Origin of the sequence: Lysinibacillus sp. FSL M8-0337 (assembly GCF_038593855.1) — a bacterium.
In the GTDB taxonomy this organism is placed as follows: domain Bacteria; phylum Bacillota; class Bacilli; order Bacillales_A; family Planococcaceae; genus Lysinibacillus; species Lysinibacillus sphaericus_D.
In genome coordinates, this window is sequence record NZ_CP151996.1 from 2,191,512 (window position 1) to 2,249,182 (window position 57,671).

Below are 57,671 nucleotides of genomic sequence, written 5' to 3' on the forward strand. Positions count from 1 at the left end.
TTTGATATGCGCTTGATAATATATCTTAAATTATCGATGCTCATTCGCCTTTTTGGCCTTCTGTCCGTAATAAACAAACAAGGTTCCTTATCCTCTCGTTCATCTAAATACCTTTTTAACCAAATAGAACAGCGCGTATTAAAGTACACTTCCCTTTCTTTATCACCTTTCACTTGTACAATTACTGAATTCGTTTGAAAATCGATATCTTCTCGATTTAATTTTACAACTTCACCAATACGGCAGCCGGTTGAATACATAAACTCAAATAATGCTTTCTCCATCGTTGTTTGACAAGCTTCCCTTAGATGTTCTATCTCTAATTCTGAGAGAAACTTAGGAATCCTTTTACCTAATTTCGGCTCTTTTAATTTTGCTGCAGGATTTTTTAGAATATAACCTTCTTCATGTGACTATCTAAATAGTGATTTAATAAAACGAACCCTATGTCCTAAACTAGATGGCTTTAAGTGGTCTCCTGATCGTATTAAATATTCTTTTAATCTATCTGTATTAAATTCGTTCATATCAATATCACCAAAAAATCGCAATAATAGATTGTATTGAAAACAATATGTTTTTAATGTAAGTGATGAATATCCCTCGATTTTTTTATCCTGTTGATACTTTCTCCACGCTTCGGATAATAACATGTGTCTTTCACTCTCCCACCTATAAATCTATTAATTCTAAATTCTATTATGTTCAATGAAAGATTTTTTCAGACAAGGATATTCAAAAAACTAAAATTTTTGATAGTTTCGAACTCTAATTTAATCTAAAAGGCACTTTCCCTGTTTCCAGGAAAGCGCCCGATTGTTGAATAACGACATTTTTATTAATAACACGTAAATTCAAAAAGAATTAACAAGTAAAAAAGAAAGTGCTCTATTACTGAAGTATGTTAGAGTCATTTTTTAATATTATTTATCTCAGAAATTCTGTAACAACTATTCGTACAATAACAAAGAACCCAGCAATATTCAGCTAGATTCTTTTAGGTTTATGTGAAATGACCATTCTACCTGTTTTCAACTATTGTCGTAGATCAATCCACCAACGATCTTCTGCATTTAGATCTTCTGTTTTACCAGGGCCATAGCCAGAGAAATGGAAAGCATCTAAGAATATAGAGTCCAGTTTATCTTCATCGACAAAATAACCTAAGCTAATTTTCTTCGTTTCACCCGGTTTCATTGTACCGATATTATAATAAGATTTACCACTTCCATGAGGTTCTAGATAATCAACTTCACCAGACATAATAGTGCCTTCTGAGATTTCAACATTACTATTATAGGTCCATGAATTCCCCTCAGATTTAAGCACTTGTAGTGATGGATGCATGTAAATTTCCTTAGTTTCGTGTTTACCAGTATTTGTTACTGTTGTAGTTAAATAAACAAACTTTACATTCATTGATTGAGAATCTACTAATTCGTCGATAGTCTCTTTCCCGTTACCTAGTTTATATACATTACGTTTATATGGCACAAGGTTGTTTTCTTGATCCATTGCACCATAATGGTTTAGGGAATTTAATCCAGTTTCATTAAAGTTATCCTGATCGAAATCTTTAATCGAATCGTACACTTCAACCTTATCAACCGTATATTCTAAAGAGTCCACTTTATCGGTAGTACCATTACTTCCTTTAACTAATGATTCAATTGTTACTGGTACTATTTCACCTACATTGAATATTCTATCGCTATCTTTATTTAATGGGATTAATTTAGTTTCTTCTGATTGATTATCTTCTTTGTTAATATAAGCAATTGGCGATGCATTTTCCTCAGTTGTCGGTACAAGTGAAATATTTTCCAATACATCCATCATAACATCCTCATCTACATCAGAACCAACATAACAATCTACCATAATTCCCTCATTCTCAAATAAAAGATATACTTCTCTATAAAATACTTTATTTTCATTTCCTGTATCTTTATTAATAATTACTGCTTTCCTACCATTTATCTCTTTTTCTTCGTAATCAGTTGCGTAAAGTGCCTCGAATTCTGAGTCCCTCTCTATTTCCATAAGACTAAATGAAAAGCCACCCTGTGCAAAGTTATCTTTAAATGAAAATTTCAAACCACCTGTATTAGGAATTTCTTCCATATTTATTGGTAGATAATTAACTTGCAACTTATACCATTTATTCTCATTATTTTCACTAGCATATTCATCTTTATTATTTTTCCCTGTATTTGTAACGGAAATATCAACTTCATAATTTTGTTTTTGGACGATCATTTCATAGGCTTTTACTGCACCCAAAGCAGTAGTCGGAATTGCAATTAGTATACTTGCAACTGCAATTAATAGACGACGCTTTTTAGGCTTGTCCTTTGGTTGTTCTGATTTTGTTTTAATTTCCTCCAAAAATAATTTCCTTTTATGTTTATAGGTATCTGAAAATTCATGATGTCCTTCTAATCGTTCAAAATCATCTAAAGCAATTTTTTCAGCTAAATCATACATTGTTTTAGAGTCCTGTGAATTCGTCAATTTTTAGACCTCCTATCATATCATGTACACGCTTCCTAGCGCGTTCAAATTGCTTACGAACATTGGCTTCTTTTATTCCCATTAGCTTGGATATTTCCTTATACGACAGATTATAGAAAACTTTATACTTGAAAACCTGTCTATAAGAGTCACTTAATACAATTAATAACGTATCAATTTGATTTTCTGACATTACCCGCTGTTCCCACACTTCAACATTTTCATCTACAATTTCTAATGATTCTCTTTGATATTCTTCTAAAAGCTCTCCTTGACGCTTATTTTTTCGATAACTATCAATAGATTTGTTTTTTGCAATTCTTAAAATGTAAAGTTTAATCTCCTGAATATCCAAACTATTAAGTTTTTCTAGATTGTTATACAATGTGATAAATGTCTCTTGAACAACATCTTCAGCCTGCTGAACATTATTTAAAATTAAATAAGCAACAGAATAAATTTTTTGTTCATATATCTCGTATAATTCTTCCATTTTTTTATAATCTTGATTAATTTTCATATTATCCTCCTCTCACTTTATATAACGAACAGGTTAAACCAGTTGTGACACTTTAAAAGTTTTTGACTTAAATTTCACAATAATCACTATACAATTAAACAGATAGTTCTACAATTTGGCCTTATAATAGAAAAAGACCCTTTCCTTTATTCAAGGAAAGCGCCCGTTAATGGAATAACTGTAAAGCTTATGAAGCTTTTTTAAAAGCTGAGTTATATAAAGGTGAGATGATGTAATTCTATTACTACAAATCGGAGGATAACATTCCATATACAAAGCTATCAGTCCATTCATTTTTATTCCAATAATTTTGGATGAAATGGGCTTCCTTTCTCATACCTATTCGTTCACACAATTTTTGTGAAGCTGTATTCCGTGCATCAAGATTGGCTTGTATACGATGTACATTAAATTCACTAAATAATTTATTAACCAAACTACTAACTGCTTCTGTTGCCAAACCTTTTCCAGCTACTTCATTAGAAAAACCATAACCAATCTCTACAGTGTCTTTTATATCTGTATACCATACGGATAGATCACCAACTACTTTAGTCTCGTATACAACTGCCAAACTTAACTTTGATTCTTTAGTGAGTGCACTGTTTGCTAGCTTCTTATTAAATCTTTCCCGCATATCTTCTTGAGTCCATTTATTATGTAATAGGAATTTACATGTATCCTCATCATTATAAATAGCAAATACATCCTGTAAATCCGTACTCTTAAAAGGTCTAATTGTTAATCTTTCTGTTGTGAATTCCAAGTCAACTTTCCTCCCTTATATTCATTCTACAAAACATTTTTTCGTTAGTATGTAACCCCTCCTTCTTAGATTTTACTTGGATTACATATCATAGTAAATTAATATCCTTCTTCTTCTAAACTGCGCCGTTAGTTTAAGTACTTTTCTCGACAATCTCCACGTTCAATTAAATGGCCCTTTAATGGAAACGAGCGCTGATTCTTGTTACAGAATCGCGCCCGTTTGTGGAACAAGAAAATATCTTACCTATCTACACAGAAATTTGACCAAAATTTTTCACAAAAGATCAGACTTTATTATAAATCATCAAACTTTATTTCGAAGCCACACTAGAACAATATAGAGCATATTTTCGATTTGTTTTTTCGAAATTTCCGTTAGTATTGAAAATACGGAGAAGCTATTCGTTCTGCGGCAGGGGATTTCTTCAGGTAAAAATATTAAAAATAAATCTGAAAAGATGGCATAACTCACACGCCAACTGTATATAAGGTAGTGTGAAATAAATTTGAAAGGAGGAATAGGAGAATATGAACATTATTATTTCAGTGTTAGCACCAATATTTGTGCTTTTCGGACTTGGATTGTTGATAGTATCAGGCGTAATAGTAAATAGTAAGATTACTAATGCTAATAGACGGCCACAAAATCGTTGGGACTATCATCCATTTACAATGAGGACCGCAGTAGCATTAGTTTTTGCTTGTTCCGGTTTCTATGTTCTAATCATAACAGCGAGTATGGTTTTTAGTATAACGGCATAGAAAACAAAGAGGTCCTTTTTTAAGGGCTTTTTTTGTTGGGCAGGCTTTCAGCTCAACTGATAAGCATATCAACGCTAAAGCGTTGTGTCATTGTCGTTTCTCGCTTCCCTCTAAATCACAAACGAACGACAGACTGTAAGAAAGAGGGCCAGCCCCTTTCATATTCAGCTCGTTCTATTGCGATGGTTAATTCTTTGTAAAACACTGTATAATTTATATAAAAAAGTTTGATTATTTCCTACTGTTGATGTCCAACAATCGCGCCCTTTAATGGAATAACTAAAATATGGGCTTATTCCTAAAATCGCTTATAGCTTGTTGAACTAAATCACTCCGTTAGCCATCCACGTCGGGTAAAATCGACGCTTCATCACAGAAAATGAAAGATTACTCCGTTTTTTTTATGGGAATTGAAGAGCTTAGATTAAACAACTGAACCTCATAGGTCCTGAAAAAATTTCAAATTTGCTAACAGTGGTAAATTAAATAGCCTTTTCCCATAAAATTATTTAATATCGAGAGGCGAAATTACACCATTCCTCTCAATTATTACTATTAATTTTTACTTAGCTGCCATTTCCCTGAAATGGCAGCTAGCATCAACCATGGCTCTATTACCATATTGATTAGAATATGAGCTACAATTGGTGCAAAGGTGCTCCTTCCAGTATAAATATAGAGCATCGCAAGTAGACAACCTAAGATTGTCGTTGAAAGAATTGCTGGAAGCGCAATTTTCATCTCTCCTCGCAATAACACCCATGCGCCATGAGCAATTCCAAACGCAATTCCTGAGATTATTACTTGTGAAAGATTTGAAAATCCAATAGATAATACATACTCCATGAGCAAATGTCTAAATACGACTTCTTCTACTATTCCACTTACAATAGCAGCCCATATACCGATCAATTTTACCCAAGAAAATGTAAACAAATTGCTTTTTACTAAAGGTATTGCAGACATTGTATAGGAAATATACCCGATTACGATGAATGCAGTGAAAAACCACATAGGTAAGTTCAGGTGCAGTTCCAGTGAAGAGCCCAACCCATTCTCAACAAATTTTTTGGGATTAGTTACATACCAGTATATAACACTTAATGAAAGCATACTTGATATGCTTGCTAATATCCATCCTGCCTTTCTTCGCTCTTTTAGCGTTGTGATCTCGTTCATATTAACTGTCCCCTTATATTAAATTTATGTTTCTAAGGCTTAATATAACGACATCAAAGTTTAGCAACAATACGTTACATGTAACATGTCTTTATTGAAAGGTGAAATGCTTTTTATGAATGACAACCTGCATTTTTCAATTTGTAATTTATGGTATATTTTTATAGAGAGGTGATGGATATGAAGATAGACATAAAAATTGATCCACAAATTGATGAACCCTACATAACAATCTGCGTTTCTGAATTAACGCCAACTATACAGGCTGCAATCTCACTCTTACAACAAGAAGAACAACAAATTTTAACAGGGACCGCTAACAATAAAGTACATATTATCGAGCCTAATTCTGTAATAGCTATTAGGACGGAAGGCAAAGATTTAGTACTATATAGCGACGATGGTAATCGTGTACTTATGAATAAACCTTTGTATGAGTTAGAGCAGCAACTAGGAGAAGGATTTATTCGGATTTCTAAATCTGCCATCATTAATCCTAGAAAAATCAGAAATATTGAAGCTTCCTTTAATGGCACAATGGAAATCGAGCTTACTTTAGGAATAAAAGAAGTCATTTCACGCAATTATAAAAAATCATTTAAAGAGCGCTTGGGGGTATAAGTACATGAACTTTTTCAAGAATTTATGGTTCGGAATAAGTATGGGCTGTACAGTTTTTGTTTTTGTAAATCTTATTGGATATTGGTTGAAAGGGGCTTTGTTTTTAGAAGCTGTTATATCTAATTTTCCACAACAAGTTATCGGATCAGTTACTGTTGGCATTGCCTGTATACTACCTTCATACCTCTATAGAACAGAACGTTTAACATTTTTACAACAAAGTGCTTGTCATTTTTTTATCGCTATAGGGACCTTTATAGCTGTCGCCTTTTCTTTAAAATGGCTTCCAACATTTTCGATAAAACTAACGATTCTATTGTTACTATTTAATGTATTAATTTTTGCACTAGTTTGGCTGTTATTTTATTTTTATAGTCAATCGGAAGTAAAAAAAATGAAGCAGAAAATCATTGTTCATACAGACAGTAGTAATAATCAATAGATTTCTTTGATAGAAATTCATTATTTAAAGAGGCTAATCAACATAACAAGCCTCTTTTGTATTCAAGTCTACTTTTCCGTATATTTTCATTCATTTTCAAACGACTTAAATTAAACAGCCTCCATCTTTATCCCCTACTAACTATTCTTCGGCTCATACAGCTATAACTGTATGAACCGAAGATTATTCAACAAACCTGACCCGTTAGTTTAAGTGAGAAACTTCACAATCTCATTCTGAATTTTAACAACAATATCAAATTCCGTTGAAAATGTTCCTCCACAATCTGGCCCGATTGTTGAACATTTGTTAGATAACACTATTCACCTAAACTGCCGTTAGTTGAATAACAGTACTCCAATGAATCCGTTTAAAAAGCATCTGGTAAATGGTGCTCTATATCTTTTCTAAATGCTTCAACTGATGTAATTTACTAATTTTCAAAATAATATTAGAGCTATGAGACGTATCGAGATTCAGAAACGCGTACCGTTGCCCATCTCGATTACTCTCCCAGCGCATAATAAAAGTCTTTATTCTTTGTCAAGATAAGGGTAATTACCTGCCATGCGTAAAGAGCAATACTTTGTTCAATTCGCATTTTACTACCTCAGGATACTGATATACACTCTTATCTGTTAGTACTACTATTTTTTATTACCAAATTAGCCGTTTCACTCGGATGGTTAAGAGGAAAATGATGTCCATATGGAACAAAATCAACCCTACCAAGATGCGAAGGAGCAGAATAGCCTCTGTCATAATCCCCCCAAATAATGTGAAGATTATACTTTGTTACTTCATTGAAATCACCTTGATCGTTTTTCAATAGTAAACTGTTAAGCTGAACCGTAGTATTTAAAATTCTAGGAGAGGTAAAACTGTTACTTATTTTTTCAATATAATGTTCAGGGATGTTCTCCTTACTTTCAAATAAACCATTACTTAATAAATAACGCTCTATCAAATTAGTAGTTGCCAATTTCAATGTCCATTTGTTCATAAATTGAGGAACATTTATCGATTTAGCATTTTTTTTAGCAACAGGTGGCTGAAGTAAAGTAATTGTATACTTCTTATCTATGTACTTTTGTACTAATGCTTCTAAAAGAATATACGCACCAAATGAATGGCCAATTAGATGGGCACCATTAGTAGCTTTCTCCAATAACTGTTTCAATACATTCAAATAGATATTTAAAAGGTTTTTCTCTCGTTTAAAAGGAGAACGTCCCAAACCTGGAAGGTCCATGATCCATACAGGTCGACCTGTTTTTTCATGAAGCTCTTTCCCTAAAGGAAATAAATCCTCTCCATCACTTAATAAACCATGTAATAAAATAAACGGTTTACCCTCTCCTTGTGATTGGTAAATGGTAGTATTATTACATAATGTTCGTTTAAATAAATGACTGTTTTGGCCATTTTGATACATCATGCGATAATCCAGATCAGCTATTACGGCTGGTAAAAATTTCATTACATTTGTTTCCTTAAACCAATCTTCTCCCATCATCTTTTTCGCTGAACCATTTGAAAATGTTCGATTTGTAATAAAGTTTAACCCATCAGCAGGAATTTGGGTTATTTTGCTTACGCCACTATTCATAAGTGCTTTCATAAATGGCAATGGGGCAGAGATTTTAGGTGCAGTCATATTCATACTTTCTGACATAGCATCTAATAATTCTGAAACATTCTGATCATGTTGTTTATCGTCAACAAGTGTATATGTTTGTATAGTTGGTTGCTCCAATTTGAAAACCTGCACAATAAACTTTGCTAGTTCATCGTTTGCAATAAGAGGTAATCTATATTTCTTACCACCAGGAATCACTGGCAGGAGCCCTTTTCGCATACTCATCACAAGCAAGCCTAATCCTTCTGTTTGCTCCGTATTCCCTGTTTTACTACTGCCAACTACAGTTGGTGGATTAATTACTGAAAGCGGATAACCTACTGTTGATGCCTGCTGACGGATATAAAGATCTGCTAAAAACTTTGTTCTCTCATACGGATTTTTTATTTTCAAAAAATTGTTTCCTTCTTTAAACACATCTATCGCAATCTTGCTATTTTTATCATCAAAGGGACTCATATAGCCTACAACATGAATAAATTGTTGCAATCCCTTCGATTGATGAATATTTTTAGCAAATTCACTAATATGTTTGGCACCATTCAAAAATACGGAAGCTGCCTCTTTGCTTGTCGCTTGAATATCCATGGGGCCTCCTGCGTGAATAATCACATCCGTTTTCAATACCCATTCCTTATCTTCAGCACTTAGACCTAAGTCTATTTTCGTCAAATCACCTTCAATAAAGTGCATAACTGCCTCATTTAAGATGCCTCTTTCTTGATAAATACGTGTTGCTTTACTTTTCGATCTCACTAATAGAAGAATTGTTACTTGCTCTTTGGCTAATTCCTTCACTAATTCCTTTCCAATAAAACCTGTTCCGCCAGTTAAAAATACTGTTCTCATATAAATCCTCCTTTTAGTACTATGTAGTACTAATTTGATGTAAAAAAAATGCTTCTTTTATCGAAGCAAGTTAAACAAATGATCTGCTGTTTTCATGATTACAGTTGCATCCTTCAGTGTTTCTGAAATAAATAGCGCTCCTTCAAGATTTGTAATAAAAAGAGATGCAACCTCGTCAATATTAATTGTCTTTTTAAATTCACCGTTCTCTACCCCTTGTTTAAGTAATAGAGAAACTTTCGTTTGTAATCCTACAAAAAAAAGACCTATTTTTTCTTTTACTTTTGAGGCATTTGTAGGGCTTTGAATATAAAGCGTAATAAATGGACAGCCCCCCTTATATTCTCTCGTCTGTACTCCTTGTGATAATTGCTTTAAAAACAGTTGGATACGATCTTCAACTAATAATTGGTTTTGAGATAGTAAGCCATCAATTGCAGATTGATACATTTCAATCCAATAACTGACGACCCCATCCAACAATTCTTCCTTATTAGAAAAGTGATAATACACATTAGACTTTGAAACTTTGCTTACACGAACTAATTCATCCATGCTTGTATAAGCAAACCCTTTTTCTAAAAATAATGTTGCAGCTACTTCAATCACACGTTTTTGATTCATTAATTTTCCTTTTGTCATAATTAGTACTATATAGTACTAGAGTGGATGTTGCAAGTATTTTTGTAAGTTTAATAAAAAATTTGATTAAAAAAGCTATACTTTAATTGATTTTACTGCTAAAAATTAATGTCATTATGAACAAAGTTGAACTGAACCCCAAAACAGTTGCACTAGCACATACAATGTTCTCTTTTGCCCTTTTAAACGGACGATAAATGAAAAAAGACTAGGTTCTCTACAGATTGTAGGTTCTAGTCTTTTTAAACTTCAACTAATATTTCCATCAACTTACACACCCATTATTTGAAGAAGGAATTTTTAATACGCTCTTTGTTTTCTTCACAGGTGGGCTTCTTTTCCATAATACGTATCATTATGCGTTCACTTTAGATTCAACGAACTGATTCAAAAATGACAGGATTTTTTGATATACAGCAATTTCATTTTCTTTTTTAGAGAACCCATGTCCTTCGTCTTCAAGAAGCATATACTCAACCTCGCGCCCTTTATCTTTTAAAGCCTGTACGATTTGATCAGATTCCTCTTTTACAACACGTGGGTCATTGGCTCCTTGGATAACCAGCATTGGTTTCACCATGTTTTCTAGATAAGTAATTGGTGAGTATTCAATGAGTTTTTGCTTGTCTCTTTCAGGGTTTCCTACCCATTGATCCATAATTGGCTTCCAGTCTTCAGGAACTGAGTTGATAAATGAGAACAAATCAGATGGACCAAATATATCCACCACGGCTTTGAAATAATCAGCGTGTCTACCGTGGAGCAATAATGCCATGTATCCTCCATAACTTCCGCCCATCAATAAAATATTGCCTTTTACTGCGTAATCATTTTCAATGAGCCAGTCGAGACCAGCTACATTATCAAGTCTTGGACTGTGTCCCCAATCTCCCTCTACCATTTTTGTAAAAGCCAATCCATAGCCTGTTGACCCACGGAAATTCGGAGCAAAAATGCTATACCCATTATTTAAAAAGAATTGGAAGGAAGCTCTAAAAAATTTGCGCTCTGCAGCTTGCGGACCACCATGCGGCCAAAAAATGATTTCACCATTATCATTTTCCTTTTTAGCTTTGAAAAATAAGGCTTCTATTTCAAGTCCATCAAAGGAAGAATACGTAATCACATCTGGTTCCACTAATTCGCTTTGATCTACACCTGGAACTGTGTATTCGGTTAAAGATGTCCATTCATTTTCCTTCAATTGATAAATATTGTGAGGCTTCGTCGCACTTCTTCCTAATAAATACAACGTACCGGATTTTGTGACGATAAGTTTTTCAATAATACTGCATGGTGAATGTAGTTCTTCCCAATTATTCGATAGCAAATCATGCTTGTACAAATGATCTTCTACACCTTTTTCACTGATGACATACAGACAATGCTTTTCTTTGTTATATTTCAACGTAGTAAAGCTCTCATTCTCTAAATCTTTTAATTTTACAAACTCATTTGTCTCTAAATTATAGGAAGCCAAATACGTAAAATCTGCATTGTAATTTGTTAATAAATAGATGAGTTTATCGGATACAAACACTGCGCCACTGACCGTATGTTGCTGATCTGTTGGCGGTGTTAGGAGAATATGTTCCTCTCCTCGTTTAGCGTATAGTAGTTTATACGTATTAGAAAAATGTTTATAGTAGAGGGCTAACTCTTCATTCGGGCTAAAATCGAGTAAAAAAGTGGGCGCATCTTTTCCCACAAGAACTGTTTTTTTCTCACCTGTCACCAAGTCATAGACATATGAATTTAAATACGTTGGATTTCCTTTCGAAGATGTATAATAAAGCTTGTTGCCATCTTCAGATAAAATGGGCACAGAATTGCGAGTTCCTTCTTCATAAATAATTTTTTTCATTGTTCCACCTTGAAGTGGCATTCCATAAAATTGCGTATTTTCGTTTCCATTCTTGTCAAAACCGGCAATGATGAACCGTCCTTGCTTATCATAGAGAAGACCTTGACAACTTTGGTCAATGAAAGTAAGTTGCGACGGGAACGTATTTGGTAAATTCATCGCCCATAAATTATACTTGCCACTTAAATTTGTACTGAAAACTAGCTGTTTTTCATCTGGACTAACCGCAAAATCACCAATCGAAAATGTACGTAAAAACTGTTCTACATCTGGTTTAGAGAAAGATATCATATTCAACACTCTCCTTACTTAATTTAAATTATGAGAAAAGTCTGTCTTTTTATAAAATATCATGATTACACTTCAATGTATAATATATGATAAGAAAATGTACTATATGCCTGCATCCTTTAAAATTACTATCTTTTCGATGGATTCTATTATATGTACCTCTACTAATTCATACTATAAAGCATATTAAAACAAGAATACTTGATTCTGATCATACATACATTGATGTTAGTTCTTTGAAACAGAATTCTACAATTAGACTAAAGTGGATTTATAAGATATGTTAATATTATCTATAAAGATAGGATGATGACCATTATTGAAAAATCGGTTCTTGCTATGGTTATTTTACGTGTATTGTCTGGAAGTATTGAAGTAAGTGCTGGATTGTTGATGCTAAAGTTGAATAATTTAGAAAAAGCATTCTATATTAATACAATGCTTGCATTGGTTGGTCCAACAGTTTTAATCGTAACGACAGCGATTGCATTATTTGGACTAGCTGATAAAATTCCTGTGGCGAGAATCATTTGCCTATTTACTGGAATTACACTTATCATTGTTAGCTCACATATTAAGTAATAGAGACATTCCATTCTAAATCTTTGTTATTTATTAGCCTTCTTGAACAATATCTATTGAATATTCTTCATAAGAAGAATGGTCAATAGTTTGCTGTAGCGTGTCACACGCTACTTTTTTTATGTAAAAGTCACCTCTACCTTGTCAATTTGAGACTGAGTGTATCGTACGCAATTATTCTGTTGTGAAGTTGGTGCTTATAATCGTCCACAAACTGTTGTAAAAAAGAACACTAATTAAACACCTCCACGTTGATTTGATATGTACAATACCCGTCAGTCAACGCGAAAGGTGTTTTATTTGTTAGGTCAGTTATAGTTCTACAAAAGTTTGTTTAGGAGATATATTCTGCTGCTGTCTTAAGTTAACATGTGACCGCCTTCTACATGAAGAACTGTTCCAGTCACGAAACTATTTTGTAGCAAGTATAGTACGCTTTGTGCAACATCATCAGCTCGCCCTATTCGTTTCACAGGGAGTTTATTTTCAACTGTATTATAGAAGTGCTTACGTGCTTCTTCTGGCATTTTGCTACGGGAAGGTGTATCAATTATACCTGGTGAGACGATATTTACTCGGATAGGAGCAAGTTCTAATGCCAGAGTCTGGCCTAAATTCGATATAGCCGCATTGACTGCGCCTAGTATTGCCGAGCCAACCATAGCCTTGTAGGCTACAACTCCAGAAAATAAAATAATTGAACCGTTTGATGAAATGTTAGAAGCACCGTACTTTGCTGCATAATATTGTCCCCAAAATTTGTTTTCAAACAATTTTTGGGCTTGTGCTGTATCCGTTTGGAGGAATGCCCCGCCCGATGTTTCTGCCGCGCTTACAACTAGATGATCGAACTGGCCAATCTTTTCAAAGAAAGATTGTACTTGCTGTTCTTGCGTTGTATCTAGAATATAAGTTGTTGCCCTAACTCCTAGTTGTTCTTTTGCCTTCTGCAATTTCTCTTCGGAGCGGCTGGCAATGATTACTTCTGCCCCTTGCGCTACTAACTGTTTAGCTGATGCTAAACCAATCCCAGAACTTCCGCCGATAATTACAACTTTTTTATCTTTTAACATGTTTTTCTCCCCTTATTCGTTTACATAAATTTAAAAATTCAATATCTCTTGCAGGTGTAAATCAAGTTCGGATAAAAACTTTTCAATCTTTGGATTTTTGACTACATCATAACAAGAGAAACTCTTTAATGGTTTCATTCCGAGAAATTTCTGTATAAGATGTAAATGCATTATTGCATCTTCTAGGGTATTCCCTTCAAAAAATTCACTTGGATTGTTAAATGCTTTTTCAGGGGCATTCCAGGTAAGCGAAAACATATATTTCTTTTCAGTCAACAATCCACCTTTCCCATACTCATCAGCACCCCTAAAAAATAAACCATAGGCATATACTTCATCCATATACGTCTTCAATAAGCCGGGGACACTGAACCAATAGATAGGTGTTTGATAAATGACAATATCAGCCCATATAAATTTTTGTTGTTCTTCTTCGATTTTATATCCGTTTTGAATAATTGTTGTTTTTACATTGTTCTTTTCTTCTAAAAAACTAACCATTTTGTTCATCAATGTTTGGTTCAAATTCCCCTCAGCTGAACTATATTTCTGATGACCGTTAATAATAAGTATATTTTTCATCTTTATCTGGCTCCTTCAATTCTGTTATCTCTTAAAACAAACCTAGTGTCTTGCCAATGTTCTACTAACCGTTTGCTACAGCGGGAAAAATCCCTTAGTGTTGTACAAATAGTAATAGCAACGGTAGCTTATTTCGTTGATTTCTGACAATAATTTTGAGCACCTCCTCAATTAAGGATGAGATTAACAAATACAATGATATTATAAATATAGTAACTTCCTTTTGGGAAGTAGTGATATTTTATTCATTAAGTTTCTGAAAGTATACTATTGTGCTATGATGAGGTAAATTGCTCAAAAATTTTTAGGGAGGATGTTTTAAATGAGTGTGATTGAGCCAGTAGTGTTGACCAAAGGAGTACCAGGTGAGGCTTGCCCCATTGCGAAAACACTTGATGTAATTGGGACTAAATGGACTTTTTTAATTATTCGCGATTTACTTATAGAAGGAACAATGCGGTTCAGTGACCTATTAAAATCTATGGATGGAATTAGTCCGAAAACACTTTCCCTCCGTCTTAAAACACTAGAAGATCATGGGATTTTGATTAAAAAGGTTTTCCCAGAAGTTCCCCCTCGTGTGGAATATACGTTAACAGACAAAGGAAAACTGTTGGAAGGTGTTTTCATTGAATTAAAGCGATTTGGATTAAATTTATAAATAGTTTAAATAAGTCATGCTTTACATTTTGGTATGTTAATATATTGTAAAAAAAGTCGAACATACAAATTTGTATGTTCGACTTTTTAATGCACTATATGATGCTCCACAATCCGCTTGGACCCATTTCCATACTTTCGATAACTAGAAAGTTGTGACAAAAGTAATTATATTAGGGTAGATTACTACACATTGCTTTTACGGATTTTCCCATAAAAATTACACTGTAAAACGTATCGAGATTCAACCACACATACAGTTGCCCATCTCGATAGCTCTCACAGCGCACAAGCATCGTTTCTGTAAAATTCAGCAAGGATGCTTGCAATGGTTGTTCCGTTATTTGCAAAGCATCCATTTGCTATAGCCAATGCGCAATTATTTTTACGGCTCAAATCCTGCTTGACTTAGATAAACATCACTTTCTGGAAAGGTTTTAATAAATCGATTATAGACATTATTAATTACATGTGATCCGTACCAATCTTTTAAACCAAGTTGGGCATATTTCTCCTCCATGCCAAGTTTTCTTGTGCGATTTCCACCACTGCCATCTCCTAAAAAGTAGTCATCCAAACATATTCGATCGACGAATGGTTTCAATTTCTCTGGAAAATATTCCCCACTTGGTAAAATGGGGGCTATAGCCACTTGGGTCGGGATTCCGTTGGCTGCTAATGTTTCTAATGTCTTAAAACGCGCCTGAATTGGTGGTGCATCTGGCGTAAAATGTTTACGTATTGTTTCGGAATCTGTCTCAATCGTTATACTTACTCGAACTTTCTCTTTAAATTGTTGTAGCAAATCAATATCACGGCTTACAAGTGGGCTTCTAGTCTGTACTAAAAGGAAGTTTGGGGGATCTGCGACCATCACTTCTAGTAAGGACCTTGTCACTTTTTCCTTATGCTCGATTGGTTGATAAGGATCTGTACTTGATGACATAAAAATGGTTACATTTCCTTTAGCTTTGGCGCGCTGAAGCTCCTTTTTTAATAAATTTGCAGCTCCGTTTTTTATATCGACCCAATTGCCCCATTCACCATCTCGAAAAAGTGCAACAGGCAATGCTCGGACATAACAATAGGAGCACCCAAATGAACAGCCAGTATAAGGATTTAGTGAATGCGTATATCCAGCAAGAAAGCCAGTTCCTTTATTCAGAATCGTTTTTGGATTTTTATAGAATAATTCACTTTTCATCCCGGTCCCCTCCATTCATAATCACTCGTAGCTAGTTGAAGTTCGCTTTTCTAAATCTAGGAGCTGTATCTTCATTGCTAATCCTCCCCGATAGCCTGTTAATGAGCCATTCTTGCCAATTACACGATGGCACGGTACAGTAATTAATACTGGATTGGCTCCAATCGCCGTGCCAACTGCACGAACAGCTGCTGGCTTATTAATAGCATTGGCAATTTCGGAATAGGATTTCGTCTGTCCATAAGGAATATCACAAAGTGCATTCCACACTGCTATCTGAAATGGTGTCCCTACATAATCAAATGGCATAGTAAATGTTTTTCGCTTTCCTTCTAGGTATTGAATCAATTCAACAATATAGGGTTCTAGCTTTTTATTATCTTCAATTAGTGGACTTTCTGGAAAGCGCTTCTTAGACCACTCGATTAACTCATCGAATGAGCTGTTCTGTGAACTTACATACACTAACCCTTTTGAAGTGGAAGCAATATAAAAATGCCAATCTTCAAACGTTAGTAAAGACCAATAAAGCGTTGTTTTATTGTTTGTTACCACTATCTTTTCCTCCAGTTATATGCATTTGTCGAAATTGAGAAGGTGTCAATCCTGTTTTCTTTTTAAATAACGTAATAAAATAAGGCGTATTCATCATTCCTACACAAATGGCAATATCTCCAATGGCTTTATTTGTCTGCATTAATAATTGTTTAGCCTCATGTACGCGAACTTGTTGTATATATTCAACAGGTGTTATACCCTTAATTTTTTTAAATGTGCGATGCATATGATAGGGACTCCCATGGCAAATTGTGGCTAACGATTCTAAGGTTAATTTTTCTGTGTAATTTTTATCAATGTAGGCAGTAATTAGCTCAACCCATTCGCTATCAGGCAATTTTTCATTCGTTGGCTTGCAACGTTTACAAGGCCGAAAATTTGCACGTAGAGCTTGTTCTGCGTTTTGAAAAATGCAGACATTTTCTTTTTTCGGGACGCGCGATTTACAAGATGGTTTACAGAATATCCCTGTTGATTTTACAGCATAGAAAAATTGATGATTATACGTTGGATCATTATTAATTATAGCTTGCCACTTTTCATCTGTTATCTGTTCCATATCATTTGAAGTTTTATCATGACACTCGTGATTGAACCTATCTAGCATTACGCTCACCTCTCTTTACACTATACTCCTTAGAAATTCCCAATGTACAATTCTTGAAATAGAATAGCAAGATATTGAAGTAGTTTTTATGTCGCATCATGAAAAATGATTCCAAGACCAAAACGTTCCCCGAAAGTAACCGTACTTACTCCGTGACGCACCTTATTTTTGTAATACCCTTTTTGACCAAGAACAACTCTATAGTTCGTAGGGAAAATAAGCGCACTGCCTTGATCTAAAGTAATAACATGTCCTCTACTTTGAGCACGAGGAATTTGTTCCACTAATAGCGATTCTCCACCGCAAAAATCTTTTTCACGTTGATTTAAGACAAAGACTACTTGAAATGGGAAAAATATATCGCCGTATAAATCTTGATGCAAACAATTAAAGCCCCCTGTTTCATACTTTAATAGTAAAGGTGTTGGTCTTGTTTGCTCATTTTCTTCACAGATGGTCAAAAAATCTTGAAGGTTGTTGGGAAACTGTGCTGTTTTTCGTAAATACCCCAACCAACGATTAGCTGTTTTAGACAATTCTACATAGAAGACCTCTCTTAAACTTTGGACAATAGCAGGTAGTGGATAGGAAAAGTATTTGTATTCCCCATTGCCAAAGCGATAGCGTTGCATATTGATTGTTGTTCTGTACGGCTCCTTCTCAAGATACAACGCTTTTAGAAATTCACATTCCGCCTTTGTTAAAATCACGGGAAGCTTTGCAAACCCTTGTGCATCTAATTCATTTTGAATGGTGTCCCAATCTAAGTTTTCTACTCGTGTTTTTATCTCTTGAACCATTGTTACGCCCTCCTATTCGCATTCTTAATAACTAACACTATAACCGCATCAGCAGGAAAACATAAGGTGTTTAGAATGTAATAGCAAGATAACAAAATTCGTCTCGATTATGATATGGTAAAGTAAATTTTAATCGTATATGTTACCTAATAATCAGTTTATAGAGGAGAATGCAAAAGTGATATGGCATGAAAATAATGATGAGATGGTCATTCCATTACCTAACCATTTCGATATGAATGCAAACCTAAACTATCTATTACGAGAAAAAAATGAATGTATGTATGAGGTTGAGAATGATGTTATTACAAAGGTTATTGCGATAGGAGAAATGCGCTCCTTAGTACAGATTAGCGTAAGCCAACATAACCAAATGATTGTTCAATTCCTAAATGATTCTAGACCGAATGATAAGCGGATACGACAACAAATTGTAAAATATATTTATGAATGGTTTGACCTTGAGAACGATTTAACGCCTTTTTATGATATGGCAACTACAGACCCATTACTTGAAATGCCTGCCCGAAAATTTTATGGATTGCGTGTAGTGGGCATTCCTCATTTATTTGAAGCATTATGCTGGGGCGTTTTAGGGCAACAAATTAATTTAGCGTTTGCCTATTCCTTAAAGAAGCAATTTGTAGAAAGCTTTGGCGATTTTATCGAATGGAAAGGGAAAAAATATTGGGTGTTCCCAACGTACGAACACATTGCACAGTTAACACCATCCGACCTAGCAGATATCAAAATGACGGCAAAAAAAAGTGAATATATCATTGGTATTGCTAAATTAATGGCAAATGGTACTTTATCGAAGGAAAAATTACAAACAATGAACTTTAAAGATGCCGAAAAAAGCTTAATTCAAATACGAGGAATCGGTCCATGGACAGCTAATTACGTACTGATGCGCTGCCTAAGATTCCAAACAGCTTTCCCAATTGATGATGTCGGTCTGATTAATTCGATAAAAGTATTACGTAATATGACGCAAAAGCCTACAAAAGATGAAATTTTAGAACTATCAGCGCCATGGAAAAACTGGGAATCATACGCTACCTTTTATTTATGGCGTGTTTTATACTGATAACGTTCTAATTATAGTTAAATGTCTTTGTCATATGTAAGTAGGAGGCATCGTTGTTATTACTGGTTTCAGACTGAAGTCAAGGTAGATTGTCTTCAATTTTTTTCCGTAATAAATCGCTGGAATCAGTGTGTTCATCCCACTATATTAGACACCTATGTCGCTAGCTCTAGATGTCTAAGGAGGATATGTTCGAAGCTATAGTTTAGTATAATATTATAAAGAACATGTAGTGACAATGCTTGCTTTGTACGGAGTTACCTTCCTTAAGCAATTTTAAATGACTTTCCTTTAATTTTACGGATGAAAGATGGGATGACCGATTGAATAATAAGTGGAATAAGATTATCTACAAAGTGGGCTCTTCTTTCTATGATAGATTTTTTAATACTGGTGTTTTTTTGAAGACGAGAAAAAAGATTTTTCAAGAAGTCCCTTTTCAAAGCAAGCAGAAAATCTTATTTGTTGGGATCGGTACTGGAGCTGATTTAGAATACATTGACTATATGAATTATGATATTACAGCCATTGATTATTCTCCTGATATGTTAGCAATCGCTAAAAGTAAATTCGAGCGCTCTGCTATCCAATTTTTAGAAATGGATGCGCAAAAAATGACTTTTGAAGATGAATCATTCGATTATATTGTGGCGAGTTTAATTCTTTCCGTCGTGCCTGATGAACATAAATGCTTTGAAGAAATGATTCGCGTTTTAAAGCAGGATGGAAAAATACTAATTTTCGATAAATTTGCTGCTAAACATCAACGAATAACGGTAACAAAAAAGCTGTTAAGGCCCATTATAAGCCTATTAGGCACTGATATTGGAAGAAGTTTTGAGGATATGTTTAGCCAACAAAAACAAAGGCTTAAAATTATAAAGGATGACCCAGTTATGTTAAAAGGAATGTATAGATATATTGAAGTCATGAAAGTTAAGTAAAGATGACATAAGAAATTCTCTAATTCCTTTAACTTAACAAGGTCTTTCAATGTGAAATATGAATCTAGTGAAAGCTAATTGCTTCCTTGTTTGTAAGCAAGAAAGGCACCTCCTTTGTAGCGGAAGTGCCTCGTTTAGTTTATAAATTAATTGATAACAAGCTATTATTTCGTAAAGTCAATTACCATACGTCCTGTTATTTTACCTTGTTCCATCTCTTCCATAATCTCGTTAATTTCCTCGATTTTTCGTAATGTTACTTTCGGTACTACCTTACCTTCTGCCGCAAACTGGAATGCTTCTTGTAAGTCTTGGCGTGTACCTACTAATGTACCAATCACTTGGATACCATCCAGTACTAAACGAGGGATATCTAAATCCATTTTATCTACAGGTAAACCAACTGCTACTACACGTGCGCCTGCTTTTACCACATCAATCGCTTGATTGAACGGCGTTTTAGCTACAGCTGTGACCACGGTTGCATCTAAGCCTTTCCCATTTGTCAGTTCTTTTGCTTTCGCAATTGGGTCTTCATTTAATAAATTAACAATAGCGTCTGCCCCTACTTCTTTAGCAAATGCTAGCTTCTCATCATTGATATCGAACGCCACTACGTTTGCACCATAGACATGTTTGGCATATTGCACAGCTAAGTTGCCGAGACCACCAATACCAAATATCCCGATCCATTGTCCTGGACGGATATTTGACACTTTCACCGCCTTGTAAGTTGTCACACCTGCACAAGTGACAGAAGAAGCGGCTGCTGGATCTAAATTAGCTGGAACTTTCACTGCATAATCAGCTGATACAATCACCTGCTCGGCCATAGCACCATCTACTGTATACCCTGCATTTTTAACATCGCGACATAGTGTTTCACGCCCTGTCGTACAATATTCACAATGTCCGCAGCTCTCATACATCCAAGCAATAGATACTCGGTCACCAACTTTTAGAGATGTAACCCCTTCTGCAACTTCTATCACTTTACCAATACCTTCATGACCTAATACAATCCCTGTAACATCACCGAAATCTGCATTTTTGACATGCAGGTCCGTATGACAAACACCACAAAATTCTGTTTGTACTAATGCTTCACCATGTTTCAATGGTCTTAGTTGTTTCTCTTCTACCCTTACTTTTTTGTCTTTCGTTACGACTGCTGCTATCATAATTAATATGCCTCCTTAAATGTAAGAAATCATTTTAATTAACAAGCGTGCATGCACTAAAGTATGAATTCGCTTTCATTTTATAAAGGATTTTAATTGAATTCAATTATTTTTAGGACAATTCATAAAAAATGAGTCTACCCTCATAGAAAAATACTATTATTTTAAATAATTAGAATATTTTTAAAATTTAATAAATCAAAAGCTGTCGGATGATTTAAACAAAAACCTCGCTCAAAATTCTTTTTATAGTAATAAGCCTACAGAAAATAAAAAAAGAGCTGCAATATGCAACTCTTTAATCTTTATCACCCATGCACCAGATACTTAATTAGATTTCTTCATCAGCTGATGGACCATAAAAGCCTGGCACTGCTATATTAAGAAGGCGTAAGTATACGCCCAGTTGTGCACGGTGGTGAACCATATGACTAATACCAAAAGTACGTAACGCAAGTGCTCGCGGCTGTTGGCGTATAATATGATGGCCATGGCGAAGCGTCCATTCATCGCCGAGCGCTTTGTCATCACATTCGATGAGCAGCTTGCTAAGCTTTGTGACGTTTGCGTCAAATTCTTCTAGAATGTCAGATTGTTTTTCTAATGCCTCTCGTCGAAGTGGCACTGTTGAAAGATCCAACTCCGTGCGCTGAATAATCGCGATTTGCCAGTTTAGCAGATTTATTAGATGTGTGGCTAGTCCACCGAGAGTCATGGATTTATCATGTGGTCGCCATGACATATGCTCCTCCGGTAAGCGTTCCAATATGCGACGTGTAGAAGTTAGTTCTTGTGTTACGTCGCCGATGATTAATTGTTTACTCATATCTGTTCCCCTCTCTTTTAGCTATAAAAGAATAATTTCAATAAAAAAAGCGTTAATCCTGCTTTGATTAACGTCTCTGTAAATTTTAATAGATGTTTGGTAAAACAGTTCCCTTTATTTCTTTCTCTCAACTTGATAGATTAGCGATCATGATTTTCATAATAGGCTTCATCTGCATAGTGTTTATCTGTTCCTTTCAGATAGGCTAAAATTAATTTCGGCCGTCTAAGTAACACCCAGTCTCCGTGTTTATCAAACTTTCTGCTGGAGGTAATCATACCATTTTGAATTGTTCCGTATTTTTGTCCTTTCTTTTTTCCCCACACTTTTAAGCGTTTAGCAAAATCAGCATCTTCCGCCATAAGCAACTCTTCATTAAATCCGTTAATGGACTTAAAATCCTCTTTGTAGCACCAAAAAATGCCCACGGATATGGCGCCATATTTAATAAGTAAGGGTCCTATTAATAACATAGTTGAAACGAATATCCCTAAAGACATTCTTTCAAATTTCCCTGTAACTCCTCCGCCAATATACTTTCCCGAGCTCAAGTTTTGTACTACCTTTGTAAGCATATGCTCATTCATCTGTGTATCTGCATCTATTGTTACAATAATTTCGCCCCTAGCTTTTTCAACGCCTGTGTTCCTAATTTTAGAAAGATTTTTATCGTCATTATCTATTGTGATACAGTTATATGATTTCGCAATTTCTTCCGTTCTGTCTGTACAGCGATTTAGCACAACAATGATTTCAACTTCATTTTGGAGTAATTTTGACGCTTTTGAAATAGAGTCTAAGCATTTTCCAATGTACTTTTCTTCATTATGAGCGGGTATAATAATAGAAATGATTACGTCTTGTTGATTCTTATTTGTTAAAGTGTCCATCCAATCTCCCCCACCATTATATTTAATAATAGTAATCTCATTAAAAATATATTCAAATGAAAATGTGAAAATGCCTGCTTGATCTATAGTGCTACAATCAAAATAAAACTAGCCTGCAATCTTACGAGGCTAGTTTTATTTTAATGTATTTTACAAATATATGATATATTTTCTATTTATTGTATTCACTTTTTAAGCTTGATTGGACAAAAATTGACCATATTTCTACGTAGTTTTTTGCCATTTAAAGGTCAGAAGAGCTACTATTAATGCGATGCAAGTCATTGTGCCACCGATAATGGCATTTATTTCAGCACTATATGCATCAATGGTTATGCCCCCTATTGTAGAACCTAATGCCATGCCAATATGAGCACCAGAATTATTTAAACTTTGATGGATATCTGATGTAGTCGATGCAGTAGAAACAATATAGCTTTGAATCGCAGGTTGTAGTGACCAACTTAGTAGACTCCATAATAATATGGCCCCAACGAACAGAACAACGGAAAATTTTAAGAACGGAATTGCAACAATCGTTAATGTAAAGAAGGACAATACGGAAATAATCGTTCGTTTTGCACTAATACGATCAGTAAAATATCCACCTAGTAAACTCCCGCATATGGAGGATATACCGATGATTAAATACATCAGGCTAAGAGACTTCTCTGACAAATGTAGCGTGGACTGAAGAAATGGTGTTAAATATGCATATAAAGTCATATGACCTGTAAAAAACACGATAGAGATTGAATGAATAAGTAAAATCTTTCGCTCCTTTATCGCCTTTACTTGGGCTTTAATAGGCAATTTCTTCTTGGGCTCAATTGTTCCTAATACAAAAAATACTATTAACATCAGCATTAATGTCAAAATAGCAATAAAAAGAAATGGTGCCCGCCAACCTAATTCGCTGCCTAACCATAAACTAAACGGAACACCAAACACGAGGGAAGCACTAACCCCCATTAATACAAGGCCGATTGCTCTTGCTGTATAAGCCTCATCACTTATTTGAGAAGCGATGGTGATACATAACGAAACAAGTAGCGACGCACACATAGCTGATAAAATTCTAGCGCTCATAAGAACAACATACATATCACTCAACACAATCATCATATTAGACACAAAGAAAATAAACAAAACGATGAGAAATAATCTTTTGCGCTCCATCATTGAAGTTAAAGATAATAAAATGGGACCTGATATGGCAAAACTTAATGAAAACATGGAGATTAACATTCCTACTTTGCCATACGAAATATTTAAATCTTCCGCAATCAGTGGAAGCAACCCTCCAATTACTAATTCAACTAGACCAACTATAAAAGCAATCGTCGATAATAGGTAAATTCTTTTATCCATCATTTCACTCCTCTAAAAAAATACAAAAAGCAGCGCCCCCAGTTTAGGAGGCGCTGCATTAAAACATTTTCTTTGTCAATTCGCTAACATGACATCCAAAGTCATGTCGCCTTATTCAATTAAAAATTTCTTAAACAAAAATACCATTTTGCCTTATTGGTTGTCAATTATATTTATGTATTGCTTTCATATCAACATATGGGGTTGACTGTGGCAGTTCAAGCAACATGCGCTCATTCATAAAATTTGATTGTTTGTAAAGCCAAAGAGATATTTTTCGATTATAAAAGTATCTTGGCAAGGCGGTTAATGCCTTCTTCAATTGCGCCTTCATCAACTTTAGCAAATCCCAGTACCCATCCTTTTCGATTCGTTTCTAAACAATACTTACTAAGTGGATAAACGCGAATTCCCTTGTCGAGCGCTAGGTTTGTCATCGCTTCTTCATCAAACGATTCTTCAGCTTCAAGAAGCATATGCAAGCCTGTTTCAATGCCACTTAGTTTAAAACGTTCAGCTAGTCCAGTTGCCATGATGGCCTTGGCCATTGCTTCATGTCTGCGTCGATATACATTTCTTGCTCTCCTCATATGCCGCATAAAATGACCGTGCTCAATAAAATGACTAAGCGTTAGTTGTTCCATTATCGGCAGATGTCGATAGGTTAGGGCTTGTACTTGAGCAAGCTGACGAATGGCATCCTTTGGCCCAATCACTGCCGAAATGCGTATGCCTGGTGCCACCATTTTGGAAAAACTCATCATATACAATGTGTTCTGTGGTTGTTGGCTGAACAAAGTAGGAAGCGGCCCACCACGATACCTAAATTCGCCATCATAATCATCTTCTACAATCCAAAATTGCTCTTGCGCAGACTTTTGAAGCAATTGTTGTCTCCGTGGTTCAGACATAATAACTCCAACTGCACATTGGTGAGAAGGTGTAACAAAAATAAGCTTACTTTGCGGATGAATACGATTTACTTGTATTCCATACTCATCAACAGGTACGGAAACGACATTCATTCGCCGATATTTCATGGTCATCCAGGCAGCAGGGAATCCAGGATCTTCAACAGAAACGGTTTCTCCTTCCGTTAACAGTGCTTGCGCAATTAGATCAATGCTATGCTGTGCACCGGAAGTTAAAATGATTTGGTCAATATCTACATGAACACCTCTTTCAAATGTTAGATAACGTTGAATCTGTTCACGGAGCGGAGTAAAACCATAAGGGTTGCCATAACCCCAAGTGGTCAAATCTGCTTCGGATGAAGCCTGTAAAAAAGATTGTCTCCAATTTTTTTGGAAGTGCTCGTCTAAATAAGGCTCATGAGGACAAAAATCAATTTCTACATTTGGATTTTCTGTGCCTCTAAACCAACTGTTTAATTCATCAACTGCCGTGTTTAATAAAGGTAATGCTGGCGTAGATGGTCCATGAGAGGTAGTTTCTTCTGCCGAATTAGCTTTCAATCCCCATTCACTTACCCTTGTTCCACCACGCCAATTAGTAACGGTATAGCCCCGACTAAATAATTCCTCATAAACAATTTGTATTGTTGAGCGTGAAACGCCGACTAATAAGGCAAGCTCTCGGGATGGAGGAAGTAATTCACCTGGTGGCCATTTTCCAGTTGTTATATGATGGATAGCCTGATCCAGCAACTGTTGCCAAATCGGAATTTTATCTTCTCGGTTTACTTTTAACATTTTCATTCACTTCCAGTTAAATGATGCGAACATTCATACAGTTCATCATGATTATACATGTGATAACGCCCCCATATTCCACTTTCTAAAGAAACGCTGACATTCGTTGGAAAGCTATATCTGCAGCATTAATCGTTTGATCAATATCATGTATGGAATGGGCAGTCGATAAAAAGATGCTTTCATATTGTGAAGGGGGTAAAAGTATCCCTTGTTTCAGCATTTCAACATAGAAATGACGAAACATCTCTGAATCTATTTTGCGCGCATCATCAAAATTTTGTAAAGGTTTATCTGTAAAGGACAAGCCAATCATTGTTCCAGCTTTAGTTGTCATCAGCGATATATTGGATTTACTGGCAACTGTTGATAATCCTTGAATAAGTCGATCTGATAGCTCTTCAATATAGTTGTAACTATCATAGGTTAATTTATTTATTGTAGTATATCCTGCTACCATCGCGATTGGATTACCCGATAAAGTACCAGCTTGATAAATATTGCCTTCCGGTGCAATCAGGTTCATAATTTCTTTTCTGCCGCCATATGCGCCAACGGGCATGCCTCCACCGATTATCTTCCCTAAGCACGTTAAGTCAGGCTGAATGTTATAAAGCCCTTGAGCAGAGTGATAAGCAATGCGAAAACCAGTCATTACCTCATCAAGAATAAATAGCGCTCCATATTTTGAAGTGAACAAACGTATTGTCTGTAGAAATTCGGGGTCAGCAGGTATGCCTGCCATATTACCTGCAAATGGTTCTACTATTACCGCTGCAATTTCTGAACCATATGTATGAAATACACTACTAAGTGCTTCAATATTGTTATACGGAACGGATATCGTGTTTTTTGTAATTTCTAACGGTACACCTGGACAATCAGGAAGACCTAATGTTGCTATTCCTGAACCAGCTTTTACTAATAGATGATCACTGTGTCCATGATAGTTTCCTTCAAATTTAACAATTATATTTTTGCCTGTAAAACCTCTAGCTAGCCGAATAGCACTCATTGTTGCCTCTGTACCAGAGTTAACCATTCTAATCTTCTCTATGGACGGAATTCGAGTAGTGATTAATTGTGCTAGCTTATTTTCTTGCAAAGTGGGCAATCCAAAACTGGTCCCCTTTTTTATTGCTTCCAGTAATGCACTAGCAACATCCTTATCTGCATGTCCATGAATTAATGGGCCCCAGGAAAGGATATAATCTATATACCTATTCCCATCAATATCATATATTTTTGATCCGATTCCATGACTAATAAAAATCGGATCAATACCAACGGATTGAAATGCTCTTACTGGACTGTTTACACCACCAGGCATTAGTTGTTTTGCTATTTCGAAGGCTTCTGTTGATTGCTGTGTATTGATTTTAAAAACCACCTTTCATATTAGAAAACTATTAGCTATATGCTCATCTAGAGGATCAATTGATTCGTTTCTATTTAAACATCTCTGTAACAACTGTCCCCTTTTTTCTACAAACAAGACTCCATTATTTTGCTTTTTAAAACATGTCACGTTACATGTACATAGTTTTCACTTGAAACTATTTTTGTGGTGCCCCATTCATATTTTGTGGTTTTTTAAGAAATTGAACATTAATTAATAAATGTGCTCCTAAACCAGCTACAAGCCCCCAAAATGCCCCTCCTACGCCAAGTAATGTAACATTTGCGGCAGTTGCCAAAAAAGTAATGAGTGCAATTTCGCGTCCGTTCGGATTTGTTAAAGCATTAGCAAGGCTACTACCAATTGTACCGAGCAATGCTAATCCAGCTAATGTGGCAATAAACGTTGCAGGAAGAATTAAAAACAATGCAGCCAACGTTACCCCAAAAATTCCAACAATTATATAAAAAATACCACAGACAATACCTGCAATATAGCGTTTCGTTGAATCCTCATGAGCGTCTTTTCCAGTACAAATTGCGGCTGTAATTGCGGCAATGTTAAACGCATGTGATCCAAATGGTGCTGTTAGGAGCGAACCCAATCCAGTTACAATTAAAATCGGATTCGCACTCGTTTTAAATCCATCATTTCGCAACACTAACATTCCTGGCATATATTGTCCCGTCAAGGTAATAATAAAAAGCGGCAAAGCAACGCCTAATAAGGCATGAAGAGAAAACTCTGGAACAACAAATACTGGAGAAGCAATGACCAATTCGACATTGCTGAAATCTACCTTGCCCATACTTATCAAATAAATCAATCCAATTACTAAGATACCGACAATTGCATAGCGAGATGTAAATCGTCTTAATAGGATATACGCAGTAAATAGGACAATTACAAGTAAAGGATCAACTTTCGCACCACCAAAGGCCGAAATACCAAACTGCAATAAAATACCTGCCAAAAGTCCTGAAGCGATGCCTGGTGGAATAAGCTGGACAAAACGTTCGAACATTCCAGATAATCCTAAAAAAACAAATGCTACAGCAGAAATGATATATGCGCCAATTGCTTCAGGATAAGAAGTGACCGCCAAAGCGGAAACAAGAAATGCCACACCTGGTGTTGACCAAGCTGTAATAATCGGTTCGCGGTATCGATAACTTAACCAAATACCAGTTACTCCCACACCGATGGAAATCGACCATATCCATGAAGCAGTCATTTCAGGACTCAGGCCAGCAACCTTGGCAGCCTGAAACACCAAGATAAAAGTACCTCCATAGTTTACTAACACAGATATAAAAGCAGCTATGGTGGGTGATAGCAAATCACGCAAACGCAGTGAAACGGATGTTGTATTCATACACTTTCCCTACCTTTCATTCCAATAGTGGTCAAACACTTTCTCTCTACTCATAAAAATAGCATTCATTCTTTAAAACCAAATTTGAAAACTCCAGTGATTCTTACCTGTCAGAATGTCCATTCCATACATCGGGGATTTGCTATTATTTGTGTATCAGACTTACCAATGTCATCATTTGACCTTTTATTATGTAATGTTTCAAATAGAGATCATTGTTCAGTTAGATACTGCATTGCTATGCCCCCCTTTTTATTTGTTTTATTAAAATGAATGCTCTTAGCATAACGAATAACGGACTGTAAAAAAACATCCAAAAACACAATTTTCACCAGTCCATAAATGTTGATAATTCACTACCTTGGATTATTAAATTCTATGAATTGCACTACTCGTTTTAGTTAAATCAAAAACACCACTTACCTATGTGATATAGGAAGTGGTGTTTAAATAAATTTACCATAGTGTATGAAACATATTTTTATATTTTAAACATTTGCCCTATTTCAATTGGATTTTCTTTCGCGGTCATTTGTTGTGGATTAATCCGATAAACTTGAACTGGGCCACCGAAAACAGCTGAACGATATTTGTCCACATGTTGCTCGGATAAAGGACGATTATAATAACCAGGCACATATTTATTCAGCATCTCTTGCAACATATGTGTAGCTTCATCCAAATCGTCGATGGGTTGAGCCTTCCCAAAAACGATGACGCTCATATACGCAGTGTCCGTCTTTGCGGGCACTGGATTAGTAATCGTTCCATATTCTTCGCATACTGTAAAGCAGACTTCCTGATTTTCATCCATAACTTGATTGCGTCTTCCGCCAGTAGCTCCGTGGAAATAGAGCATCCCATTTGTCCAAACAAAGTTAAGTGGAACAACATAAGGCAAATGACCGTCAGCCATTCCTAAATACCCAATTCGAGCTTGCTTCAAAAATACATTAATTTTGTTTTGATCTAATACTTCTCTTACTTTGTAACGTACCTCAACCATTGATATCCCTCCTATTTGTAGTATTGTGTAATCTTATCAACGTTTGGATGGAATAAAAACGTCCAAAATTATAGTGATTAAACAATCCAATTTTAAGAATGTAGAAGGTCATTGCAACAACTATCCATTGGATAAGGTAATAAAAAAAGTCAGAAATCAATGGGGATTTCTGACTTTCCATATGTTTTTATAGATTTAGTAAAGAAGACATGCCTCTATCTACATCCTAACAAAAAATGAAATATAAGTCTATTTATTTTAGATAGTGCGTGTGATAATGAGGTTGCGCAAATACTTCATAACGTTGTGATGAATAGAAGGGTAAAATGAAACAGAATATATATGATAACAATACGTTCTTTAGAAAATATCAAGAAATACGAGCACGAGAACATAATTATAATATTTTACTGGAACAACCCAATTTTTTGACATTACTACCGACACTTAAAAATAAAATCGTATTAGATATCGGATGTGGTGTAGGAGATTTTGCCGTTTATTGTCTTGAGCTCGGTGCAAAATACGTTACAGGAATTGATATTTCTTCCAATATGATTGCACATGCAAAAACACATCATGTTTATGACAATCTATTGTTTGAACAGGTTGCATTTGAAGAGATGAAAGTGCCCGAGGGAACCATTGATTTTATAAGTAGTTCTTTAGCTTTTCACTATATTGCAGACTTTCAGTTACTTATAAAGAAAATCAGTACCGCATTATGTGAAGGTGGAATTTTGTTATTTTCAATAGAGCATCCAATTGTAAGTGCTAATATGGGAAAAGACAATTGGATAACCACTGCAGAAGGAAACTTACTATATTTTGCAATAGATAATTATCAGTTGGAAGGCTTACGTACGCAACATTGGTTAGTTGACAATGTTGTGAAGTATCACCGTACACTATCAACTATTATAAATACGCTGATTGAACATGGCTTACAAATCGAAAAAATGGTGGAGCCAATACCAACTAAAGATGCAGTAAGTAATTTACCAAATTTAAACAAAGAATTTCGGCGACCTTCGTTTTTAATTATAAGAGCCAAAAAAATATTGAAGAATAATCACCAAAATGTAAGTATCTAAAAAATAAAGGATAGATTATCACCTTCTGTACAAACTAATGTCAGGAGGTGATTTTTAATGAACAATCAAAATAAAACTGATGTTAATCAAGTAAAACAGCAAATTCAACAAGCAGAAGCGAACAAATTACAAGCTTCTGGTTCAGCGAATGCAATGGATGTAGAATTTGGAAATGAAATGGACATAAATCAAATTAAACAACAAATCCAACAAGCAGAAGCAAACAAAAAATTTGCTTCTGGTCGTTTTGCAAACGAAAACAATTCAAAATAATCATCATCTCTAACCGGCAATCTTTTTTGCCGGTTTTTCTATTCCCGAACTCTTTTTTTGAATGAATAAACGAATTGTTATTACTCGGCTACCACCGCTTCTTGCATTAATTCCAGCAATTTTTTCTACCGAAGTCTATAACGAGTAGAATTATCTGTCTTTCCTACATACCTAAATGAGTCAATTCTTTTAAATGTTCGTGTTTTAGTGCATCACCCAATTGTCCAGTCGCTGAACAAAACGCATTTCTTAGTTTGAAAGACGAACTTTAATGAATGTTTATATAAATATAGTTCGATATTTCTTTTTTTAGAAAGCTCAAAGTTGCTCCTCTGTAAGAAAGACATGCACAATAAAAAGAGAGCTTCTCCTTGGAACAAATGGAGGCATCTCTCTTCATTAGAATTGACCGTTATCAAATACCTTCCATACTTTCTTCCATAGCAATCTCTTCAACAGTTGAGTGCTTTTTCTTTTTCATGCTATTTGCTATTAAAATACAAAGCATGCTTAGTATAAATAAGCCTAAAAATATGAACCACGCCACTTTGTAACTTTGTGTAAGATCATAGATAAGACCAGAAACGATAACACCAAGTGAACTCGTTGCTACGAAGAATATTTGGACAACACCGAAAATAGCTCCAAAATCTTTTTTGCCGAATAAATCATCTGTCATAAATGGAGGGCCGATTGTCGCAATAACAATACTGAAGCCGTAAGCGATAGCAAAGACGAACGCAAAACTCTTAGCGTTAGCCAGCAACAGTGATACCATCGCTATCGTCATACAACTACCTACAAAAAGAATGCCTCCGGTTGTTCTAAACTTATCAAAAATAGCACCAAGAATAAGCTTGCCAACCGTATTGGATAAAGATAAAAGTCCGAAAATTGTACCTGCAAATAGCGCTGGATGACCAATATCCATTAAATATGCGGGGATATGCATTTGTACGCCACCTGCAACAAGTGCAAAGCAGATAACACCGAAAATAAATAACCAAAACATGCCCGATCTCTTTGCCTGTGCTAACGTTACACCGGATTGTTCAGTATTTGCTTGTGTGATTTCTACACGATTGGTCCCAAGCGCAATCGTCCCTTTTTCAGCAGGACTTTTCTTTGTGAAAAATAAGATCAATGGCAGTGAAATCACTATAATTAGCACCCCAGCAATAATATAAGTTGTTCTCCAGCCATAATTTGAAATGAACATGGTTAAAATTGGGCTAAGTGCAGCTGTTCCAATGCCTGAACCTGCAAATGCTAATCCCATAGCTAGCCCTTTTTTCTCATAAAACCAATTCGTTAGCATGATGGAAATAGGAATATTCGAAAATCCAGCAACACATATTCCGATACAAAAGGCAATGACGCCAAAATAGACAGCCGATTGTGCGAGAGAATATAACATAAAGCCGCACCCTGCTAGAATGACACAGACAGACATGATTAACTTCATATTGCCTTTTGCAAGTAGCTTGCCCATAAAGGGAGAAGCGATGGCGACACCTAGACCACCTACTGATAGAACAATTGAAAACGTTGTCCTCGTTAAGCCTAATTCTGTTGTTACCGGTACAAGAAATAAACTGTGTAGAGAATTGACAATCGAAAATGCCGAAAACATAATCAAGAAGCTCGTTAAAACAATATACCAGCCATAAAATAGACCGTTATTCCTTTGTGGCATACTCGTCCCCATTTCCATTTTTCTTGTTCTACGGATTATATTTCCTTACCTATTTTTGGTTTGCCCCATACTAGCCAATTTGGATATAACACGTTTTTTCTCGTGTAAATTCGCGTACAGAGTCTGTCCCAAAACCGCTCGCTTTTTGACCGCCAAATGGTAATTCTGTGCCAACGATTCGGTACGTATTGACCCAAACATTGCCTGATTCGATTGCGCGAATCATGCGATGTGCACGATTTAAATCGGATGTCCAAATACCAGCTCCTAATCCGTATTCTGTATCATTTGCAATCGCCAGTGCTTCTTCTTCCGTATCAAATGGGATTACCACGGCAACGGGTCCGAAAATTTCTTCTTGGCATACATGTAAGTTATTACCCTCTACTTTGATTAAGGTCGGTTCAATCCAATAGCCTTCCGCCAATGTATCTTGACCTGGTAATAAGTTAGCACCTCCGAAGCGTCCACCAATAAGGATTTCTCCGCCTTCTTGTTGCCCAAGCTCAATATACGAACAAACTTTTTTATATTGCATCTCATTGGCAACGGGTCCCATAGGTGTTTGCATGTTTAAGGTATCGCCCAACTGAATATGCGTAGCGATTTCCTCTTTCATCAAAGCAATCATTTGATTTAAAATAGAACGTTGAATTAAAATCCGAGAACCGCCAACGCAAAGTTGCCCTGCATTACCGGTGAAAATCCCATTGACCGTGACACCATTGGCTGCTTTCGCTAAATCTGCATCCTCGAAAACAATATTAGGTGACTTCCCACCTAATTCTAAAACCATCGACTTAGGGTTTTGTGCAGTGGACTGCGCGATTGCCTGCGCCGTTCTTCCCGATCCTGTTAAACTCACTTTGTTCACGTTTGGATGTCGTACAAGCGCATCGCCTACTTCCGCACCTGTACCCGAAATAACATTTAAGACGCCTGGAGGTAAGATACTTTGAAGAATTTCACCGTAGCGAAGCGGGGCTGCTGCTGCCAACTCCGATGGTTTAATAATAACCGTGTTTCCACCTGCAAGGGCAGCCGCGGCTTTCACCGTAAATGTCCATAAAGCTGAATTCCAAGGAATAATGCCGACGACAACGCCAAAAGGTTCCCGTATTGTAAACCCTATTGTATTCGGCCCAAGTTGCACGGTTTCCCCTTTACTCCCTACATGAATAGCAGCAGCGGCCGCATCATACCACATATTTGCGAGTACCGGCATAAGTCCGTACTTCGTTTCTCGTATTACCCAGCCATTATCTTTTGTTTCCAGTTCAGCCAATTCATCTCCATATTGGGCAATGGCATCACCAATACGTCGTAAATAATCGGCTCTTTCACTAGCAGGAAGAGCTGACCAATCTGGCAGGGCTGTTCGAGCGGCATGCACTGTCGCGTCTACATCTTCAACCGTGCTACAAGGAATGGTCGCCCAAACCTTACCTGTTGCTGGATTATAGCTATCCATTTTATTACCTGAAGATGATGGAATGACTTTCCCATTAATGACATTTTGATAGTCTTTCAAAGTATTCATTGTTTTCAATGTTTTTCCCACCCTTTCAAATACAAGATGACTTCCTTTCCATTAGGAAAACGATGCCGTTGCTAACGGTTAAAACGCAAGAAAATCGGTTTGATGCTACCAACCTAATGCCACTGCTGTCTGCTCATAATATTGCTGTGTACTGCCAAGGTAATTTTCATAGAAACGCGCTCTTTTCACATAAAGATGACAATCAATTTCTTCTGTAAAGCCGATGCCACCATGAATTTGAATGCTTTGAGATGCAACTTTTATAAATGCTTCCGTTGCAAATAAGCGCGCACTTGAAACCGCTTCAACTTTATCTTCCGCATTACTTTCTATTGCCCAGTTTGCATAATAAGCTAATGAACGAGCTGTTTCTAAATCCATTTTCATATCGACTAAGCGATGTTTAATCGCTTGAAATCTGCCGATTGGTTGGTTAAACTGCTCCCGAATCGTGGCATATTCAACTGCCGTTTCTACAATTTTTTCTACACTGCCAACAATAGTAGAACAAAGCGCTGCATTAAATGATAATAGACTTTCTTGCAATGCGTCCCATCCTTGATGAACAGTGCCCACAATTTGCTGACTGGATACTTGCACATTATGAAACGTCACTTCTGCAAGCAACCGTGTTTCATCCATATTTTTTTGGCATTGTATTTGCATAGACGCCTCATCACAATCAACGATTACAAGCGATATTCCTTGCTTGTCTTGCCCTTCTGCCGTTCGCACTAGAACAAGCAAGCTATTTGCTAGCTCTGCATCAGGCACTAACGTTTTCTCCCCATTTAACGTAAGAACGTCTCCTTCTAATGAGCCATGTACTTGCACATTAGAAGGCTTGTAGTTACCGCCAGGCTCCAACCATGCCACTGTAAACGTATGGTCGCCACTCGCAATTGCTGATAAGTATTTCGCTTTTTGCTGCGCTGTACCGAATTGCTCCAATAATGGTACAACTAAAGCGTTTGTTTCTAAAAATAACCCTGGTAGCAATGCGCGACCCGTCTCTTCTAGAATAGGCACTAAATCTAACTGACCTAGCCCCATACCGCCATACGCTTCAGACACATTGACACTCGTACAGCCTAGCTCAGCTAAGCCAGCATACAGCTTCTGAAATGAACTAGTGTTGCCTTCGGTAAACTCACGTGCCACTTTTGTTTGACCGACATCATCTAAATATTTGCGTACATAACTTCGAAACATTTCTTGTTCTTGATTTAACGAAAAATCCATATTAGCCACCCCCGCAATATTATCGACCCATATCCTTTGGTAAACCTAGTATTCTTTCAGCAATGGTATTCTTTTGTATTTCACTTGTGCCCCCACCAATCGTCTGACCGAAAGAGTATAAATAATTGTCCTGCCAATAGGAGCGATCAATCAATGCATTTTCTTTCCATAAGATGCCGTGATGACCTTGCATCGAAATGGCTTGAGCAAACAGTTCTTTCGTCAATTCACTTACAAGCAGCTTATCCATCGAGCTTTCTGCACCAGGATGACCATTTTTTAATTGCTTCGTTAAATTACGATAATAATTTAACAGGGAACCACGAGAACGAGTATACAAGTCCACCATTGTTTTTCGAATAAATGGATTTTTGATCAGTGGCTCATCATCATCATTTAAGTCCTTCGCTAATGCCACTAAATCATGAAATTGTTGTTCTAACGTAAATACTTGACCACCAATTCCCGTTCTTTCATGCATCAAGAGTGCAATGATAACGTTCCAGCCTTCATCTACTTGACCGATAATTTCGGCATCGTAAGCGACTGCATCATTTAAATACACTTCATTAAAATCTTTTTGACCATCCATTGAAACAATTGGTCGCGTTTCTACCCCTGGTTGATGCATATCTAACAAAAACACCGTAATGCCTTTATGTTTTTTCTCCAATCGGCTCGTTCTTGTAATTAAAAAGCAACGATCCGCCACGTGACCGAAACTCGTCCAAACCTTTTGCCCATTAATAATCCAACGATCCCCATCTTTTACAGCAGTTGTTTGAATAGCGGCTACATCTGAACCTGCATTTGGCTCTGAATAGCCTTGGCACCAAACTTCTTCCCCCGTAATAATCTTTTCAATGTATTTGTCTTTTTGTTGTTGTGAACCGATTTGCATTAAAGTCGGCGCAACCATATGGAGCCCCACATAATTAATTAACGGTGGCGCTTTCACCCGTACCATTTCTTGTTGATAAACAATTTCTTCCATCAATGTCGCATTGCGGCCACCGTATTCTTTAGGCCAGGCAATAGCAGCCCAACCACCTTCATACAGTTTCTTTTGCCAATCTCGTAAAAATAACTCGTATGCTTTCGATTCTTTATCTAGCTGTACATTTCCTTGCAACCATCCATCAGGTAAGTTCGCTGCCAACCACGTTCTTAACTCTTGACGAAATTGTTCTTCCTTTTCCGTAAATGAAAAATCCATCGAATCATCCCTTTCTATGAATATCTAAGATTTACTTAAGCTTGTATCCATTGAGGAAGCGCACGATCTTCCGTAATATCTTGCCATATCATTTTCACAGGCATGCCGATTTTTATTACCTCTGGTGGACAATCTAGCACATTGCCGATTATCTTAACCGCTTGTAAATGGTCTAACTGTACGACCGCAATAATCGTCGGCAAATCGTCTTGAAAGCCCGGCAGGAAAGGTCTATAGGACACTACATAGGAATAAATTGTTCCTGTAATATGACAACCTTGGCTTTCCCAGTTCAGTGCAGTGGACCCGCATTTTGCACAAGCTGGACCTGGCGGGTGGTTATAGGCATTGCATGTTGCACATTTTTGTAGCATTAACGCATGACGATCCGCCGCATCCCAATATGGTTGATTATCTTGTGTTTTCAGTGGAATTGGTTTTTGATACATGACTTTCCCTCCTAGTTTCTTAAAATCATTGCCCCTGCAATATCAGGACCAGACCAACCAGTACAAATACCGATTTCACAATTTTTCACCTGTCTATCTGTTCCTTGATAGTCATGACGAATTTGACGAACAATTTCCAGCACATTGTTCATACCATGTGTATAGCCTTCTGAAAGCATGCCGCCTGCTGTATTCGTTGGTAGCTTCCCTCCCATTTTTAGGTTGCCACTGGCAACGAAATCACCTACTTCGCCACGTGCTACAAAGCCATATGCTTCTAACTGCCGTAATACAACCCAACTAAAGCAATCATAAATTGAAGCGACCTGAATATCTTGTGGTGTCACCCCAGCTTTTTTATAAAGAGAAGGCGCTACAAAGTCAGATGCCACTTCATCTAAATTCGTCCAATAATGCGCATGTGATACCGTGCGTCTCGCTTCAATGCCCATAATATAGACAGGTTTTGACTTGCAATCCTTTGCTTTTTCAGCGGATGTGACGATAATCGCATTGGCTTCATCTGATTCTAGGCAAAAATCATGTTTCGTGAATGGATAGCTTAAATGAGGTGTTTTTAAATACTCTTCCATTGATAAAGGTTTCCCATAGAAGAACGCTTTCGGATTGCGTTGAGCATGTTCATAAAAGCTTACACAGACATGCCCTAAATGTTCTTGTGTAATGCCAGTTTGTTGCATATGACGTGTGGCAAATAAACCGAACCATTGCCCTGGTCCACCAGCTCCATACGGAATAAAAAAGCTTCCGCCATCCATCGCACCTTGTAGCATATTGACATCCCAGCCACCGCCGCCCATACGAACGCCAGAACGACCATTCATCGCACGATAGATTAAAACGGTATTGACCTGACCTGTTTCAATTAAGCCAATGGCATCCGCAATTAACATCTCTGTACTGCTGCCGCCGCCCATAATATCTTTTACATATTTTGGTCGTACTCCTAAATAGGTTGCTAATTGATGGGACGTACAAGAATCATTTTCCGAGTAGCTCATAAAACCATCAATTTCTCGCGCTTCTAAACCTGCATCTTTTAATGCAGCTCGTGCAGCGTCTAATGCTAAATGTAAAGGTGTTGTACCAGAATTTTTTGAACGTTCACTTTCGCCTACCCCCACAATGGCATAGCGATCTTTAATAGTAGCCATATTGCCAACCTCCTTGTTTCCTATAGTTCAATCAGTTGTAATGTCGCTTCACCAAACCCTACAATTTTCCCTGGTGCTTTCTCTGCATACAAATCCAAATCAACGAATTGTTTTGCTTGTTCTTGGTAAATTTTTTTAACGCTAGCCAAGCAGGTAATTTCATCACCAGGTCTCGTCATCGCACCAAAACGCATGTTAAAATTCGTGAGCGTAGCAGATGTACCAGCAAGTTCCATAACGTATTGACCAAGAAAGCCCATGACAAGCATTCCATGTGCAATCACGCCAGGCATTCCAATACTTTGAGCAAATGCATCATCCGTATGTAAAGGATTAAAATCCCCTGATGCACCCGCATACTTGACAAGCTGAACTTTTGTAACAGCAGGCTTTACAAGTGGTTCCAGCTTTTGTCCTTGTTGTAATTCTTTGAATTGAAGCATGATATTTCCCCCTTAGTTATCGAGTGAAAGTTGAACGAAGAGCGTAAATCTTCGTTCAACAGTGTTGTTATGCTTTAGCACTGGCTAATGCGCGATAAATGATATTGGTGCGACTAATTACGACAAGCTCCCCGTTTTCATCTTTCATTTCTGTATCCATTACTAAAAACTGCATCGGTCCATTTTTTCCTTCTTTCTCGTAGACGTTTGTTACCTTCATTTGACAATGCAAACGATCCCCAGAGCGAATTGGACGCTGATAAATAAACTCTTGCTCACCATGTAGCATGCGACTATAATCCAATGGCAAGTTAATGCCCTGTCCACTGTCAGCACCAATCGCAACTGGAAAGCTCGGGGGCGCAATAATACCCCCGTAAATGCTTGATTTAGCAAAGGCTTCATCTACGTATAATGGATTTGGATCGCCGATAGCTTCTGCAAACTGTCGAATATGCCTTTTTTCTACTTCAAAAACATAGTGTGGTCCTGTTAAACCAATTAAACGTTGATCTAGTTCCATCTATTTACCTCCCGACTACTGACTTTTCTATTAAATCTTTATTGATGACAATCATCGCATCAGCCGCCTTTACACCGTCTTCGTAAACAATTAATGGATTTATGTCTAATTCTTCTATCACCGCTTCATTTTCGGTAACAAGCTGTGATACCTTGAGTAAGACATCAATAATGGCTTCGATATCACTATGCGCTTTGCCACGAGCCCCTTTTAAAAGCGCTTTCCCTTTTACTTCTTCAATCATTTCAACGGCATCGGCTCTCGATAGTGGTGCTACCCTAAATGAAATATCTTTAAAGACTTCAACAAAAATACCGCCTAATCCAAACATAACGACAGGACCGAAATTCGGGTCTTTTGTCGCGCCAATAATCACCTCTGTTCCTTCTGGTAGCATTTCTTGTACGGCAATGCCATTGATCTGCGCATCTGCTTTATAGGTTTTCGCATTGTGATAAATCTCAGTAAACGCTTTCATTACTTCGTTCGCTGATTGTACATTAAGACGAATAGCATCGGCTTCTGTTTTATGAGGGATATCTGCTGAATCGACTTTTAAGACAACGGGATATCCAATGGCATTGGCAAATTGGACCGCTTCCTCTGCCGTAGTAGCCACCGTACGTTTCGTTGTTGGAATGCCATAGACATCTAGTATGTCAGTCGCTTGTGCTTCGCTTAGTGTTGTTCCACGGATATGTGCAATGTCTATCCGCTTGATTGTCGTGTCCTCCTGTTGGCGCATTTTTTGCTGATGCTTTCGATAACTTTCGCTATATTCCACAAGCTTCGCTAAACCTTTAATTGGATTTAAATCACCTGGTATAACGGGAATGCCATTTTTCTCAAGCGTCTCTTTCCCTTTAGGAACAGACATACCGTCCAATGGGAATGTTGTAATAAAAACGAATTTATCGGAGTTTTTACATAGCTCAATAAACTCCTGAAGGTATGGATTATCCGCCTCCCAGTACAATGGAAATTCCGTTAAAATAATATTATGCACTTCTGGATCAGCAATGAGTGCGCGTAATGGCGCGATATACAGCTCGGGATTGGTTACTGAAGCGGCTGCCGTTAAGTCGATTGGATTGCTGGCACTTCCGAAAGAAGGAATGTGCTTTTTAATCTCTGTCTTCGTCTTTTCACTTAGTGGTATAATGTTTAAGCCTAAACCTTCGCAGCGATCTGCTTCGTTAATGCCCCGTCCACCAGAACTAGTAATTAACACCGTATTTTTTCCTTGTGGTAGTCGATTGGATAAAAATAATTTTGAAAAAGTAATAATATCTTCATAATCATCGACTCTGACAATGCCACTTTGTCTAAAAAATGCATCATAAATTAAATCTGAACCAGCTAAGGAGCCTGTATGTGAAGCGGCTGCTCTACTGCCAGCTGTACTTCTGCCCGTTTTCATTAACGCGATTGGCTTTTTGCGATTCAGCGCTTCTTTTGCTAAACGTCGAAGCTTCTTAATATCTTTGGCCCCTTCTAAATAGCCTGTAATCACTTTTGTTTTGGGATCATGAATCATATATTCCACTACATCCGAAAATTCTGTTTCCATTTCGTTGCCGACACTTGCAAAATAATTAAAGCTTAACCCTTTTTGTGCAGCGGCCATATACGTTAAAACGCCAAATGCCCCACTTTGCGAAACGTAGCCCACTGCTTTATCTTCATGCAATGGCACTGCCAAAATCGCTGGTGAAAATGTGCCAATCATACCATTCGTTGTGTTCACTAGCCCTACACAGTTCGGGCCAATAATACGAATGCCATGTTCTTTCGCAATGGTCGCTAAATCTTGTTGTAACATGACCCCTTCTTCACCAATTTCAGCGAAACCAGATGCGAAAATAATGGCAGCTTTCACTTTCTTTTTGGCACATACTTGGAGATTATCCTGAATGTGCTCTGCCCCTACACAAAATATGGCTAAATCTACTTCATCGGGCACAGCTGTGATCGAAGGGTAGCATGGCAGACCTTCTATTTCACTAGCTTTCGGATTAATTGGATAAATGTCTCCCTTAAATCCACCATCTATTAGCGCTTTCAATTGAATATAGCCAATTTTATATGGATTGGTAGAGGCGCCCAGTACTGCCACAGACTTTGGATTAAACAAAGGTTCTAGCGATTCATAAGCTTTCAATTCTTTCTTCATTATTTCACCTCGGTTTCGAATAATAGAAAATCACTTGATTATGTTGTCCATTGTATCGAACGTGCTTTCAAGACAATGAAAAAAAGAAACTGTAAAATAATTTAATTATTAGGGAGTGAAAAAAAGAAAAATAGGTGAAAAGCATAGGCAAGGCAAGGATTAAAATATTTTTATTTTCTTTAATGCACACATTAACCACGACATCTACACACGATGACCTCGACTTAAGGGGAGGATAACAGTAAAAATTGCAAAATGAAGATTATCACACAACAAAAAAAGCGGATATAGGTGGGTATAAAAAAAGCTACCTATATACCGTATTCAAACGATAGATAGGCAGCTTTATGCAAATACAATATTCTTTAATGAAATTTTTGAAGCCATCGCTTAATGTTGTTTTGAATTTTGACAGAAGGGGTTTTGATACCTCGCTCGATATTACTTATATATGAAGGTGAAATTTCAAGTTCTTCAGAAACTTGTAAAAGCGATAGATTAAATTGTTTGCGTATGGCTCGCAATTGATGGCCAATAGTAGCCCCTTTTTCTGTATGTTGTACGCTATATTGGAAACCAATTGCAGAATGTGTTGTATTTTTTGTCTTTTCAATGGAGCGGTATTGTTCTTTGATAAGTTCTGGTGGTTCAACAAGAATCGTAGCATCTAACCATAAGCGCACCCATCCCTTATGATTGGCAATGGATTCATCCCATTTATGATAATGCCATGCAGAAAGAACGCCATCTTCGAGTAATTGATCCAGCGCTTTTTCAAAGCGATCTCTCGTGCGGGAGGGTGTACGTTCATTAATATTTTCCCCAATAGCTTCTAGCAATGTTCGGATTTTATTTGGCTGTAAGAAATCGCTCTTTCTTGCTTGCGTTCGCCAACGCCAACTCAAATAGCGTGCCAATCTTTTTTCCCACTTTTGACTATAGGGGTTGTAATGTAACGTTTGAATCGGTAACAAAGCAATTTGTCTTCCAGAGCCATAAAGATACTTTGTAAAAACTTTATCGACTGTAACTGTAAATGTTTTTTGATTATCTATATGGGCAATATTATATTCATTTCGGTATTCATCGACAAAAAGAAATGTTCGTCCTTGTAGTTGTGTTTGAACAGGCTTACCTTTTTCATAAATAGTAGCTTTATTTAATTCAAGCCATAAGCTCTGAATTTTTGTAAGCGATTGCAAAACTTTGTCTTTTTGTTGTTGCTCATACCCACCTCGTCGCCCTTCGCCTCCTAATTTCGGCTTTAAACCACGAATCCTCAATAAATCATTAAAGTGGATTTCAATAATATCTTCTGTATACCTTGCTTTAGATAGAAAGATACTACATAAAGCATCAAACATATCAACGTCTAAATCTGTTAAACTTTGTGCTAGATTTTGGGCTTGTTCTATCATTGTATGCGTGTCGATAGAGCCATCAGTGTATAGATAAGGACGTAATTGGATGATGCCTTCTACATTCCCTTTGACTAATGCTGTAGTCGGCCAAGGCGTATTGTCAATAGATTGAAAACTATTTTTATATAATGCTTCTCGGACATACTGATACGGTGCATTATTCATAACATGGAGATGCTGTTCTACCCCTAATGACAAGATTAGATTTTTACTATGTGGTAAGGTATCCTCGTGATTTGAGTTTGCGATTTGAAGCATGGAAGCAATTTCTTGTGCGTTTAGATTCGTGAGCTTCATTAATGCAATAATAGTATGAAACCATTGCGCCATATAATGATTGACGATATTTGTATATTTTGAAATAAATGCCTCATTAGTTGATAGATTTTTCGTTATTTGCTGAAAAAATACGTGATTTAATTCCTGACTGCTCATTTGATGTACCTTTTCAGAGCCTAATGTACTTTCTAGTTCTTCCAGTACCCACTCTGTTAAGTAGACTTGAAACCACGAGCAAAACTCTTCCCACGCATTATCTTCTCCTAGAAATGTATTTGCTTTAATCATTTGCTCCATTCGATGAATATATCTCTCGTAATGAAGTCCGTTATGATGCATCGAAGTCCGCTTCTGTGTTTCATTTAGCTGGTCCTCATAATTTTGCAGTAAAAAGGAAACGATGTTTTTAGCTATTTCAGTGATAACACGATTTCTAGAAGAAATTCGTAAGTTCATAAATAACTGTTCACTCTCTTTATAGGTACGATCCCAAATAACAAACGAGTTCGATATCACATTTTTAGTCCATGTAATCGCTTTTGTCGCTTGATCATTACTCGCTATTTTCTGTTGTTCGTAGATACAAAGTACATAATAGTTATCAATTTTATTGACCAACTTTCGATTCATTGTAGTCCGATTAATCTCATTTCGAAGCATTTCCAATTGGTTAAAGGCAACATTGTCGTAATCATTTTTATTTATCATGAATACCTCCTTGAAAAAAGCGAACACAGATGACTTATAACTTGTACTATATGTGTATAAAGGTCATTTTAACACCAGTTAACAGAATATTCTATATTTATATTTTGGATAGTGGTAAAGTATGTGCATCTATTGAATAGGAAAAGACCTCATTAAAAAGTAATGAAGTCTTAGCGTGTAGGCAAACGAGCTCGTAAAATCCGATGCCTATTATTCAGTTAATTTTACATTATGCTCGTAAAAGCACCCACTTAAATAATACTATTTACATCTGTTATCCAACAAAAATACAAATTTACATTTTGAAACTGCACTGGACCAACAATCGTATTTTGCTTCGGGGAAATATGAAATAGCTCAACAAATGCTACGAAATCTTCAAACCATTCGGCGGTCTTGCTAAAAGAGTGGATTAGCATTAGTGCATTACTAGCATTTACTCGGTTCGCTTCTATTAAAGCGGATGCTGCTCGATGTAATAACTGATACCTTATTTTTTTCACCGACTCTTCTTCTAAAGCAAATAATTGGAGTAGATAAGCTAATCTTTTCCTTTTTCCTTCACTTGGGTTGTCTCCTAACCAGCTATCAACGGTTTTTCCAAAAGGTTCTGCTACTTTCCCTTCTATCATAATGGGGATAAGTTTATTATGCGCTTTTGCGAGTATATAAAGGTCATTTTGTGAACTTGCATTTCCTCCAGGTAAAGGCACCTTGTATTCAGGAAACCCATATAATACTTCAATATTTTGAAATAAAGTAATGTTGCTATTTTTAAATACATTGTCAACGGTGTATGGTAAATTATGCGCATTCTCCCAACTAACAGCTAACTCAAAAGCAGAGTATCCTTTTTTCCATTGCTTCTAGGGTCTGCAAGGAATTCTTTCCACGACAGTACGCCTTTTGACGGTACAAAAAATTTGCCCATTTTCTCACCTCATTATTATTTTCATAATTCATTTTATATTTCGCTATAGCAAAAAGAGTCTTCATTTTTTGATATGAAGGCTCTTTTTTAAAAGTCATTATTTTTTCGTAAATCTCCAATAATATAATGCATCTGTTTCTTTATACAGTTTTGCACCAGACTTTTCTAATACTCTATGGGATACGATATTATCTTTTTCCGTATCAGCTATAACGAACTTCACATTAGGCTGATTTAACAACCAATTTTTCATTGTTCCAATTGCTTCTGTCATATAGCCGTTTCCTTGATATTCAGGTAAAGTGTAATACCCAATTATGACTTCACCATGGTTGTTTGGAAGTCCTTTTAACATAATTCCTCCAACACTACAATTTAGACTATGCGAGACGATGACCCAATTGGTATACCAAATATAATTTTCCTTATCACGTAGTAACTTAGAAAGTCGAATTTCCATAGCTTGTTGAAGTTCCATAGTTAGAAAACGACCTGATTCATTTAGAGATAATTGTAGCTCTAACTTTTTGGGATTCTCAATAAGGAATCTTAGATTATCTGCACTTAATGGTAGTATTCTTAATCTTTCTGTTTTCAATTCAATCATCAGGATTCTCCTATTATCATTTTTGACGTCTTACTTAAACAAAAATTTAAAAATAGGTATATGTTATTGGCAGCTACTCCCATTTCATTATCGTTTTGATTTAATGCAATCAATTTAGCTGGTAATTCTTGTTGTTTGCACGCCTACCGTTCTTTTAACAAGAGCAATGTCGATTTATTATTCATTGAATCAATTTTCTTGAATGCAACTTGTTAAAACCAAATTATACCATGATGTTCTTGTAGCAACAATATAAAATAATATTATTATGTAAACTATAATTATAAAAATAAATCTAGCCCCATTTAGGAGCTAGATTTATTTGTTAGCGATTGATTTAAAATCGTTGTTGTAAAGTCTTGCACTGATAGTGGTTTGCTGAAGTAATAGCCTTGTACGAAATCACAGCCATGTTCACGCAGTACATTTAATTCAGCCTCTTCTTCAACACCTTCTGCGACTACTTGGAGATTTAAAGCATGTGCTAACGAAATCATTGCAGAAATCATTGCAATCCCTGTTTTCTCTGGTAAAATATCACGAACAAACGCGCGATCGATTTTTAACACATCTACTGGGAATTTTTTTAAATAATTTAAGGATGAATAGCCTGTTCCGAAATCATCTAACGCAATAGTAATCCCTAATGCTCTTAACTGTTCAATGGTATCAATTAAATCTTCCGTATAGTCAAGCATACTCATCTCTGTAATTTCAATTTCTAATAAATGCGGATTGATTTTTGTTCCCGCAATGACATCACGGACCATTTCAACAAAACCAGGTGTGCTAATATGAATGGGAGATATATTGACAGCAACGCTTAAATTTGAATGAAATGTTTTGTTCCATGCACATACTTGTGCACAAGCTTTATGTAATACCCAAACACCAATATCATTGATAAGTCCACATTCTTCAGCAAACGGAATAAAACGATCTGGTGGCATTTGTCCTAATTCAGGATCGTACCAACGCAGTAAAGCTTCCATCCCAACAACTCGATCTGTTTTTATATCGATTTTTGGCTGGTAATGTAGTTCTAGTATATCTTTTTTTAATGCTTGGTGTAGTTTGGTTTCAAGTAGTAACCACTTGTCATTGGCCTCATCCATATTATGCCTATAGAGTCGATATTGATTGCCTCGAGTTGATTTTGCAGCATACATCGCTATATCAGCATTTTTTAATAAATCTTCTATTGTATTGGCATGATCCGGAAAAACACTAATACCAATGCTTATACTTGCATAAAATTCGTATGCGTCTACAATAAAGCTATCATCGAAAACCCCAATTATTTCTTTTGCCATTTCTTCAATTCGTGAAACATCATTTAATATCATAACGAATTCATCACTATTGTGGCGATAGAAAGAGTTGGATGTGTAGTCTACATTACGAATACGATTTGCCATTTCCACAAGGAACATATCACCGATGATGTGGCCAAGTCCATCATTTATGTTTTTAAAACGATTCACATCAATGAAAAATAACGCAAACTTCTCACCTGTACGTCGAGATTGATGGAATTCATTTTCTAAACGTTGTTCTAACTTACGACGGTTTGGTAACCCTGTTAATTCATCATGATAAGCGATATGGGTAATTTTCTTAATATCCTTTTGTGCGGTAATATCTACTCGAATGGCAATATATTGATAAGGTTTGTTATTATCATCGAGGAAAGGAATGATTGTTGTTTTCACCCAGTATAAGCTACCATCTTTAGCGCGATTGCACACCTCACCATTCCACATATCTCCTTTACCAATTGTTTTCCACATTTCCCTAAAAAAAGATTTAGGATGGAAACCGGAGTTTAGTAAACGGTGATCTTGTCCAATTAATTCTTCACGCTTATATTTCGAAATTTTACAAAAATGATCATTAACAAATGTTATTTTTCCGGTCCGATCTGTAATAGCAACAATGATCGAACTATTCATTGCTGAAAAAATATCTTGTAATTCTTTCAGGCTGTAGTTAACTTGATTAATAATACCAGGCGTGATATTCATCATTTTTCATTCTCCGTTCATTAAAATAAGAGGGTTTAGTACTTTTTCTTTACATAATAGTGAGGTATAAAGTTGTGGTAGCTGGCCCTTTTTTATGTAATTATATTATAGTCTTAGAAAAGCAGTTAATTCAACCCAAATATATAATCTACAATTATCTAATTTTATAGATTTCAATAAATTAGACAAAAAAGAATGACTTTAAACGCACTTCATTCGACAATTTTCCAATCTCAATAATTACATTTGTACTACTATTAAAACTATCATTATACTATTTACCTTTAAAACAATAAAATCGGTACTTTAAAAAAATTAAAAATGCCCTACTGTCGCAGCTGGCAGCAAGGCATTTTTACATGTTAAGAGACTTCATATTCAATTTGACCTCCCACAATTTTTGCTTGTTCATTGTAAGCATCCAGTTGTTCTTGTGATAAGTTTAATATATAGTAGTGAAAGTTTATGGGTTCTAATCCATGTTGATCACATATTTGTCTGTAAAATTCATAGCCTTGTCGATAGTCCGTCATGCCAATAACTTCCTTTCGTGTGCAGCTTCATTGTAGAACTCTAATTGCTCCTGAGATAACTTGTTCATATAATAATAAAAATTGATAGGCTCTAAATTAAATTGCTCGCATTTTTTACAATATAACTCATAACCTTCTCTATAGTGTGCCATCCATTTTCCTCTTCTCTTTGTACTATAACAGTTGTTTGTTTGTATAAATAATATATAACAGATATCAACTCGAGTCAATAATATTTCTGAAATTTCTTTCATATTAATCAAAGCCCAGTCCATGTATTTAGTATGGCTGGGCTTTTCATAAACTATTCACTTTGGCGTCCGTTACAACCACATCCTTTGTTGCGATTATTTTAAATTCCTAGTTGTTTCGCTTGCATATTATAAGCTGAAAGTTGTTGCTGGGATAATTGGATAATGTAATAACGGAATGAAATTGGCTCTAGCCCATAACGTTCACACATTTCACAATAAAACTCATAACCATCTCGATACTTTGACATAGACTATTCCTCCTGTACAATCTGTTTTATAACAGTTGTTTTTATTTTTAATTAATATATAACAGATTATGCTGTTCGTCAAGTAAATATTCATAACGAATTGTAAATTAAAAAATCCCGACTTCTGTGTAAGAAACGACAGAACTCGGGTTTTGATACAATTTTACAGTATATTTTTTAGTAAACGGAAAATTTGTCTCGGAATCCATAGAATGATATTCCAAATAATTTCTGTTAACACACAATTTCTTAGTTCTTTCAAACTGTTTTTCATAATTGGTTTTAGCTTTCTTTTCTTCATCGTAACTCCTAGTACAGTTTAAATGACAATTCCTTTCATTTCATGTATTTGCTCAATGTGTCGTTGTTCATGCAAATACACTTGCTCAATCCATTGATTGAGTGGTAATGGTCCGAAGGCTGGGTGATTCACAGCTTTTTTAGCAAGTAAGGACGGCTCTTCTAGTTGAAGCAAAAATGTCGTTAGTTTCGCTCTTGTTTCATATAATAGTGTCACCATTTGCTGGACAGCGAATGGTTCCTCCGTCGGTTCCACAATTTTGGGTGCTGTGAGCTTCTTTGTTCGATCTTTCATTAGTTCAACATTGATCCGTTCAGGATTGGTATTTTCTTGAGAGGCTAACCCCCATGAAATGGCCTTCATTGTTGAAGTTTCTACTAGCACTAAATGATGACATATTTGAGCAATGCTCCAACTGTTTGCATCGGGTTTTCGATTAAATTGAGCATCGTTTAATACTTCTATTTCCTTTAATAGTTGTTCTCTCGTAACACTTAATTGTTCAAGATATGATGAAATCATATATTTTCCCCCTTCAGTTTTAGACCCTACTCTGTATATATGCATCGTACTTGTTCGTATGCTCTTACGCTAGCTATTAATCAACAATATTAAAAGGGTTATTCTCCAAAACATGTTGCAATTGCTCGTCCTCAATATGGGTATAGATTTGGGTTGTAGCGACACTGGAGTGACCTAGTATATGTTGTAAGCTACGAATATCTGCCCCAGCTTTATACATCATTGTCGCTGATGTATGACGCAATTTATGTGGTGTAAGCCTATCCTTTTGCAGACCCGATTGTTTATTGATTTGCTTAACGATTTTGGCTACGGTTTGTCGTGTAAAACGTGTTCCTTTTTGCGAAACAAAAAGAGGTTCTTCTCCTTCCCCCTTGAATGGCGTTTTCCCACTCTGTTCATAATTATTTAGCGCTTGCATGCAACTATCATTTAAGTAAACTGTGCGCTCTTTATTTCCTTTTCCGATTACGGTCAAATAACGACCTTGTATAGATGATGTATTGAGCTGGCAAAGTTCAGATACGCGAATACCGAGATTTAAGAAAAACATCATCATACAATAATTCCGTGGCGATGCGCCATGTAGTTGAATACCCTCAATAAACTGTGTCGCCTCGTCCATATTCATATATATCGGTTTTCTACGACCAATCTTTGGTGTTTCCAACTCTTCTGCTGGATTTTCTTCAATAAGGCGTCGCTTTCCTTTAATGTATTTGAAAAACGATTTTAAGGTAGCGACTTTCCGCGCTCTTGCGGAAGCGGAATTATTACGTTGTACTTCACAATATTCCATAAATAAATAGAGATCTTCCAAAGTGATGTCACGGATTTCTTCTATTGTAATAGTAGCTATATTAATTTCGTTTATTTGCGCGATATCTATATCATTTTGCATGGCTAAATGAAAACGAAAGAATAAAGTGAGATCGTATTCATATTCTTTTCGAGTGCGTTGGGACTTTCCTTTGATTGTTGTTAAGTACACTAAGAAGTCTTTCATTATTTTAGGTTGTGGATTCTTTTGCATAAAATCACCTCTATTTTCTCTATTTTACCATAAAAAACGTTCCCAAATATAAATTTGGGAACATTATTGATGAAAAATGCCCTTTTTCCCTACGTCGTACATATGTTCTTATTTTGGTGATTAAAAAAGACGATTTTCTAATTGTTAAAAAATCATCTTTTTTTGAAATTTTTTTGCAAGGTCTATTTATTTATGCATAAACGCCTCGCAAAATGAATATTAAACTCTAGTATACTACTATACGCTGAGACGAATCGAAAAATGATCCAGTGGGTAATGATACGAGTCGATTCGTCTCACAATGCGCGTGGAATTATTTGGTTATTTGTAGTTAATTAGCGAAAATACTATATGTACCATTCGTTTGTTGTGTTATTTTCCAGTTGGTCGACAACATGGTATGAAGCTTCGAAATTATGGCTTCGTCACACGCTAAATCCTGAATACCTGTTTCTTCCAATTGAAAGTCCTTCGTTTCTTCTAATTGAAAGCGAAGATGTAGTAAACGCTTAATGCCAGGTAATGTTACATATTTTATTCGATAATTACCATGCAGCGCGTCCAATAATTGGTGCTCCCCTTCTTGAAAAAGAGCCAGCGTTTCTTGAAATTCATAATTTGGTTCCTTTGTACACCATGACGATACTTCCCCAGTTCGCAATGTCTGTAAGATTTCCTCATCAGATATACCTAGTTTCGATAGCTTGTCTAACTCATAAGCTTGCATTAAGTTAATGTTGATCATTTTTTACTAGCTCCTTTTATGTATTCTTTTTAGTGTAACATGTTTTGACTATTCCTTAAATTCGGAGGCGGTTCACATGATGAAATTATATGATTCGGGTTCTTTTTTTGATGAAATGTTAGATGGTGACCAGCCGAAACCGCATTATCGCTCCTTCCATCGTAAACTAAATGCTTTTTCACAAGAACAGCTAGAAGAAAAATACCAGCAAGCCCAATCGAGCTTCCTTAGACAAGGTATTACATTTACTGTATATGGTGCCCAAGGGGGGACAGAACGGACAATGCCTTTTGATTTTGTACCGATTATTATCCCGCATTTACAATGGCATATGATTGAGACAGGTATGAAACAACGTGTCAAAGCGTTAAATTGTTTTTTACATGATATTTATAATGAACAGTTAATTGTAACTGCTGGCATTATTCCCAAAAATCTTATCGAACAAAATTCCTATTATTGTCGAGAAATGTTGGGTGTTCAAGTGCCAATAAATAATCATATTTTTTTAGCTGGCATTGATGTAATTCGTGATCAAAACGGTGTTTACCGCGTATTGGAAGATAATTTACGTAATCCTTCCGGCATTTCATACGTTTTTCAAAATCGTTATGTTATGAAGGAAGTGTATCCTGAATTTTTTTCCAAACATACGATTCAATCGCTCGAAAAACAAATGGCCAACATGAAAAAAGCACTACTTTCACATCGACCACGAAATTTAAAGGCTCATGTTGAACCGAAAGCAGTCCTTTTAACTGCTGGTATGTATAATTCAGCCTACTACGACCATGTCTTTTTAGCGCAACAACTAAATATTCAGCTTGTAGAAGGACGCGATTTAATTGTGCAAAATTTAAAAGTTTATAAAAAAACAATTTACGGATTAGAGCAAATCGATATTATCTATCGCCGCATTGATGATGACTTTTTAGATCCTACTGTCTTTCGGGAAGATTCTTTACTTGGCGTGCCGTATTTAATGGAGGCCTATAAGGCAGGAAATATTGCAATACTAAATGCAGTAGGCAACGGTGTCGCAGATGATAAAGCGATGTATGCCTATGTCCCTGATATGATTCGTTTTTATTTAAATGAAGAGCCTATATTAGAAAATGTTACGACCTACCATCTTGATGATGAAAATCAGCGGGCATGGGTACTAAAACATTTACACGAGCTTGTTATAAAAAATGTAAGTGCTTCAGGTGGCTACGATATGCTGATTGGTCCACATGCAAGTGCTGAAGAAATCTCTAGCTTTCGACAAAAAATAGTAAGCCAACCAAATCAATATATAGCACAACCGACCATTCAGTTATCACGCGCACCTGCCTATCAAAATGGCAAATTCTATCCTTGTCATGTCGATTTGCGTGTATATGTCATTACAGGTGAAGAGATATTTGTCCTTCCAGGTGGCTTATCACGTGTTGCGCTAACAGAAGGGTCGTTAGTCGTAAATTCTTCACAAGGTGGCGGAGCAAAAGATACGTGGATATTAAAGGAGGAATTGCCGCATGCTAAGTCGAGTAGCAGACGCACTATATTGGATGGCAAGATATAGTGAACGCACAGAAACAAATGCACATATATTACAAGTACAGCTGTTGAATATGCTGGAGCAATCTGGTAAGGAACATGATTATCTCGACCACTGGGAAGCTATTTTAGATATTTGTGCTTCGAAAGAAGAATTTCTAGCATGCTATGAAGTCATTCGAGTGAATCCTCTTATTGAGTACTTGTTGTTCTCAGAGAACAATAGCAACGCTTTGCATGCAACTTTGCGCGCCGTTCGAGAAAATGCACGAATAACACGGGATAGTATCCCTATTGAGCTTTGGGAATTACACAATGCCTTTTATTTATATATGCAGCAAGAAGTAACGGTGCAGAAACGGCCATTTCCGTTAATATCACTAAATTATTTTTTACACAATGTACGTAAGACATCATTAACGGTTACAGGACTAGTTGAAGACTCAATGGAACGAGATTTACCTTTTTATTTTATGCAAGTCGGCAAATGGATTGAACGAGCAGAAAAGATGATCCGTATGATATTAATCATGCTGGAGCAACAACCAATGACTAGCAATATAGAAGAAGCCGATGGGATATTTTTGCTTGATTTATCAAAAGCGACAGCGTCTTATAAACGTAAGTATCATCAAACAAATTTACTATCTGTTATGCAATATTTATTGCAGGACGCGCATTTTCCACGCTCCGTGAAGGTCTGTTTTAAAAAATTAGAGGATGCATTTATGCATATTGAAAAAGACCATCTAACTGCTCGTTTTGTAGCACTTAATACACCGTTACGAGCTTTGTTAACGGCCATTAGCGAGCTCGATTTATCAACAGTTTCCTTAGAGGAAGCTATATTTTCAATGGAGGAAAGATTGTGTCAATGTATTGATTTTGGTCATACATTTTCAGCAATTTATCATTTATATGAACCCAGCCTACAAGCTTGAAAGGAACCACTTACAGCTCCCTTTCAACACGCAAGTCAGTAATCAAAAGGAAGCGGACACGATGAAATTTGAAATTCAACATACAAATATTTTTCAATATGAATCTGAAGTCGATCAAAGCTTGAATACTATCCGCTTAAAGCCGCGGGGTGATGAGCGTCAACGCTTGCTGTCCTACCGTATCGCGATTTCACCATCTTCTCTAACGCGTGAGCATGCAGATATTTGGGGAAATACAGTCGGTACATTTTATATCCCTGAGCAACATCAAGTGCTAGAAATAGAAACAACATCCATCGTTAGTATACAGCGTGCACCATTTATTCATCGCATTCAATATTCACCCGAAATGCAGACGATTTTTCACTCCCAGCTCTTTTACGAACATTATTTGCCCTATTTAAAATCAACAAGCTTTACGTATATGACAGATGCTCAGATAGAGGAAGTGTTTCATGCGATTGGGCACGCAGAAAATCCAGTGCTGTTTTCGCTTAATTTAATGCAATATTTATATTCAACATTTGAGTATGATCCAACAGCAACGAATGTTACGACAACTGCAAGCCAAGCCTTTGCCTTAAAACGAGGAGTTTGTCAAGATTTCACGCACGTTATGCTCGCTATACTGCGTGCTAAAGGCATACCTGCTCGCTATGTAAGCGGTTATTTATATGTCGATGGAAATTCAGGTTTAATCGGAGATATAGCAACACATGCTTGGGTTGAAGTGATGATTCCTGGTATTGGTTGGATTGGGTTAGACCCAACTAATAATGTGGAAGTACTAGAAAATCACATTATTTTATGTATCGGACGTGACTATACCGATATTAGCCCTGTCGAAGGCGTCTATACAGGCGGTAAACATGATTTAACGGTAAAAGTTCAAGTAAAAGCGTTAACCCATTTTTAAAAAGAAGTGCAGCAATTTGTGCTTGAGAGACAATTGCTGCACACTTACTTAAAACGTTCTCCTCGTTCTGTTAATACCCATTTTCGAACATATCCCATTTTTTGTTGTATGTTTTCAACCGTTTCCTCACTTTGTAACGCCCTCTGTAGCACCGTGTAACGAACATCCGTCGCTCGTACATTTGTGCCAATATCTTTTGATAGTGTTTGAAAAATCCGTTCAATTGTTTTTGTCGTGATCGATTTAGTAAGACTTGTTTCACTGACCCAAAGCCACTCCCCTACATTCCCTTGATGTATATCTTCCGTCGCATTTTTATAATGCTGTAACATTTCCATCAAAATAGGTGAAAGTCTCATCTCTCTTCTGCCATTCTGGTTTGAAATCGAAATATGTGATGATGGAATTTCAAGATGCCCCCACTTCATACGGACAAGTTCAGCAGGCTTGCAACCCGTTTCGATAAACATTTGTACAATACAACCATTCCGTCTTGCAAGCCAAGCATGCTCAGGTGTTTTTGCATATCGAAAATAGGTCGGCCATACTTCTAAAATGTTTAACAATTGCTCTTTTGTCAGCACTTTTAAAGAATCCTTGCCCCTCTTTTTTGGCTGTAAAATGCTTTCATAATCAAACGGTTCAACCCATTCTCGCAAAAATACAAAGTCTACAAAACTACGGAGTGACGCTATTTTCCGATTAAAAGTATTAACATTTTCATAGTTTTCTTTTAGATAATTACTATATATAAATAATAATTCTTTAAATTGTTTATCCAACATTTGAATATTATGTTCACTTGCAAAAGCTAAAAATTGCTGTACATCAAGGTTGTATTGTTTTTTTGTAGCAGTACTTTTCTTTAAAGAATTTAATAGTAATAAATAACTTTGCCATGCTTCTTTTAATGGTACCATCATGCGCCCTCCTTGTTTACTGTACGTGTGATAGTTTTATTTTATAATATTTATGGTGCGTGAGGTATTATTTAACTTTAAATAGAGTAGTGTCGGATAATCTGTAATTATCGATTAAACTTATCTTTCTGTACACGATGCTCCTTACGAAATAAAGAAACAAATGTTCCTATAGTAGTTTCTCATATCTTATGCTTTATTACAATAGCAATTATCTGTTGTAGTACAATCTCTATAAAATGCCATTAATCTTGTGTAACAGGTTGAAAAAACATGAAAATTCGTATTATTTAGTGTTTATTGTCCTTTGTGTTATATAATATAAGTATCAACTTAAATTGTAGGGGGCTTTTCAATTATGCAAGTAAGAACAACTCGTCTTGAGGCTGAGGATGCGAAAATTATTTATCAAGAAACGGCTGGACTCGCGATTATTACGATCCATCGACCACAGGCGAAAAATGCGCTTACCGCAAATATGTGGGATGAATTAGCTAAAATTGCACTAAAAGTGTTAGATAATCCTAAAAATAAAGTGCTTATTTTACGAGGCTCTGGTGAGAATTTTACAGCAGGCTCTGATATTAAAGAATTCAACGCTATTTCTTTGGAAAAGGCAGAAGAAGCTTTTCTACATATGGAAAAAACAATATCAACGATTGAACGTTTACCGATTCCAACAATTGGTGTTATTAACGGTCCTGCAATGGGCGCAGGGTTAGAACTTGCTTTAGCATGTGATATTCGCATCGGCTCTGAAAAAGCAAAATTAGGCATTCCTGTAGGCAAATTGGGCATCACATTAAACAATAAATTTGCCCAGCGTCTTGTTCAACTTGTTGGCCCATCTACAACGAAGGATTTGGTATTTACAGGTCGTATGTTTAAAGCCGATGAAGCCTTTAAACTGGGTATGCTGAACTATTTAGTAACTGAGAAAGATTTAAATAAATTTATGATTCGAATAGGCAAGCTGGTAGCCGGAATGTCTCCAGAATCTTTACTTGCTGTAAAGCAATCTGTTCAAGAATGTGTCGATAGTGTACCAACATTATGGCAAGGTTCTACACCATTTGTAGGCAGTGATTTTACAGAAGGCTGCCGTGCCTTTGTTGAAAAGCGTCAACCTCAATTTTCACGCGCATCAAAATAGAAAACAGGTACTCACTCGCCCTATTGCGACTAGAGTACCTGTTTTTTATTTTCGTTTTTGTACAACAGAGTGCACTTGAACATTGATACCATCTAGTTCGTAGCCAAAATGCTGGTAAAAAGACTGTTGTACGTCTTCTTGTAACTGATATAAGCGACGGGGCAATGAATAATCTATCGGCATCTTTAATTGCAAAGATATTATGACCTTTGCCTGCTCTCCAAGGCTAAACTGTATTTGTTCTACTTTTTGCACAATATCTTGCTGTTTACAAGTATAGGTTAGTAATTGCACATAGACTTGCTTCTCTATTTCAATATATTCCTGTTGGAAGTCAGGACGCACAATGGTTGTTTCACCGATTTTTTCGCGTTTAGGTGTGAAAATTTCCTTCCCCTTTTGCACCAGTCGTTTAAAGAAATTTTGCTCGACTTGACGGTACGGTATGGGCATAACATGTTTTCCTTGCGTTTGGCGAATAAATCGCGCCTTTTGGATTTCCTTTTGAGAGCGAATATCCTCAACATAATAATACGTTTCAATCGGCCCTAGTTCCAAGCGCTTGGCAATATTATTCGTCATTTTATCAGACGTACCAATAAGTAATATAGATTGAACATGATATGTATCGAGAGCTTTAACGACTTCTTCACGATGCGCTTCTTCTGAAAAAATCGCACGTCGTACAGCAGTTATCGTATTTTTTTCAAACTTCGCAGAAATCCCTGCTACTTTCACGCCATTGACAATGAGTAAACCGTCATCAATAATGGCTTGTACTCCTATTTTATGTGCAAAAACGAGCGCGCTTGTACTTT

54 protein-coding genes and 1 pseudogene (2 of these 55 cut by a window edge) are annotated in these 57,671 nt (G+C 36.3%); 12 read left to right on the forward strand and 43 right to left on the reverse strand.

Annotated elements, in window-relative coordinates:
• The 5 genes and pseudogenes from MKY08_RS10400 to MKY08_RS10420 form a co-directional block, all read right to left on the reverse strand.
• Positions 1–653 (reverse strand): annotated as a pseudogene (locus MKY08_RS10400) (tyrosine-type recombinase/integrase); it reaches 190 nt to the left of the window's first position.
• A gap of 382 nt (positions 654–1,035) precedes the next feature.
• On the reverse strand, positions 1,036–2,514 hold the full coding sequence (locus tag MKY08_RS10405; RefSeq protein ID WP_069512629.1) for an anti-sigma factor: 1,479 nt from the start codon (positions 2,512–2,514) through the stop codon (positions 1,036–1,038).
• Positions 2,492–3,034, reverse strand: coding sequence for an RNA polymerase sigma factor (locus tag MKY08_RS10410; RefSeq protein ID WP_069512628.1), 543 nt, complete (start codon positions 3,032–3,034; stop codon positions 2,492–2,494). Before MKY08_RS10410 ends, MKY08_RS10405 begins: the two co-directional genes overlap by 23 nt.
• A 244-nt stretch (positions 3,035–3,278) precedes the next feature.
• Positions 3,279–3,800: a GNAT family N-acetyltransferase gene (locus tag MKY08_RS10415; protein ID WP_069512627.1), complete on the reverse strand. Its 522-nt coding sequence runs from the start codon at positions 3,798–3,800 to the stop codon at positions 3,279–3,281.
• Between the two features lie 1,319 nt (positions 3,801–5,119).
• The gene (locus MKY08_RS10420; RefSeq protein ID WP_069512625.1) at positions 5,120–5,743 is read right to left on the reverse strand and encodes a CPBP family intramembrane glutamic endopeptidase; all 624 of its coding nucleotides are present in this window, start codon (positions 5,741–5,743) and stop codon (positions 5,120–5,122) included.
• Between the two features lie 180 nt (positions 5,744–5,923).
• Here MKY08_RS10420 and MKY08_RS10425 point away from each other — a divergent pair, with 180 nt between their 5' ends.
• Positions 5,924–6,364 carry a LytTR family DNA-binding domain-containing protein gene (locus tag MKY08_RS10425; protein ID WP_069512624.1) on the forward strand — a complete coding sequence of 147 codons (441 nt, stop codon included), beginning with the start codon at positions 5,924–5,926 and terminating at the stop codon, positions 6,362–6,364.
• 4 nt (positions 6,365–6,368) lie between these two features.
• Entirely contained in the window at positions 6,369–6,806 is a 438-nt protein-coding gene (locus tag MKY08_RS10430; RefSeq protein ID WP_081327990.1) for a DUF3021 domain-containing protein, read from the forward strand.
• Positions 6,807–7,437: 631 nt separating this feature from the next.
• Here MKY08_RS10430 and MKY08_RS10435 read toward each other — a convergent pair.
• The 3 genes from MKY08_RS10435 to MKY08_RS10445 all read right to left on the reverse strand — a co-directional run bounded on the left by MKY08_RS10435 (position 7,438) and on the right by MKY08_RS10445 (position 12,091).
• Positions 7,438–9,294 (reverse strand): alpha/beta fold hydrolase, encoded by a 1,857-nt coding sequence (locus tag MKY08_RS10435; protein ID WP_069512623.1) that lies wholly within the window; start codon positions 9,292–9,294, stop codon positions 7,438–7,440.
• A 57-nt stretch (positions 9,295–9,351) separates the two neighbouring features.
• Positions 9,352–9,918, reverse strand: a complete 567-nt coding sequence (locus MKY08_RS10440) for a TetR/AcrR family transcriptional regulator (RefSeq protein WP_069512622.1) — start codon at positions 9,916–9,918, stop codon at positions 9,352–9,354.
• A gap of 373 nt (positions 9,919–10,291) precedes the next feature.
• Positions 10,292–12,091, reverse strand: a complete 1,800-nt coding sequence (locus MKY08_RS10445; protein ID WP_069512621.1) for a S9 family peptidase — start codon at positions 12,089–12,091, stop codon at positions 10,292–10,294.
• Positions 12,092–12,397: 306 nt separating this feature from the next.
• On the opposite strand from MKY08_RS10445, the gene MKY08_RS10450 reads away from it, so the two are divergent.
• Entirely contained in the window at positions 12,398–12,673 is a 276-nt protein-coding gene (locus MKY08_RS10450; RefSeq protein ID WP_024361739.1) for a YqhV family protein, read from the forward strand.
• Positions 12,674–13,032: 359 nt separating this feature from the next.
• Here MKY08_RS10450 and MKY08_RS10455 read toward each other — a convergent pair whose 3' ends face one another.
• Both MKY08_RS10455 and MKY08_RS10460 read right to left on the reverse strand, forming a co-directional pair.
• On the reverse strand, positions 13,033–13,746 hold the full coding sequence (locus tag MKY08_RS10455) for an SDR family oxidoreductase (RefSeq protein WP_069512620.1): 714 nt from the start codon (positions 13,744–13,746) through the stop codon (positions 13,033–13,035).
• Positions 13,747–13,776: 30 nt separating this feature from the next.
• Positions 13,777–14,328, reverse strand: coding sequence for an NAD(P)H-dependent oxidoreductase (locus tag MKY08_RS10460; protein ID WP_069512619.1), 552 nt, complete (start codon positions 14,326–14,328; stop codon positions 13,777–13,779).
• Positions 14,329–14,650: 322 nt separating this feature from the next.
• Between MKY08_RS10460 and MKY08_RS10465 the strand changes: the two genes are divergently transcribed.
• Entirely contained in the window at positions 14,651–14,989 is a 339-nt protein-coding gene (locus MKY08_RS10465) for a helix-turn-helix domain-containing protein (RefSeq protein ID WP_069512618.1), read from the forward strand.
• Positions 14,990–15,373: 384 nt separating this feature from the next.
• Here the strand turns inward: MKY08_RS10465 and MKY08_RS10470 are convergent, their stop codons facing one another.
• The 4 genes from MKY08_RS10470 to MKY08_RS10485 form a co-directional block, all read right to left on the reverse strand.
• Positions 15,374–16,192, reverse strand: a complete 819-nt coding sequence (locus MKY08_RS10470; protein WP_069512617.1) for a radical SAM protein — start codon at positions 16,190–16,192, stop codon at positions 15,374–15,376.
• 21 nt (positions 16,193–16,213) lie between these two features.
• Complete coding sequence (locus MKY08_RS10475) at positions 16,214–16,747, reverse strand: methylated-DNA--[protein]-cysteine S-methyltransferase (protein WP_069512616.1); 534 nt, start codon at positions 16,745–16,747, stop codon at positions 16,214–16,216.
• The gene (locus tag MKY08_RS10480) at positions 16,731–17,357 is read right to left on the reverse strand and encodes a bifunctional transcriptional activator/DNA repair enzyme AdaA (RefSeq protein WP_069512615.1); all 627 of its coding nucleotides are present in this window, start codon (positions 17,355–17,357) and stop codon (positions 16,731–16,733) included. The genes MKY08_RS10475 and MKY08_RS10480 overlap by 17 nt, the downstream gene beginning before the upstream one ends.
• 86 nt (positions 17,358–17,443) lie before the next feature.
• Positions 17,444–18,157, reverse strand: a complete 714-nt coding sequence (locus MKY08_RS10485) for a 2OG-Fe(II) oxygenase (RefSeq protein ID WP_069512614.1) — start codon at positions 18,155–18,157, stop codon at positions 17,444–17,446.
• A gap of 178 nt (positions 18,158–18,335) precedes the next feature.
• Here MKY08_RS10485 and MKY08_RS10490 point away from each other — a divergent pair, with 178 nt between their 5' ends.
• Positions 18,336–19,247, forward strand: a complete 912-nt coding sequence (locus MKY08_RS10490; RefSeq protein WP_069512613.1) for a DNA-3-methyladenine glycosylase — start codon at positions 18,336–18,338, stop codon at positions 19,245–19,247.
• A 323-nt stretch (positions 19,248–19,570) separates the two neighbouring features.
• The gene (locus MKY08_RS10495; RefSeq protein WP_069512612.1) at positions 19,571–20,191 is read left to right on the forward strand and encodes a class I SAM-dependent methyltransferase; all 621 of its coding nucleotides are present in this window, start codon (positions 19,571–19,573) and stop codon (positions 20,189–20,191) included.
• Positions 20,192–20,355: 164 nt separating this feature from the next.
• On the opposite strand, the gene adhP is transcribed toward MKY08_RS10495, so the two are convergent.
• The 8 genes from adhP to MKY08_RS10535 form a co-directional block, all read right to left on the reverse strand.
• Positions 20,356–21,372 (reverse strand): alcohol dehydrogenase AdhP, encoded by a 1,017-nt coding sequence (adhP, locus tag MKY08_RS10500; protein ID WP_069512611.1) that lies wholly within the window; start codon positions 21,370–21,372, stop codon positions 20,356–20,358.
• A gap of 331 nt (positions 21,373–21,703) precedes the next feature.
• On the reverse strand, positions 21,704–22,198 hold the full coding sequence (locus tag MKY08_RS10505) for a DinB family protein (protein WP_069512610.1): 495 nt from the start codon (positions 22,196–22,198) through the stop codon (positions 21,704–21,706).
• Positions 22,199–22,338: 140 nt separating this feature from the next.
• A complete protein-coding gene (locus tag MKY08_RS10510) occupies positions 22,339–23,088 on the reverse strand; it encodes a glycosyltransferase (RefSeq protein ID WP_069512609.1) in 750 nt (249 codons plus the stop codon).
• A 225-nt stretch (positions 23,089–23,313) separates the two neighbouring features.
• The gene (locus MKY08_RS10515; RefSeq protein WP_069512608.1) at positions 23,314–24,459 is read right to left on the reverse strand and encodes an MFS transporter; all 1,146 of its coding nucleotides are present in this window, start codon (positions 24,457–24,459) and stop codon (positions 23,314–23,316) included.
• A 281-nt stretch (positions 24,460–24,740) separates the two neighbouring features.
• The gene (locus tag MKY08_RS10520; RefSeq protein ID WP_069512607.1) at positions 24,741–26,171 is read right to left on the reverse strand and encodes a PLP-dependent aminotransferase family protein; all 1,431 of its coding nucleotides are present in this window, start codon (positions 26,169–26,171) and stop codon (positions 24,741–24,743) included.
• A gap of 85 nt (positions 26,172–26,256) precedes the next feature.
• Positions 26,257–27,549 (reverse strand): glutamate-1-semialdehyde 2,1-aminomutase, encoded by a 1,293-nt coding sequence (gene hemL, locus MKY08_RS10525; RefSeq protein WP_176723214.1) that lies wholly within the window; start codon positions 27,547–27,549, stop codon positions 26,257–26,259.
• Positions 27,550–27,727: 178 nt separating this feature from the next.
• Positions 27,728–28,945, reverse strand: a complete 1,218-nt coding sequence (locus MKY08_RS10530; protein ID WP_081327988.1) for a benzoate/H(+) symporter BenE family transporter — start codon at positions 28,943–28,945, stop codon at positions 27,728–27,730.
• A 481-nt stretch (positions 28,946–29,426) separates the two neighbouring features.
• Complete coding sequence (locus tag MKY08_RS10535) at positions 29,427–29,951, reverse strand: pyridoxamine 5'-phosphate oxidase family protein (protein WP_069512606.1); 525 nt, start codon at positions 29,949–29,951, stop codon at positions 29,427–29,429.
• 326 nt (positions 29,952–30,277) lie between these two features.
• Here MKY08_RS10535 and MKY08_RS10540 point away from each other — a divergent pair, with 326 nt between their 5' ends.
• Both MKY08_RS10540 and MKY08_RS10545 read left to right on the forward strand, forming a co-directional pair.
• Positions 30,278–31,045: a class I SAM-dependent methyltransferase gene (locus MKY08_RS10540; protein ID WP_069512605.1), complete on the forward strand. Its 768-nt coding sequence runs from the start codon at positions 30,278–30,280 to the stop codon at positions 31,043–31,045.
• A gap of 57 nt (positions 31,046–31,102) precedes the next feature.
• Positions 31,103–31,318: a gamma-type small acid-soluble spore protein gene (locus MKY08_RS10545; RefSeq protein ID WP_024361713.1), complete on the forward strand. Its 216-nt coding sequence runs from the start codon at positions 31,103–31,105 to the stop codon at positions 31,316–31,318.
• A 415-nt stretch (positions 31,319–31,733) separates the two neighbouring features.
• On the opposite strand, the gene MKY08_RS10550 is transcribed toward MKY08_RS10545, so the two are convergent.
• From MKY08_RS10550 to MKY08_RS10640, 19 genes are all read right to left on the reverse strand, one after another.
• Positions 31,734–33,014: an MFS transporter gene (locus MKY08_RS10550; RefSeq protein ID WP_069512604.1), complete on the reverse strand. Its 1,281-nt coding sequence runs from the start codon at positions 33,012–33,014 to the stop codon at positions 31,734–31,736.
• Between the two features lie 70 nt (positions 33,015–33,084).
• Positions 33,085–34,554 carry an aldehyde dehydrogenase family protein gene (locus tag MKY08_RS10555; protein ID WP_069512787.1) on the reverse strand — a complete coding sequence of 490 codons (1,470 nt, stop codon included), beginning with the start codon at positions 34,552–34,554 and terminating at the stop codon, positions 33,085–33,087.
• A 105-nt stretch (positions 34,555–34,659) separates the two neighbouring features.
• On the reverse strand, positions 34,660–35,796 hold the full coding sequence (locus tag MKY08_RS10560; RefSeq protein WP_069512603.1) for an acyl-CoA dehydrogenase family protein: 1,137 nt from the start codon (positions 35,794–35,796) through the stop codon (positions 34,660–34,662).
• 19 nt (positions 35,797–35,815) lie between these two features.
• Positions 35,816–37,012: an acyl-CoA dehydrogenase family protein gene (locus tag MKY08_RS10565; RefSeq protein ID WP_069512602.1), complete on the reverse strand. Its 1,197-nt coding sequence runs from the start codon at positions 37,010–37,012 to the stop codon at positions 35,816–35,818.
• A 35-nt stretch (positions 37,013–37,047) separates the two neighbouring features.
• Complete coding sequence (locus MKY08_RS10570; RefSeq protein ID WP_069512601.1) at positions 37,048–37,461, reverse strand: OB-fold domain-containing protein; 414 nt, start codon at positions 37,459–37,461, stop codon at positions 37,048–37,050.
• Between the two features lie 11 nt (positions 37,462–37,472).
• Positions 37,473–38,636, reverse strand: a complete 1,164-nt coding sequence (locus MKY08_RS10575) for a thiolase (protein WP_069512600.1) — start codon at positions 38,634–38,636, stop codon at positions 37,473–37,475.
• A 20-nt stretch (positions 38,637–38,656) separates the two neighbouring features.
• Positions 38,657–39,079: a MaoC/PaaZ C-terminal domain-containing protein gene (locus MKY08_RS10580; protein ID WP_069512599.1), complete on the reverse strand. Its 423-nt coding sequence runs from the start codon at positions 39,077–39,079 to the stop codon at positions 38,657–38,659.
• A gap of 67 nt (positions 39,080–39,146) precedes the next feature.
• On the reverse strand, positions 39,147–39,602 hold the full coding sequence (locus MKY08_RS10585; protein ID WP_069512598.1) for a MaoC family dehydratase N-terminal domain-containing protein: 456 nt from the start codon (positions 39,600–39,602) through the stop codon (positions 39,147–39,149).
• A gap of 4 nt (positions 39,603–39,606) precedes the next feature.
• Positions 39,607–41,775, reverse strand: a complete 2,169-nt coding sequence (locus tag MKY08_RS10590) for an acetate--CoA ligase family protein (protein WP_069512597.1) — start codon at positions 41,773–41,775, stop codon at positions 39,607–39,609.
• Positions 41,776–42,140: 365 nt separating this feature from the next.
• Entirely contained in the window at positions 42,141–44,183 is a 2,043-nt protein-coding gene (locus MKY08_RS10595; protein WP_069512596.1) for a helix-turn-helix transcriptional regulator, read from the reverse strand.
• A 251-nt stretch (positions 44,184–44,434) separates the two neighbouring features.
• On the reverse strand, positions 44,435–44,896 hold the full coding sequence (locus MKY08_RS10600; protein WP_069512595.1) for a hypothetical protein: 462 nt from the start codon (positions 44,894–44,896) through the stop codon (positions 44,435–44,437).
• Between the two features lie 315 nt (positions 44,897–45,211).
• Positions 45,212–45,721: a GNAT family protein gene (locus MKY08_RS10605; protein ID WP_069512593.1), complete on the reverse strand. Its 510-nt coding sequence runs from the start codon at positions 45,719–45,721 to the stop codon at positions 45,212–45,214.
• A gap of 305 nt (positions 45,722–46,026) precedes the next feature.
• A complete protein-coding gene (locus tag MKY08_RS10610; RefSeq protein WP_069512592.1) occupies positions 46,027–47,748 on the reverse strand; it encodes a GGDEF domain-containing phosphodiesterase in 1,722 nt (573 codons plus the stop codon).
• A 359-nt stretch (positions 47,749–48,107) separates the two neighbouring features.
• Positions 48,108–48,278: a hypothetical protein gene (locus tag MKY08_RS10615; protein WP_024361699.1), complete on the reverse strand. Its 171-nt coding sequence runs from the start codon at positions 48,276–48,278 to the stop codon at positions 48,108–48,110.
• Positions 48,275–48,430, reverse strand: a complete 156-nt coding sequence (locus tag MKY08_RS10620; protein ID WP_069512591.1) for a transcriptional regulator — start codon at positions 48,428–48,430, stop codon at positions 48,275–48,277. Before MKY08_RS10620 ends, MKY08_RS10615 begins: the two co-directional genes overlap by 4 nt.
• Before the next feature lie 200 nt (positions 48,431–48,630).
• The gene (locus MKY08_RS10625; RefSeq protein ID WP_024361697.1) at positions 48,631–48,780 is read right to left on the reverse strand and encodes a hypothetical protein; all 150 of its coding nucleotides are present in this window, start codon (positions 48,778–48,780) and stop codon (positions 48,631–48,633) included.
• 319 nt (positions 48,781–49,099) lie between these two features.
• The gene (locus MKY08_RS10630) at positions 49,100–49,603 is read right to left on the reverse strand and encodes a DinB family protein (RefSeq protein ID WP_176723209.1); all 504 of its coding nucleotides are present in this window, start codon (positions 49,601–49,603) and stop codon (positions 49,100–49,102) included.
• 76 nt (positions 49,604–49,679) lie between these two features.
• Positions 49,680–50,636, reverse strand: a complete 957-nt coding sequence (locus tag MKY08_RS10635; protein WP_069512590.1) for a tyrosine recombinase XerC — start codon at positions 50,634–50,636, stop codon at positions 49,680–49,682.
• Positions 50,637–50,967: 331 nt separating this feature from the next.
• The gene (locus MKY08_RS10640; RefSeq protein WP_069512589.1) at positions 50,968–51,381 is read right to left on the reverse strand and encodes a hypothetical protein; all 414 of its coding nucleotides are present in this window, start codon (positions 51,379–51,381) and stop codon (positions 50,968–50,970) included.
• Between the two features lie 76 nt (positions 51,382–51,457).
• On the opposite strand from MKY08_RS10640, the gene MKY08_RS10645 reads away from it, so the two are divergent.
• The 3 genes from MKY08_RS10645 (at position 51,458) to MKY08_RS10655 (ending at position 54,780) form a co-directional block, all read left to right on the forward strand.
• Positions 51,458–52,948 (forward strand): circularly permuted type 2 ATP-grasp protein, encoded by a 1,491-nt coding sequence (locus tag MKY08_RS10645; RefSeq protein ID WP_069512588.1) that lies wholly within the window; start codon positions 51,458–51,460, stop codon positions 52,946–52,948.
• On the forward strand, positions 52,902–53,864 hold the full coding sequence (locus MKY08_RS10650; protein WP_081327985.1) for an alpha-E domain-containing protein: 963 nt from the start codon (positions 52,902–52,904) through the stop codon (positions 53,862–53,864). Before MKY08_RS10645 ends, MKY08_RS10650 begins: the two co-directional genes overlap by 47 nt.
• A 61-nt stretch (positions 53,865–53,925) precedes the next feature.
• A complete protein-coding gene (locus MKY08_RS10655) occupies positions 53,926–54,780 on the forward strand; it encodes a transglutaminase family protein (protein WP_069512587.1) in 855 nt (284 codons plus the stop codon).
• Between the two features lie 44 nt (positions 54,781–54,824).
• Here the strand turns inward: MKY08_RS10655 and MKY08_RS10660 are convergent, their stop codons facing one another.
• Positions 54,825–55,700, reverse strand: coding sequence for a tyrosine-type recombinase/integrase (locus MKY08_RS10660; protein ID WP_069512586.1), 876 nt, complete (start codon positions 55,698–55,700; stop codon positions 54,825–54,827).
• A gap of 358 nt (positions 55,701–56,058) precedes the next feature.
• Here MKY08_RS10660 and MKY08_RS10665 point away from each other — a divergent pair, with 358 nt between their 5' ends.
• On the forward strand, positions 56,059–56,853 hold the full coding sequence (locus tag MKY08_RS10665) for an enoyl-CoA hydratase/isomerase family protein (protein ID WP_069512585.1): 795 nt from the start codon (positions 56,059–56,061) through the stop codon (positions 56,851–56,853).
• Positions 56,854–56,898: 45 nt separating this feature from the next.
• On the opposite strand, the gene MKY08_RS10670 is transcribed toward MKY08_RS10665, so the two are convergent.
• Positions 56,899–57,671, reverse strand: the 3' portion of a protein-coding gene (locus tag MKY08_RS10670) for a hypothetical protein (RefSeq protein WP_069512584.1). The gene runs 40 nt beyond the window's last position; the window shows 773 of its 813 coding nt (coding positions 41–813); its start codon lies off the right edge, out of view; the stop codon is at positions 56,899–56,901.

Coding starts and splice junctions, on each gene's coding strand:
- MKY08_RS10520 (WP_069512607.1), bottom strand. CDS start 26,171: ATGTTAAAAGTAAACCGAGAAGATAAAATTCCGATTTGGCAACAGTTG.
- MKY08_RS10620 (WP_069512591.1), bottom strand. CDS start 48,430: ATGGCACACTATAGAGAAGGTTATGAGTTATATTGTAAAAAATGCGAG.
- MKY08_RS10480 (WP_069512615.1), bottom strand. CDS start 17,357: ATGCTAGATAGGTTCAATCACGAGTGTCATGATAAAACTTCAAATGAT.
- MKY08_RS10420 (WP_069512625.1), bottom strand. CDS start 5,743: ATGAACGAGATCACAACGCTAAAAGAGCGAAGAAAGGCAGGATGGATA.
- MKY08_RS10550 (WP_069512604.1), bottom strand. CDS start 33,014: ATGCCACAAAGGAATAACGGTCTATTTTATGGCTGGTATATTGTTTTA.
- MKY08_RS10485 (WP_069512614.1), bottom strand. CDS start 18,157: ATGGTTCAAGAGATAAAAACACGAGTAGAAAACTTAGATTGGGACACC.
- MKY08_RS10615 (WP_024361699.1), bottom strand. CDS start 48,278: ATGACGGACTATCGACAAGGCTATGAATTTTACAGACAAATATGTGAT.
- MKY08_RS10510 (WP_069512609.1), bottom strand. CDS start 23,088: ATGGACACTTTAACAAATAAGAATCAACAAGACGTAATCATTTCTATT.
- MKY08_RS10445 (WP_069512621.1), bottom strand. CDS start 12,091: ATGATATCTTTCTCTAAACCAGATGTAGAACAGTTTTTACGTACATTT.
- MKY08_RS10555 (WP_069512787.1), bottom strand. CDS start 34,554: ATGAATACTTTGAAAGACTATCAAAATGTCATTAATGGGAAAGTCATT.
- MKY08_RS10610 (WP_069512592.1), bottom strand. CDS start 47,748: ATGATGAATATCACGCCTGGTATTATTAATCAAGTTAACTACAGCCTG.
- MKY08_RS10630 (WP_176723209.1), bottom strand. CDS start 49,603: ATGATTTCATCATATCTTGAACAATTAAGTGTTACGAGAGAACAACTA.
- MKY08_RS10450 (WP_024361739.1), top strand. CDS start 12,398: ATGATGACCATTATTGAAAAATCGGTTCTTGCTATGGTTATTTTACGT.
- MKY08_RS10535 (WP_069512606.1), bottom strand. CDS start 29,951: ATGGTTGAGGTACGTTACAAAGTAAGAGAAGTATTAGATCAAAACAAA.
- MKY08_RS10665 (WP_069512585.1), top strand. CDS start 56,059: ATGCAAGTAAGAACAACTCGTCTTGAGGCTGAGGATGCGAAAATTATT.
- MKY08_RS10650 (WP_081327985.1), top strand. CDS start 52,902: ATGCTAAGTCGAGTAGCAGACGCACTATATTGGATGGCAAGATATAGT.
- MKY08_RS10440 (WP_069512622.1), bottom strand. CDS start 9,918: ATGAATCAAAAACGTGTGATTGAAGTAGCTGCAACATTATTTTTAGAA.
- adhP (WP_069512611.1), bottom strand. CDS start 21,372: ATGATAGCAGCAGTCGTAACGAAAGACAAAAAAGTAAGGGTAGAAGAG.
- MKY08_RS10460 (WP_069512619.1), bottom strand. CDS start 14,328: ATGAAAAATATACTTATTATTAACGGTCATCAGAAATATAGTTCAGCT.
- MKY08_RS10410 (WP_069512628.1), bottom strand. CDS start 3,034: ATGAAAATTAATCAAGATTATAAAAAAATGGAAGAATTATACGAGATA.
- MKY08_RS10465 (WP_069512618.1), top strand. CDS start 14,651: ATGAGTGTGATTGAGCCAGTAGTGTTGACCAAAGGAGTACCAGGTGAG.
- MKY08_RS10595 (WP_069512596.1), bottom strand. CDS start 44,183: ATGATAAATAAAAATGATTACGACAATGTTGCCTTTAACCAATTGGAA.
- MKY08_RS10655 (WP_069512587.1), top strand. CDS start 53,926: ATGAAATTTGAAATTCAACATACAAATATTTTTCAATATGAATCTGAA.
- MKY08_RS10590 (WP_069512597.1), bottom strand. CDS start 41,775: ATGAAGAAAGAATTGAAAGCTTATGAATCGCTAGAACCTTTGTTTAAT.
- MKY08_RS10565 (WP_069512602.1), bottom strand. CDS start 37,012: ATGGATTTTTCATTTACGGAAAAGGAAGAACAATTTCGTCAAGAGTTA.
- MKY08_RS10585 (WP_069512598.1), bottom strand. CDS start 39,602: ATGGAACTAGATCAACGTTTAATTGGTTTAACAGGACCACACTATGTT.
- MKY08_RS10435 (WP_069512623.1), bottom strand. CDS start 9,294: ATGAGAACAGTATTTTTAACTGGCGGAACAGGTTTTATTGGAAAGGAA.
- MKY08_RS10530 (WP_081327988.1), bottom strand. CDS start 28,945: ATGAATACAACATCCGTTTCACTGCGTTTGCGTGATTTGCTATCACCC.
- MKY08_RS10605 (WP_069512593.1), bottom strand. CDS start 45,721: ATGATTGAATTGAAAACAGAAAGATTAAGAATACTACCATTAAGTGCA.
- MKY08_RS10575 (WP_069512600.1), bottom strand. CDS start 38,636: ATGGCTACTATTAAAGATCGCTATGCCATTGTGGGGGTAGGCGAAAGT.
- MKY08_RS10645 (WP_069512588.1), top strand. CDS start 51,458: ATGATGAAATTATATGATTCGGGTTCTTTTTTTGATGAAATGTTAGAT.
- MKY08_RS10580 (WP_069512599.1), bottom strand. CDS start 39,079: ATGCTTCAATTCAAAGAATTACAACAAGGACAAAAGCTGGAACCACTT.
- MKY08_RS10560 (WP_069512603.1), bottom strand. CDS start 35,796: ATGGATTTTTCGTTAAATCAAGAACAAGAAATGTTTCGAAGTTATGTA.
- MKY08_RS10540 (WP_069512605.1), top strand. CDS start 30,278: ATGAAACAGAATATATATGATAACAATACGTTCTTTAGAAAATATCAA.
- MKY08_RS10625 (WP_024361697.1), bottom strand. CDS start 48,780: ATGTCAAAGTATCGAGATGGTTATGAGTTTTATTGTGAAATGTGTGAA.
- MKY08_RS10660 (WP_069512586.1), bottom strand. CDS start 55,700: ATGGTACCATTAAAAGAAGCATGGCAAAGTTATTTATTACTATTAAAT.
- MKY08_RS10545 (WP_024361713.1), top strand. CDS start 31,103: ATGAACAATCAAAATAAAACTGATGTTAATCAAGTAAAACAGCAAATT.
- MKY08_RS10640 (WP_069512589.1), bottom strand. CDS start 51,381: ATGATCAACATTAACTTAATGCAAGCTTATGAGTTAGACAAGCTATCG.
- MKY08_RS10570 (WP_069512601.1), bottom strand. CDS start 37,461: ATGTATCAAAAACCAATTCCACTGAAAACACAAGATAATCAACCATAT.
- MKY08_RS10505 (WP_069512610.1), bottom strand. CDS start 22,198: ATGAGTAAACAATTAATCATCGGCGACGTAACACAAGAACTAACTTCT.
- MKY08_RS10515 (WP_069512608.1), bottom strand. CDS start 24,459: ATGGATAAAAGAATTTACCTATTATCGACGATTGCTTTTATAGTTGGT.
- MKY08_RS10430 (WP_081327990.1), top strand. CDS start 6,369: ATGAACTTTTTCAAGAATTTATGGTTCGGAATAAGTATGGGCTGTACA.
- MKY08_RS10455 (WP_069512620.1), bottom strand. CDS start 13,746: ATGTTAAAAGATAAAAAAGTTGTAATTATCGGCGGAAGTTCTGGGATT.
- MKY08_RS10635 (WP_069512590.1), bottom strand. CDS start 50,636: ATGCAAAAGAATCCACAACCTAAAATAATGAAAGACTTCTTAGTGTAC.
- MKY08_RS10470 (WP_069512617.1), bottom strand. CDS start 16,192: ATGAAAAGTGAATTATTCTATAAAAATCCAAAAACGATTCTGAATAAA.
- MKY08_RS10425 (WP_069512624.1), top strand. CDS start 5,924: ATGAAGATAGACATAAAAATTGATCCACAAATTGATGAACCCTACATA.